This is a genomic window from Mesorhizobium sp. P2_C5_2 (genome assembly GCF_056404535.1).
The window spans coordinates 332,105-387,528 of the sequence record NZ_JBFUDV010000004.1 but is presented as its reverse complement, the minus strand read 5'-3'; the positions used below and the strand labels follow the sequence as shown (position 1 = coordinate 387,528).

The following is a 55,424-nucleotide window of genomic DNA, read 5'->3' as shown; positions in this document are numbered from 1 at the left end:
CTGGGCACAATGGGTGCCGGCGCGCACCGCGACGCCTTGCCTGTCTATCACCATCGACACGTCATGGGCGTGAATACCCTGCAATTCGAACGAGATGATGGCGCCCTTGCCTGGTGCGTCGCCGAATATGCGCAGCGAGTTTATGGCGCGCAGCCGCTCATGCGCATAGGTCTTGAGATCGGCCTCGTGGGCGGCGATGCGCTCGCGGCCGATTTTTTCCATGTATTCAAGTGCCGCACCCAGGCCGATCGCCTGGACGATCGGCGGCGTGCCGGCCTCGAAACGGTGCGGCGGCTCGTTGTAGGTGACGATATCTTCCGTCACCTCCTCGATCATCTCGCCGCCGCCCATGAAGGGGCGCATGCCCGAGAGAATGTCCTTCTTGCCGTAGAGCACGCCAATGCCGGAGGGCCCGTAGACCTTGTGGCCGGTGAAGACGAAGAAGTCGCAGTCAAGGTCCTGAACGTCGATCGGCATGTGCACGGCGCTCTGGCTGCCATCGACAAGCACCGGGATGCCGCGGGCATGGGCGATGCGCACGATCTCCTTGATCGGCGTCACCGTGCCCAGCGCATTCGACATCTGGGTGATGGCGACCAGCTTGGTGCGGTCCGTCAGCCGCTTTTCGAATTCCTCGATGTGGAAGACGCCGAGATCGTCGACCGGCACCCAGACCAGCTTGGCGCCCTGCCGCTCGCGGATGAAATGCCAGGGCACGATGTTGGAGTGGTGCTCCATGATCGACAGCACGATCTCATCGCCCTGACCGATATTGGGCATGCCATAGCCGTAGGCGACGGTGTTGATTGCCGCAGTCGTGTTCGAGGTGAAGACGATGTTGTCGGTGCTCGGCGCGTTGAGGAAGCGGCGCACCGTTTCACGCGCTTTCTCATAGGCGTCGGTTGCGGCATTGGAGAGGAAATGCAGGCCGCGATGGACGTTGGCGTATTCCTGGGAATAGGCGTGCTGGATCGTATCCAGCACCACCTGCGGCTTCTGTGCCGAGGCGCCATTGTCGAGATAGACGAGCGGTTTGCCGTAGACTTCGCGCGACAGAATCGGGAAGTCGCGGCGGATCGCCTCGACGTCATAGGGGGTGTTTTCGACTTTCTGGTCCATTACAAGCTCTCTTGAGGCACCGCCTCACTTCGTCACGCACCCCTCATCCGTCTCGGCGCTGCGCGCCGATCCACCTTCTCCCACAAGGGGAGAAGGGAAAGAGGCGCTTACCCGTGCGCAACAAACCAATCATCGAGCCGTGTCTCCAGGGCTTCGACGATTGCTTCGTCGTCCAGTTCCTCGATCACTTCGGCTACGAACGCCTTGACCAGCAGGCCGCGGGCGCTCTTCTCGTCGATGCCGCGTGCCATCAGATAGAACAGATGGTTGTGGTCGATCTCGGTAACGGTCGCGCCGTGGCCGCAGATGACGTCGTCGGCAAAGATTTCCAGCTCCGGCTTGGTCGAGAACTCGCCATCATCGGACAGAAGCAGCGTGTTGCAGGCCATCTTGGCGTTGGTCTTCTGCGCGTATTGATGGACGTTGATGCGGCCCTGGAAGACACCGCGCGCCTTGCCGGTCACGACATTGCGGATCACTTCCGTCGAGGTCGTGTGCGGCACGGCGTGGTCGAGCACCATGGTCACATCGGTATGGGTGTCGCCGGCCAGAAGATTGATGCCGCGCAATTTGAAGTCGGCGCCTTCGCCTGTGGTCCTGACCACGATCTCCTGGCGTACAAGCTTGCCGCCGGCATTCATGAAGAACACGGTCAGCTTCGAATTCTTGCCGAGATGCGCCTTGAACTGCGCCAGATGGGTGGCTGTTTCCGGCTGTTCCTGCACGATCAGCCAGGTCACATCAGCACCCTCGCCCAGCACCAACTGGCTGACCGAACTGCCAAGTGCCGCGCCCTCGCCTGCCTGACGCTCGACGATAGCGGCTTTGGCACCAGCGCCGACGCGCACGGGAAAGCGCACATGCGCCTGGCCGCCGGCCTGCAGGTTCTGCAATTCGATCGGCTTTTCCAGAGCGGCGCCGTCGGCGATGTCGACGAAATAGCCGTCGGCGACAAAGGCGGTGTTCAGCGCGCCGATGGCGTCATCGCTGCCATAGGGGTCGAGGCCGGGCGCCAGGCTGCCGTCGGTCAGCTTTTCCGACAAGCGTTGGACGGACACGCCCTCGATCGCAGGGAATTTCGCGCTCGAAACGCCGTTCAGAACGGCCAGGACAGCGGAGCCTTCGACGATGGGCGCGAGTGCCTTGGTGGCGGCCGTGGAATCGAATGCCGGCACCAACGTCAGCAGGCGGCGCAGATCCGTATAGTGCCAGGATTCGATGCGCCGGGTCGGCAGACCGTGCTTGATCGCCTCGATGGCGTCGTCGCGCTTCAGCATCACCGCGCCGTCGCCGGGCAGCAGCGACAGCCGCTCGCCAAAGGCGTCGATCAACGCCGTTTCGGCCTGCGTGCGCTGGGGTGTCGAGTGCATGTTCATCAGCTTGGCCCTGTCTTTTGGTACAAAATGACCTGGCATCTCACGCGGCTTCGCCGATCACGCCGGCATAGCCATTGGCTTCGAGATCGAGCGCCAGCGACTTGTCGCCGGACTTGATCACCTGGCCCTTGTAGAGCACGTGCACGCTGTCGGGCACGATGTGCTCGAGCAGGCGCTGGTAGTGGGTGATGACGATGATGGCGCGGTCGGGCGAGCGCAGCGCGTTGACGCCGTCCGAGACAATCTTCAGCGCGTCGATGTCGAGGCCGGAATCGGTCTCGTCGAGCACGCAGAGTTTCGGCTCCAAGAGCTTCATCTGCAGAATCTCGGCGCGCTTCTTCTCGCCGCCGGAAAAGCCGACATTGAGCGGCCGCTTCAGCATCGCCATGTCCATGTTGAGCGAGGCTGCCGCCTCCTTCACCCGCTTCAGGAATTCGGGGATCTTCAGCGGCTCCTCGCCGCGCGCCTTGCGCTGCTCGTTCATCGCCACTTTGAGGAATTCCATGGTCGCGACGCCCGGTATTTCCATCGGATACTGGAAGGCGAGGAAAATGCCGGCTGTGGCGCGTTCGGCCGGATCCATTTCGAGGATCGACTGGCCGTTATAGAGGATGTCGCCTTCGGTGACCTCGTAATCCTCGCGACCGGCGAGGATGTAGGACAGCGTCGACTTGCCCGAGCCGTTCGGGCCCATGATGGCGGCAACCTCGCCGGCTTTCACCGTCAGGTTCAGGCCGCGGATAATCTCTGTGCCGTCATCGACGATGCGGGCATGCAGGTTTCTGATTTCGAGCATTTCTTGTTCTTTCACCTAGTCATTGCTTCCAGCAGAAACCGGATGTCGATCCCGTCAACGGACCGACATCCACGATCTGCTTACGTACCAAACATGCCGCGCAGAAACGGCAGCACAATTGCCGAAACCAGCCCGGTCACGGCGCCCGCCGCCATCCGGCGCGGCGTCGACTGAATAGAGGGCGCGACCGCGCAAAGCGCGCCGCACACCAAAGCGTAAAAAACGATCGGAACCGTATCCATCACTTCAACTTCCTTTCAAACGTCCAGTTTCATTCCGTGCTTTGCGCACGATCCTGAACGCTTGAGGGGTCGCTATCCTTCCTGTGTCCATCGTATTGACTGTCCGAACGGCTACGCCCGGTAATTCAACAACTGCATTAGGGCTTCCCAAAGCCCCTGCCAAAATCCATCCGGCGAATAGGCCGCGACTAGCAGCGCAATGCCCACAGCACATAACAAAAACACAAGCTCTGGACCGTCAGACCATCTGTCCATCCGATCCCGCAGATAGACGTGCTCTCCTCCAGAGTTGCGTTTGCGCGCCTTTGTCACCCCACGCTGCCCTCAAGGCTGATACCGATCAGCTTCTGCGCTTCGACCGCGAACTCCATCGGCAGCTGCTGAATGACATCCTTGACGAAGCCGTTGACGATCAGTGCGATCGCTTCCTCTTCAGGAATGCCGCGCTGCATGACGTAGAATTTCTGGTCTTCTGAAATCTTCGACGTCGTCGCTTCATGCTCGAACTGCGCCGTCGAGTTCTTGGCTTCCATGTAGGGCACGGTGTGCGCGCCGCACTGGTCGCCGATCAGGAGCGAGTCGCAATTGGTGAAGTTGCGGGCGTTGGTCGCCTTGCGGTGCGCCGAAACCTGGCCGCGATAGGTGTTCTGCGAGAAGCCGGCGGCGATACCCTTGGAGATGATGCGGCTCGACGTGTTCTTGCCGAGATGGATCATCTTGGTGCCGCTATCGACCTGCTGATAGCCGTTCGACACAGCGATCGAATAGAATTCGCCCGAGGAATCGTCGCCGCGCAGGATGCAGCTCGGATACTTCCAGGTGATGGCCGAGCCGGTCTCGACCTGCGTCCACGAGATTTTCGAACGGTCGCCACGGCAGTCGCCGCGCTTGGTGACGAAATTGTAGATGCCGCCCTTGCCCTCGGCGTCGCCGGGGTACCAGTTCTGCACGGTCGAATACTTGATCTCGGCATCGTCGAGCGCCACCAGTTCGACGACAGCGGCATGCAGCTGGTTCTCGTCGCGCTGCGGCGCCGTGCAGCCTTCGAGATAGGAGACGTAAGCCCCCTCCTCGGCGATGATCAGCGTGCGCTCGAACTGGCCGGTGTTCTTCTCGTTCATGCGGAAATAGGTCGACAGCTCCATCGGGCAGCGCACGCCCTTGGGCACGAAAACGAAGGAACCGTCGGTGAACACGGCCGAATTCAGCGTGGCGTAGAAATTGTCGGAGGTCGGCACGACCGAGCCGAGATACTTTTGCACCAATTCCGGGTGCTCGCGGATGGCTTCCGAGATCGAGCAGAAGATCACGCCGGCCTGCGCCAGCTCTTTCTTGAAGGTGGTGACGACGGAGACGGAATCGAACACCGCGTCGACCGCGACACGGCCCGACTTGTAGACATTGTCGCTGGGCTCCTCGAGCTCGGACGCGTCTGTCTTCTGCACGCCGGCCAGGATTTCCTGTTCCCTGAGCGGAATGCCGAGCTTCTCGTAGACCTTCAGCAGCTCTGGATCGACGTCGCTCAGCGACGTCGGGCCGGGCGTGCTCTTGGGCGCCGCATAGTAATAGAGGTCCTGAAAATCGATCTTGGGGTAGTGGACGCGCGCCCAGGTCGGCTCTTCCAGCGTCAGCCAACGCCGATAGGCTTCCAGACGCCATTCCAGCATCCAGGACGGCTCATCCTTCTTGGCCGAGATGAAGCGAATAATGTCTTCGCTCAGCCCCTTGGGGGCCTTGTCCATCGCGATCTCTGTCTGGAATCCGTATTTGTACTGGTCGACGTCGATCTTTCGGACCCGATCGATCGTGTCCTGCACAGCAGGCATAAGCGTTCTCCATCCACGCCGGGGTCAAGGCCCGACAGTTTTCAAACTATGGCATCGCCGAGGGCTGCCCATTGGGCGCCGAAGGCGGCGTAAGTTCCATATAGTGCGTCTCGGCCGGGAATTCACCCGGCCACTTGCAAACGCACGGCTCTACCAGGCCGCAAGGCCTGAATTTCTTTTCGCCGCCTCAGGCGGCTTGTTCCCTGCCCGCCCGGCGCTGGGCGATACCCGCCAGCGCAGTACGAAACAGGTCGATATCAGCAGCACTCGTCGCGTGGCCGATGGACACGCGCAAAGCGCCGAGGCTGTCACCATAACCCATGGCCTTCAGCACATGGCTCGGCCCGACCTTGCCCGACGAACAGGCCGATCCCGCCGACAGCGCGACGCCGGCCAGATCGAAAGCGATCTGCGCCGTCTCGGCCTTGATGCCGGGAATAGCGAAGAATGTCGTATTGGCAAGCCTTGGCGCGCCGGTTCCGAAGATTTCTGCGTCCGGCACCAGGGTTTTGATGATGGTTTCGACTTCACCGCGGCGATGGGCGAGCGCATCGACATGATTCAATGCAACTAGAGCCTGCCGCGCAGCTGCGCCAAAACCGGCGATGGCCGCCAGGTTTTCGGTGCCGCCGCGATGGCCCTTTTCCTGGCCGCCGCCATTGATCAGCGGCTTCGGCATCATCAGATCGGCTGCCGCAATGATGGCGCCGACGCCCTTGGGGCCGCCGATCTTGTGCGAAGACAGAATCAAATAGTCGGCGCAAGGCGCTGACATATCGATGGAAACACGGCCTGCAGCCTGCACCGCATCGACAACCAGAATGCCGCCCGCCGCCTTGACGATTGCAGCGATGCGATCAATCGGCTGGATGACGCCGGTCTCGTTGTTGGCGGCATGGATGGCGACCAGCGGCAGGCCCTCGGCCTTGTCATGCGCGGCCAGAGCCGCCATCAGTTGAGCGAGATCGGCGATGCCGTTGGCATCGACACCGATCCGCGAAACCTGAGACGCAGGAAAACGGCCGCCATTGAGCAGGCAAGGATGATCGGCTTCGCAGACATAGAGCCGGCTCATGCGCACAGTGCCACGGCCCATCTGCCAATCCGGCGTCAAAAGCGTCGAGGCGGCCTCGGTCGCGCCGGAGGTGAACACCACATGTTCGGCCTTGGCGCCAACCAACGCGGCCACGTCGCGCCGGGCAGCATCGATTAGCCTGCGCGCCGTGCGTCCCTCGGCATGCACTGATGAAGGATTGGCGACAAGATCGAGCGCGGCAATCGTCGCCTCACGTGCCTCTGCGGTGAGCGGCGCGCTGGCATTGTAGTCGAGATAGGCGCGTGCTGCGGCCATTTTCACTCAATCGATCCCGTCAAAACCCATTCCGCAGGGATAGCGCGTTATTTCCTTGAAATTGCAAGGCAAGACGTCCTATTTACGCGGCTTGCGGCGGGGATAGCCGAGCCGTCACGGCTGGCTATCCAGTTTTGAACAATTCTAAACTAGCTTCTAAGAAGACGCTCGCCCTGCGTCAAGGCCAGAGGAAAGAGTTGTTCCGGGCGCCGCGCATTCGTATGCCACGTGGAGTATTTTATGCCTGAGGTCATTTTCACCGGTCCGGCCGGCCGCCTGGAGGGTCGCTACCAGCCTTCCAAGGAAAAGAGCGCGCCGATTGCCATCGTGTTGCACCCGCATCCGCAGTTCGGCGGCACGATGAACAACAAGATCGTCTATGACCTCTTCTACATGTTCCAGAAGCGCGATTTCACCACGCTGCGCTTCAATTTCCGCGGCATCGGCCGCAGCCAGGGCGAATTCGACCACGGCACCGGCGAATTGTCGGATGCGGCCGCGGCGTTGGACTGGGTGCAGTCGCTGCATCCGGATTCCAAGAGCTGCTGGGTCGCCGGCTATTCCTTCGGCTCATGGATCGGCATGCAGCTTCTGATGCGCCGCCCCGAGATCGAAGGCTTCATCTCGATCGCGCCGCAGCCCAACACCTATGATTTCTCGTTCCTGGCGCCCTGCCCGTCATCGGGCCTGATCATCCATGGCGACGCCGACAAGGTGGCGCCGCCCAAGGACGTGCAAGGCCTGGTCGACAAGCTGCACACGCAAAAGGGCATCACCATCACCCAGAAGACCTTGCCCGGCGCCAACCATTTCTTCGCCAACGATTCCGAGCTGCTGCTCGAGGAATGCGCCGACTATCTCGACCGCCGGCTAGCCGGCGAATTGTCCGACCCGAGGCCGAAGCGGCTGCGCTAGGAGCAATTCCAGGAAAAGTGTAAAACGGTTTTCCGTCCGGAATTGCGTCAAAACAGAGAACTCCGGATCCGGCATCGCGCATTCGTGCCCGTGACGGGCGCGAATGCCGTCCCGCTGATCCATATGATCTGGCACGCCTGACATGTGGCGCAGCCTGGCTGGACGGTGCAGAATGCCGGGTTCTGGAAGCCGAAGAAGGCGTGACCGATCATGTACCAACCTCCTCATTTCATAGAGACGCGCCAGGACGTCCTGCACGGCCTTATCCGCTCGCACCCGCTTGGCCTGCTGATTTCAAACGGACAGGACGGCCCCATCGCCAACGCCATTCCGTTCTTGCTCGACGCCGACGCGGGGCCGAACGGCAAGCTGCGCGCGCACCTGGCCAAGGCCAACCCTCAATGGCGCCTGCTGGCCGACAATCCGGCATCGCCCGTGCTGGTCGTGTTCCAGGGCGCCGACGCCTATGTGACGCCGTCCTGGTATGAGACCAAGCGCGAGACCGGCAAGGTCGTGCCGACCTGGAACTATGCCATCGTCCAGGTGCGCGGGATGGTCAGAGTGATCGACGATGCGGAGTGGATAGCGCAGCAGATTTCCGATCTGACGCTGTCGCAGGAAGGCGCCCGTGAGACACCCTGGGCGGTGACCGATGCGCCGCCAACCTACATCCAGTCGCAGATCAAGGGCATTATTGGGCTAGAGATCGAGATCGCCGAGATCAGCGGCAAGTGGAAGGTCAGCCAGAACCGGCCTGTCGCCGATCGTGTCGGTGTCGCGGAAGGGCTGGAAAGCGAAGTGCCGAGCGCAAGCGCGCCGGACATGGCCGGGCTGGTTCGATCCTATGGCGGGCTTGAGCCTCAGTAGTTTGCTGGCCGGTCCGCAGCGATGCGGCTTTGAACCGGTCGGCCGTTCGGTGGACCGCCTGCCAACCGAAAGGTCGTCTTGCGCATAGGCAGGCCGGCCGATGTCCGGCGGAAGATGAAGCCGAGCCGCGCAAGGATAAGCCCGCACAGGATCGCGACGGCGCAGCCGAGGCCGAAACCGGCGACCGCGTCGCTTGGGTAATGCGCGCCGACGAACACCCGGGTGGAGGCGATGCAGGCGGTGATCGCCAGTGCGACGTACCAGCGCTTTGGAAACAGCAGCAGAGCGATGCCGAACACGGCGCCCATAGTGGTAGCGTGGCCGGATGGAAAAGCGGCAAAGCGGGCATTCATGGCGAATGGATGCAGGGACAGCACGCCGAAATTGTCAAAATAGAGCGGCCGCGCCCGGCCGATGCCGTATTTCAGCACATTGACCGCAAGGCCCGACAGGCCAACCCCGCCAAGCACAAGGAAGGCAAAGCAGGTCCAGTTGTAGACCAGCATCCGCGTTCGTCTGGAAAGGTTTCTCCAATCCGTCAGATTGGCGGCGACGAGACAGGCAGCCGCTGGGATCAGATACCAGCCGCCGAGGCCAAAAACGGTGAAAAACTCAGTAAACCTGGCAAGACGAGGCGGCCATTCTCCCCAGAGGACGCCTGCCGCCCGGTCGAGGTGAACGAAGGCGGCAGCTGCAAGCAGGATCCAGGCCACGACCCAGACCGGCCAGGCAATGTGGGGATAGTAGGCTTTGCGCGCGGCAAAGCGCCTGCCGACGATGCGCATCGTATCAAGGAAATTGTCGCGCGACCGGCGGAACACCACGGACGGCGTCACGCGCGTTTTCACCTGGCCACCCGGTAGAGGCCAAGCGATAGTCTGTCGCCCGAGGAATAATTGAGGCCGTCGATCTCGGCGAGACGGCTCGCCGTCTTGCCTTGCGCGGCCAGCGTGTCGTTCAGCTTCTTCTCGTCGGCGACAGGCGCCAGCCCGAGCGCGCAGGCCGGATCGCCGAGCAGGTGTACGGCGACGCCGTCAACATCGGTCAGGATTGTCTTGGTCCCGACCAGAAAGACAAGGCTCGGTTCGTGATACGGCGCCGAGGCAAGCACGGTCGTGTCGCAGGGACGGTTCGCGTCGACCGCGGCCTTGATCGCCGGGCTCAGCCAGATCGGCTTCAGCGACGGGGCAATTATCCCGAACAGCAAGCCAAGGGTGATGCCGGCGCCGGCCGCGATCGCGCCGATGCGGGGGAGCGGCACCTGCAAACGGCGGGGGAAGGCGAGATAGCCGGTGACAAGTGCTGCAAGTGCGGCCGGAATGCTCCACCAGGAGAATACCTTGGCGAGATAGATCGGCGCGCCAACCGAGACAACGGCCAGGCCGATGCTGACCAGGCCGAGACCGAAGGCGGTCGACCACCAAAGCCATGACTGCCAGCGCTTGAGCGGCGCATTCGCGTCCTCCGGCTGCAGGGTCAGAAGCCAGCCGACCAGCAACGCCATGCCGGGATAGGCCGGCAGCACATAATGCGGCAGCTTGGTCGGGATCAGCTCGAACACCAGCCAGAACGGGATATACCAGGCAAGGCAAAAGCGCAGGCGCGGATCGTCACGCAAGCGGTTGAGCGCCTGCAGCCCGGCGCCGACGGCGATCAGCCCGAACGGCCACATGAACAGCGAATAGGTCAGCACATAGAAGCCGGGTGGAATGCCGTGCGATTCCTCCCCTGAGGCCACCTTGCCCAGCATGTCCTTGCCGACCGCTTGCTGCAGGAAGGCGCCATGGCTCTTCCAGGTGATCAGCGCGAGCCAGGGCAGCGCGATCAACAGCACAATCAGAAGGCCGCGGCCGAACTTCAGGTTTTTCAGCCAGCGCCCATCGCGCTCGAAGGCAAACAGCGCGGCAACCGTCAGCACCGACAACAGAGGCGCGATCGGTCCCTTGATCAGGATCGCAATGCCTTGCGCCACCCAGAATATCCACCAGAAATGGCCGGCAATCGGTTCGTTGCGGCGCGACGCCGTGTAGATCCGCGCCAGGGCGCCTTGCGCCGCAACGCAGCAGGCCAGAAGCATGGCGTCGGTCTTGGCGTCGCGGCCTTCGAAGGCGGTGGCGAAGATCGCTGCCATGATCAGTCCGGCCGCGAGGCCGGCATTGGCGCCGAAAAGACTGGTGCCTGTCCAGGCAATCGCCACGACGGCAATAGCGATGCCCAGCGCCGAGACCAGGCGATAGACCCAGATCGGCGCCCCGGCCCCCTCGCCGCTCAGCGCCACGGCCGCCGATTGCAGCCAATAGATGCCGACCGGCTTCTGGTAGCGTGACATGTCCTGGAAGCGGATGTCGACATAATCGCCGGTTTCGACCATCTGCTTGGTGGCCTGGACGAAACGCGATTCATCGCGGTCGATCGGCGGCAGCGAAGCCAGCCCGCTGGCAGTCAGCAGCAGGCTGAACAGGAAAAGCAGGACATAATTCCTGTTCATTGCGACCACCGGATCCTGCCTTCGAGACTTCCTAGTCGACCTTGGTCATCGCCGCCGCCTTGCGCTCATTGGCGATGAGCCAGAGGTTCCTGATATAGATCAGCATGCCCATGGCCTGGCCGGCGATGAACACCGGATCCTGACGCACGATCGCATAGATCAGCAGCAGGCCGCCGCCGAACAGGGAAAAGAACCAGAAGGCGACCGGCACGACGCTGCGCTTAGCTTTTTCCGAGGCAAGCCACTGCACGACGAAGCGCATGGTGAAGAAGAACTGGGCGACGAAGCCGAGCAGGATCCAGGCGTCGAACTGCTTGATGAAAACCTGATGCAGCCAGGTCGCCAGTTCCTGGAACACGTTAGCCATGCGTGATTTCCTCTACCTTTGGCATTCTGCGGCGCCTGCGCCGAAGCCACCAGACGCCGGCAAGATCGAGTGCGCCTTGCAGGCCGCGGTCGAAGATGCCGTAATTCGACTTGCCGTGGCGGCGTGAGCGGTCGACGACGTCGCAGTGCACGACGCGGTAGCCTTCCTGGATGACCAGCGCCGGGACAAAACGATGCGTGCCGTCGAAGAACGGCAGTTTGCGCAGGATATCGGTGTGGATCGCCTTCAGGCCGCAACCGGTGTCGCGGGTGTCGTCATGCAGGATCGCGCCACGCAGCCAGTTGGCGAAGCGTGACGCCAATTGCTTGATCTTGCTGTCGCGGCGCTTCAGCCGCTGCCCTTGCGCGGCGCCGAAATCAGGCCCTGCTTGACGCAGCGCATCGACCAGCACGGGGATATATTGCGGATCGTTCTGGCCGTCGCCATCGATGGTGGCGACGATGGCGCCCCGCGCCGCCCATGCGCCGGAGCGCACCGAAAGCGACTGGCCGGCGGATTTCTCATGGCGCAGGTGACGAAGCGGAAACGGGCGTTTGGCCGCCTCGGCGGCAAGCACCGAAGCCGTGTCGTCGGTCGAACCGTCATTGACGATGATGATTTCGAAGTCGCGGCCGGTCATCGCGGCCTCGATCTCGTCGATCAGAAGCGGCAGGTTCGCCGCCTCGTTGCGGCAGGGAATGACGATGGATATCAATGCGTCCGGCATATGTCGCGTCGGGCTCTGTCACAGGATATGGCATTTTGGTGGATGCCGTGCGGTGCCGTTCCAGCGGATCGAAGGCTGCAAGAACCCGTTGGCGCGGCGCCTCATTACGCCAGCCGGCACGATGAAGCAAGCTCGCGCGGCAGTGCAGCATACGCAGTCCGTGCGGACGCAAAACCGGAAACCACTTTTGCTGATCGCGACTTTTGATTTTGGCGCGCGATCGAACGCAAAACCGGAAACCACTTTTGCTGATCGCGCTTGGATGCTAAACGCCCGCGTTCATATCACGTCGGGCGGTTCGGGCCCGGCGCTTTCAGGAAGAGAAAATGTCCGCCTTCAAATCCGATTTCCTGCGCGTCATGAGCGAGCGCGGCTTCATCCACCAGATCTCAGATGAGACCGGCCTCGATCAACTTTTCGCGAAGGAAACCGTAACCGCCTATGTCGGCTACGACGCCACGGCGACCAGCCTGCATATCGGCAATCTGATATCGGCGACCATGCTCTACTGGATGCAGGAGACCGGCCATCGGCCGATCGCGCTGATGGGTGGCGGCACCTCGATGATCGGCGACCCGTCCTTCCGCGACGATCAGCGCAGCCTTTTGACGCCCGAGGCGATCGCCACCAACATCGAAGGCATCAAGCGCATTTTCGGCCGCATCCTGCGCTTCGGCGACACTGGCAACGACGCGATCATGGTCAACAATGCCGACTGGCTGATGAAGCTCAATTATGTCGAGTTCTTGCGCGATGTCGGCCGACATTTCTCGGTCAACCGCATGCTCACCTTCGACAGCGTGAAGCTCAGGCTCGATCGCGAGCAGTCGCTGTCGTTCCTCGAATTCAACTACATGATCCTGCAGGGCTATGATTTCGTAGAGCTCAGCCGCCGCCATGACTGCCGGCTGCAGATGGGCGGTTCGGACCAGTGGGGCAACATCATCAACGGCGTCGATCTCGGCCACCGCATGGGCACGCCGCAGCTCTATGCACTGACCACACCGCTTCTGACGACATCGTCGGGCGCCAAGATGGGCAAGTCGGCCAAGGGCGCGGTGTGGCTGAACGGCGACCTCTTCTCGCCGTACGATTTCTGGCAGTACTGGCGCAACACCGAAGACGCCGACGTCGAGCGCTTCCTGAAGATCTTCACCCGCCTGCCGTTGTCGGAGATAGCAAAGCTGGCAGCTCTTGGCGGCTCGGAGATCAACGAGGCCAAGAAGGTGCTGGCGACGGAAACCACGGCCATCGTGCACGGCCGCGAGGCCGCCCAACAGGCCGAAGAAACCGCGCGCAAGACGTTCGAGGAAGGCGTGACCGCTGAAACCCTGCCGACCGTCGAGGTGGAAGGCGCGGCGCTGGAGGCCGGCATCGGCATCCTGTCGCTGCTGGTCACTGCAGGCCTTGCCGGGTCCAACGGCGAAGCGCGGCGTCACATCCAGGGCGGCGCCGTGCGCCTCAACGACCAGCCTGTGGCGGACGACCGCCGGATGGTGACACCTCAGGATTTGAGTCCGGAAAACGTCGCGAAGCTCTCAGTGGGCAAGAAAAAACACGTGCTTGTGCGGCCGGCCTGAGCCGTCTTCTGACGGATCTTCAGCGGTATTCGAAGATCGACCGGAAAATGCCTGGCGCGATCACCGATAGCGGGTTGATGTCGAGCACCGGCTTGTTGGCGTTGCCTTTGAGCCGGTAGGTGACACCGATCAGGCCGCGGTCCCGGCCATTGCCAAGCAGCGCGCCAACCAGCGGCAATTCGCCGAAGATGCGGTTGAGGCCATAGGCCGGCATGAACGTTCCGGTCATGTCCATATTGTTGTCCTGGTCGTAGAGCGTGCCCTGGAAGGTGGTGCCGATGCGCGGGCCACGCAGGACGCCATTGGCCAGCTTCAGGTAACCGCTTCCCTTGTCAATCTCGGTATAGCCGCGCTCGAACTTTACCCGCGAGGTGTCGATCTTGCCTTTGACTGCTTCGTTCAGGCTGCGGCTGTCGCCCACCGGCGTGGTCGATACGATCGAAGCGAGCTTCGGTTCGTCAACGATAAAAAAGTTGCTCGAGTCGACCTGGCCCCGCATCGGCCCGTCGTCTGAGCCGGCAAGCGCCAGCGTGATCGAGCCGCCTTCCATGTGCTCGTAGATGTTGAGGAAGCGCAATATGGCGCCGGCGTCGGCCGACGTCATGTTGAGTGCGCGCGCCCCGTTGCCTGCGGTGTTGCTGATGGTGATGGCGGCGCCTGAACTTGCCGTGGCGCTGACCTTCAGCCCGTTTACCTTGGAACCGGCGGCGCTGTAGTCGAGCTTCAGATTGGACAGCACTTCGTCGTGGAAACCGGTGAGCGAATTGACATCGGCGCTGACCGAAACCGCATCCGTGCCCGTGGTCTTGGTGGCGGTATCGACGTCGGAGGTGAACTGCTTGATCAGCGAGCGGGCGTCGAGCGCATTACCGCTGACGTCGACCGCAAAGCCCTTGCCCGACCGCTTCACCGTCACCGCGACGTCGTCGCCACGGTTCAAGGCGACCTTGCTGAAGCGCGCCGACGACAAAGCGCCCTTGACCAGGACGACATCGCCTTCGACCGAAAAGCTCTTTCCGTCGAGGTCGAAATCGGACAGCGTCGTGGTGTCGCCGGACTTGGCCATGGTGAAGGTGGCATTGGCGGGAATGCCCGGCCCCTTGCTCCAGCCGGCCCAGGGAATGTCCAGCCTGGCGCTGGTCAGGTCGACCGCAACGTTCTGATTGCCGCCTTCGCCGCTCTTGTCGATCGCCACCTTTATGGTGCCGGAAATCAGCGGCGAAAGGCCAGGCATGGCTATGGCGCGCGTCTTGTCGTCGAGCACAAGCGCCACCTTGCGGCTGCGCGGCGGTCCGTCATCCCTGAGCGGCTCGACCAGGTCGAGCTCGGCCGGAATGCCGTTCAGCTTCGCGTCGGCCGAGATCACCGCCTTGTCGGGTCCGACCTCGATCGAACCGTCGGCATCGGTCACCGTCTGATCTTCGAACGGCTTGGCGAGCGACAGGTCCTTGTAGTCGAGAGACACCAGCCAATCGAGCTTCGAGGTGTCGACACCGGACTGCAGCGGAATGTCGGCCTTGACGTGACCGGTCACCGTGCCGGACAGGTCGTCCGGCGCTATGCCGACATGGCGCATGGCGTTGATCGGTTCATAGGAGGCGAGCTCGGCGATGGCCGGCGCCTCGCCGGCGACGTCGATTTCGAGCGCGCCGATCACCGGCGGGTGGTTCGCCGCTTTCACCGCAAGCGTGCCATTGCTTGCCGCCACGGTGCGGCCGCTCGGCATATAGACGCTGCCCGAGGACAGCGCGATGTCGACATCGTTGCCGTGGAAGGAAACCACGCCAATGGCATCGCGGATCGGCGGGATGCGGCCGGCCGTGTCAAAGCGCGAGCCCTCGACCTGGAACCTGCCGAAAACCTCATCGGCGGAAAGCGGCACCCCGTTGCCGAGACGTCCCGGCACGACCTGGAATTGCAGGCTGGCATCGGTGACACGACCGCCGAACAGGTTCTTCAGCACCCACAGCCGGGCATTCTTGGCGGAGAACCAGGGCCACAATTGCTTGACATGCGAGACCGGCATGTCGTGGACATTCAGGGACAAGGAAATGCCCGGCGGCCCATTGTCGATGAAGGAAACCGAACCCGTACCCAGAACCTCGCTGCCCGATCCCGACCTGACGCCGATCTGCTCGGCGACGAGCTTGCGGCTTTTGATCTGATAGACGCCGGCGATGCGGGCGAAGAAATTCAGCGCCGGCTCGGGCGATTCCGCCGGCGCCAGCGTCGAGCCGTCGCTGGTCAGGTCGTAACGATAGGAAGGCTCCTCGCCCGCCGCGCCGGTCGGTGGCTTTGGCCCGATCGAACCGGCGAAATTGAAAGTCGAGCGCCCGGTCTTCAAAACCAGCCTGCCGACATCGATCTTGTTGGAGCCGGAGACAAGGTTGGCGTCGACATCGACATCGGCCGGCAACAGCCCGCGTGTGCCGAGATCGAGCACCGAGCCGGTTAGCGACAGTGAGGCCGTCAGCCGAGAATCGCTCTCGCCCGAACCTTCAGCGCCCGTCAGCTTCAAAGCGATCGCGCCGGTTTTTCCACCGGCCGCCGGCGTGGTCTCTGGAACATCCGCCATGTCGATGGCGGCGTTCAATGCAGTGACGCGCAGGGAGGTCGTATCGCGGGTGGCGGTGGCGGTGACCGTAAGCGCCCGGCCGTCGACATCCGCCTCGGACGAAAACTCCATGCTGCCGGGGCCCGACTGCAGCACCGTGGCATTGGCAATGTTGACCAGCTTGACCGTTCCCGCCTCGGGTAATTCGAACGCGACATTTTTGAGGTCGATGCGGCGCATCGAATCCTCGCGCACGGCATCAAGCGCGTGGTTGACGTTGCCGAAGACAGCGGCGACCAGTTTTTCCGGATCGATGAGGCCGTCTTGATTGCGCAGCCCGGCTGTCCAGTCGCCGCCCGACGGCATGGCCGCGGTGACGATATGGGCGTCGGAAATCCTGGCGCTGGTCAGCCGTACCTCGCCCGAAAACAGCGGGATCAGACGGATGCCGAAACGGACGCGCCCGGCATCGGCCATCGGCCTGCCGTCGGCGGTCTTGACGCTGACGTCGTTGACCTGCAGCGCAATGAAGCTTGAGCCGTCGAGTGTCAGGCGGGCTGGACCGACGGCGACATTGACGTCGAAACCGGCGAGTTTCTCGATCGCCGTTTCGGCTTCCGCCCGCAGCCGCTCGCTGCCTATGCCGGTGGCGCCAATGACATAGACGGCAACGGCCGCCAGCAGCACCAGCGCCGCAACGCCGGCAAACAGGCGGGCAAGGATGCGAAAGCCACGGCCGATGCGTGCCTTGCCGAGCGGCGGCACACTGCAAGCAGACGGGAAAGTCCCCAGGTCGGTGATCTCGTCACGCCTGAACCGGATCTTCTCGTGCTGCGGTTCTTCCTGATCCACGCAATTTTCCGTTGAACGAATTCGATCGTGGACGAATCCCCGCTCGACACTATAACGATGCAGCCTGGCGCGTAACCTCAAACAAGGGCATCGATATGGCTGATCTCGACATTGGCGACGCCGCCCCCCAATTCGACCTTCCGCGCGATGGCGGCGGCTCGCTCAGCCTTGCCGCGTTGCGGGGAAAACCCCTCGTACTTTACTTCTATCCGCAGGACGACACCACAAGTTGCACCAATGAGGCGATCAGCTTTTCGCAACTGAAGCCGGAGTTCGAAAAGGCCGGCGCCGTTGTGATCGGCCTGTCGCCGGACAGCGTCAAGAAACACGACAAGTTCAAAACCAAATACGATCTCACCGTCGACCTGGTTGCCGACGAAGAGCGCAAAGTGATCGAGGCCTACAATCTGTGGGTCGAAAAGACGATGTATGGCCGCAACTATATGGGCGTCGAACGGGCGACGTTCCTGATCGGCAAGGACGGCCGGATCGCCGGTATCTGGCGCAAGGTTCGCGTGAAGGGCCATGCCGAAGCGGTGCTGGAGGCGGTGCGCGCGCTCTGACGCGCCATCGATCTCGCCACCCTCCTACAACCTGCCGCTCGTTTCGCGCGCAATCCTTGCCAGACAGCACCCACGGCAAAACTTTGTTAACCCTAATAATGTGTAATCAGGCTTCGTTGGTGTCGTAACGAAAGCTTGGTCCCGTGAACCCAACCGGTCAGTCAACGGTCTTCGGCAGGCGCAGGGAGCCCCATACGGTCATCATTGCGCGGGGCAATGAAATACGGCATTTCACCATCCGACCGTGGCTCGTCGCCTTTCTTGGTTCGGCACTTGCGGCAATCGCCATCGGCTATCTGCTCGCAACCTCCTACCTGGTGCTGCGCGACGATCTGATCGGCGCCACCACGGCCAGGCAGGCGCGCATGCAGCAGGCCTATGAGGATCGCATCTCGGCATTGCGCGCGCAGGTTGACCGCATCACCAGCCGCCAGCTTCTCGACCAGAAACTGATGGAAACCAAGGTCAGCGAACTGCTCGAGCGGCAGAGCCAGCTCAGCCAGCGTCATGGCCGCCTTGGCCCGATTCTCGAACGGGCGGAAAACGAAGTCGGAACGCCGGCCGCCGCGGATACGGCGACCAAGCCCGATGAACATGCCGAACTGACCGGCAGCGAGCCCCTGGCCTATTCGGTCGCCAGCCTCGGTTCGGCCGACACCAGGCCGTTCTCGCTGTGGTCGACCCGCTCCGATCCGCTGCCCAGCGAAACGGCGGCGGACCGTGCCGACAAGCTGTTCGTCTCGATCAACGATTCGCTGAAGGCCATCGAAAGCCAGCAGCTCACCCGTATCGCCACGCTTGCCGACAATGCCTACAAGAACGCCGATGCCATCACGCAGGCGCTCGAGGCGGCCGGCCTGCCTGTCGACAGCGATTTCGGCAAAAACGAAAGCGATGTCGGCGGGCCGCTGATCCCGCTCGACTCCTCGATGATGTTCGACAGCAAGGTCAAGGAACTCGACGAGGCGCTGGATACGCTCGACCAGTTGAAGAAAGAGGCGCGGCGGCTGCCGCTTGCCAACCCGGCCCCCGGCCACTCCGTCACCAGCCCGTTCGGCGTGCGCACCGACCCGATCCTTGGCACCGCAGCCCTGCATTCTGGTATGGATTTCCGCGCGCCGATCGGCATGGCGGCCAAGGTCACCGCTGCCGGTGTCGTCACCAAGGCCGGCTGGAACGGCGGCTATGGCCGCATGGTCGAGGTCGACCATGGCAATGGCTTTGCCACCCGCTATGGCCATTTGAGCGAAATCGACGTGGAAGTCGGGCAGAAGCTCGCCGCCGGCGATATCGTCGGCAAGACCGGCAGCAGCGGCCGCTCGACCGGCCCGCATCTGCACTACGAAGTCCGCCACAATGGCGAAGCCATCGACCCGCTGCGCTTCCTGACCGTCGGCAAGAAAGTCGAGCAGTACTTGTAGGATCAACGCGACCGGTTGGTACCAGCGCCTCGCCCGGCACCCTGACCCACTGATTTCCGCGCCCGGACGTCGCGCTATTCCTGGCGGCATAGCAGTCAGCCACGCCGCTCGGCGTGACGCATCCGCGCCGCAGACAGCCGCTCAAACACGCAAGCCATTGCGATTTGTCCACCGTTCGCGGCACAGACTCGTTGACTCGATATCAGTTGTAGGATGATATGTATCACCCTATAGCCCAACATCATTTCACGGCCGCTGATGACCATGCATGCTCTTTCGCCAGACGCTCTCAGCGCCCTGCAGGACGCTATCGGGCCAAACGGCGTGACCGTCGATGCCGTCGGCATGGCGAAATATCTCGGCGACTGGTCGGGCGATCATCATGGCGCAGCCCTGGCCGTGCTGCGGCCGGCTTCGGTGGCCGAGGTCCAGGCGGTGGTGCGGCTGTGCGGCGCGCTGGGTCTCGGCATCATCCCGCAAGGCGGCAATACCGGGCTGGTGGCGGGTGCGATCGACATCGAGACGCAAAACTCCGTGGTCATCAGCCTCGAGCGGCTGAACGCCATTCGCCGCGTCGATGCCGACAATTTCGTGCTGCAGGCCGATGCCGGCTGCGTCTTGCAGACGACAAAAGACGCCGCCGACGCGCAGGACTGCCTGTTTCCGCTGGCGCTCGGCGCCCAGGGCAGCTGCCAGATCGGCGGCAATGCGGCGAGCAACGCCGGCGGCATCAACGTGCTGCGCTACGGCATGGCGCGCGATCTCATTCTCGGCCTCGAAGTGGTGCTGCCGGACGGCGAGTTGTGGGACGGCTTTTCCGGCCTGCGCAAGAACAACACCGGCTATGATCTGAAGCAGCTTTTCATCGGTTCGGAAGGCACGCTCGGCATCATCACCGGCGTCGAGCTGAAGCTGTTCCCAAAACCCGTCCGGACCGAGACTGCCTATCTCGGCCTTGCCTCGTTCGAAGCGGCGATTGCGCTGTTCCGGCAGGCGCGCCGTGCCTCGGCCGATCTGATGTCGGCCTTCGAGATCATCGGCTCGGAATGCATGGCATTAGCCCGCCTGATCGACGCCAAAACGGTGTCGCCGGTCGAGGCTCCGGTGCATGTGCTGATCGAACTGTCGGCCAGTGCTGCGATCGACCTGCGCACGCTGCTGGTCGATTTCCTTGGCGAAGCGATGGAGAGCGGCCTAGTCATCGACGCCGTGCTTGCCGAAAGCAGCGCTCAGGCAAAATCGTTCTGGGCAATCCGCGAAGGGCTGGTCGAGGGCCAGGCCAAGCGCGGCTATCATGTGCGCACCGATCTTTCGGTAAGAATCTCGGATGTCCCTGCCCTCATCGATCAGGCGCGCCGCTTCGTGGCGCAGGATCATCGGGGATGGCTGCCGTTGGCGTACGGCCATGCGGGCGACGGCAACATCCATTTCAACGTGCTGCCGCCGGAAGGCCTTGCCGAGCGCGAGGCCCGCGCCCGGGGCGCCGACATCACCGCCGGGCTCTACCGGATCGTCCATGCGCTCGGCGGCTCGATCAGCGCCGAACATGGCATCGGCCGCACCCGCCACCGCACCTTCATGGCCGGTCTGGCGCCTGCCCATCGCCGGCTCATCGGTACGCTGAAGAATGCACTCGACCCGCAAGGGCTGATGAACCCCGGCTGTCTTCTGCCGGCAACGGAGACCACTCCATGAAGCAAAGACTGGCCGCCATCGGCACTGTTGAAACGCTGCCGCACCGTGTCGCGACCTTCCTCGGCCGCGAGATAGAATCGGGCGACCTCAGCCCCGGCACGCGGCTGCCGACGGAACAGGAGCTGTCGGAAAAATTCGGTGTCAGCCGCAATGTGGTGCGCGAGGCGATCGCGCAGCTCAGGGCCGACGGCATGATCGAGGCGCGGCAAGGCATCGGCGCCTTCGTGCTGGCGCCGGAGCAGCGGGCGTCGATCCGCATCGATGGCGAGGCGCTCAGGGAAGGCCAGAATATGGAGCGGCTGTTCGAGCTGCGCTGCATTCTGGAGGCCGAATCCGCCGCGCTTGCTGCCGAACGGCGTGGCCAGGAGCATCTCGATGCGATCAAGGCGGCACTCGACCGGATGAGCGGCGAGGAGCGCTGGGAAGAAGGCAGCATCGACGCTGACCTTCTGTTCCATCGCGAGATCGCGCGCGCCACGGGCAATAGCTACATCCACACCTTCATTTCCTTCGTCTGCGAGCAGATCCGCCGCTCGATCTATTACGCGCGGCAGACCAACCCCTTGCACGATCTGGTCGAGGTCAATGTCGGCGAGCATGTGCGCATCTACGAGGCGCTGGTCGCCGGCGATCCCGCAGCCGCCGAGGCAGCGATGCGCGCCCACATCATCGGCGCGGCTGAGCGCGTCGGCGTCAAGCTGCCGGCGGCGCGGCGCCTACCGACCAGCAAGGGGATTTAGCCATGCCGCTCGGGGGCGCCTACGCGATTTCGGATGTCTGCCTGCTGGTCGAGGACATCGGGCGCACGGTCGACTTCTACGTCGAGAAACTCGGCTTCCGGCTGCGCCGGCGCGCCGAAGGCTTTGCCGATTTCCATGGCGAGGGCGTGACGCTGGCGGCATGGGAGATCGACCACATCAGTCAGCACACCGGCGTGTCGAAGCTCAAATCGCCGCGCCATGCCCACAAGGTCTGCGTGGCGGTCAGGCTCGATAGGCCAGCCGACATCGACCGTCTGCATGGCGAGCTCAGCGCCAAGGGCGTGCCCTTCTACGGCCCGCCGCAAAACTATGTCTGGAACGCGCGCTGCGCCTACTTCGCCGACCCGGACGACACGCTCTGGGAATTATACGCCTGGCTCGACGGCGGCCCCGGCGACTACCACGACGAACAGCCGTAGACGACAGTGCGCCGTGGGAGCGGTGCGCAATGAACAGAGCAACGCTTGCAACAGGAGCGAAAAATGAGTGGGAACAAGCATTTCGATATGAACCGCCGCAGCTTCGTGACATCCGGCATCGCCGCCGTGGCAGCCGCATCCGCCGGCATGCAGCTGGTGCTGACGCCGGGCGCCAGGGCCGCCGGCAGGGTCGTCATCCAGTATGACTGGCTGGTGTCGAACGGACAGATCGGCGACATCGCCGCCGTCGCCAACGGCTACTTCAAGGCCGCCGGCCTCGACGTGGAATTCAGCCCCGGCGGACCGAATTCCGCCACCGTGCCGCCGGTCGTCTCGGGTTCGGCCCAGCTCGGCCAGTTCTCAGAGACGCCGCAGCTGTTTGCAGCGCGCGCCAGCGGCGTGCCGGTCAAGATCATCGCCTGTGGTTTCCGCACCGGCCCCTATGCCTTGACCTCCAAGCCAGCCAAGCCGATCCGCGGCGTCGCCGACCTCAAGGGCAAGAAGATCGGCATCCAGCCGACGGCACGCTTTGTCATCGACGAGATCCTGGCCAAGAACGGCATCGACCCGGCAGACGTCACCGTCGTCAATGTCGGCTTCGACAAGGGCCCGCTCGTGCGCGGCGACGTCGACGCGATCGGCGGCTGGATCACCAACACGCAGGCGCTGAGCGTCGTCGGTGACGACCGCATCGACCTTCTGGTGCGCGATCTCGGGCTGAACTCCTACGCCGATGTCTACTTCGCCACCGACTCGGCCATCGAGAAGGATCCGGAGACGCTGGCCAAGTTCATCGGCGCCGTCGGCAAAGGCTGGGGCTGGGTGCACGCCAACCCACAGGAAGCGGTGAAGAAGATGGTCGCCGCCTATCCGGAAATGGATCTCGGCTGGGAGGAAAAGACCGTCAATCTGGTGCTGAAACTGTCCTTCGACGGCACGACTGCCAAGGACGGCTGGGGAACGTTCGACCCTTCCTCGATCGAGGAGCAGCTGGCGCTGCTGGACAAGGTCGGACAATACCCGAACGGACGCCCGGCCGCGGCTGACGTCTACACCACCAAGATCCTCGAACTCTCGGCCGCCGACCGGCCCAAACTCGACGCACCCGCTGCCTAGAGCATGATCCCAAAAAGTGGGAACCGGTTTTTGGAAAAGATCATGCTCCAGCAAAGAGTTAGATCAACATGACGATCAAACTTCATGCTGATCTAACGCCGAACGCGATCGAGGCTCAGAGGCTGGATGTCGGCTATGGCGGCCGGCATTCGGCCGTCAAAGTGCTCTCCGGCCTCGACTTGACCGTCGCGGCCGGCTCGTTCCTGTCGATCCTTGGGCCATCGGGCTGCGGCAAGTCGACCTTGCTGCGGGTCGTTGCCGACCTGCTCGATCCGCTCGGTGGCATGATCAGCGTGCTTGGCGACACGCCGCATGCGGTGCGCTCGCGCCGGGATGTCGGCTTCGTCTTCCAGGATTCGACGCTGCTGCCCTGGCGCACAGTGCGCGACAATGTGCGTTTGCCGCTCGGTGTCGGGCAAGGCAGCCTGACGCGCCAGATTGAGGACCGCTCAGAGGAATTGCTGGAGCTGATGGGCCTTGGTGGCTTTGGCGAGCGCCTGCCGCACCACCTTTCCGGCGGCCAGCGGCAGCGCGTGGCGATCGCCCGTGCATTGCTCGGACAGCCGAAGCTGCTCCTGATGGACGAGCCGTTCGGCGCGCTCGACGAAATCACCCGCGACCGCCTCAATGACGAGTTGCTGGCGCTGTGGCGGCGCACCGGCACGACCATCCTGTTCGTCACCCATTCGATCGCCGAAGCGGCCTATCTCGGCGAACGCGTCATCGTGCTTGCCGCCAATCCCGGACGGCTGGTCAAGGATCTGGACATGCGGCCGTTCAAGCAGGACGGCAATCGCTGCTCGCGCGAAGACCCGGCCATCGTTTCCGCCATGGCGGAGCTGCGCGAAGCCTTGGAACTGGCCTCATGAGACAGGAGCCTTTGCCGCCAACGCTGGCGATCGGGCTGCCCGTTCTCGGCGCCGCTTCCATCCTTCTCACCTGGCAGTTCCTGCTGCCTTGGCTTGGCGTGCCGACCTATATCGTGCCGACGCCGACCGCGATCCTAGGTGTCTTCCAGAAGAGCTTTTCCCTGCTGCTCGGCAATCTCTGGCCGACGCTCATCGAGGCGCTGGCGGGCTTTGCCATCGGCAATCTCGCCGGCGTGCTGCTGGCGGTGCTGTTCGTGCACAATCGTGTGCTGCAGGCGGCCTATTTCCCGATCGTGCTGTTCTTCAACACCATTCCCATCCTGGCGCTGTCGCCGATCATCATGCTGATCTTCGGGCTGGGCATGACGCCGAAGATCGTCATTGCGGCGGTGATCTGTTTCTTCCCGACGCTGGTCAACATGATCCGCGGGCTGGATTCGGCCAGCAGCAACGAGCATGAGCTGTTCCGCGTGCTGTCGGCGACACGCTGGGAGGTGTTCTGGAGCCTGCGCCTGCCGCGCGCTTTACCGATGCTGTTCTCATCGCTCAGGATCGCCTCGGCCACGGCCGTGATCGGCGCCATTGTCGGCGAATGGATCGGCTCGGACAAAGGGCTTGGCGCGTTGATCATCCAGGCGTCCTTCAACTATCAGTCGGACCGCCTCTACGCGGCGATCGTGCTGTCATCGGGCCTGTCGATTGTCCTGTTCTGCCTCGTGGTCCTGATCGAGCGGCGGGCGATCAAATACTGAGCCGATCGCCGTTCAGGCGGCATCATCCGGCCGTGTCGACAAGAACAGCGTCGCCGCCGAGACCATCGTGGCGACGCCGGCTTTCAGCGCGGCCTCGTCGACGCGAAACCTGGCATGGTGCAGCGGATAGACCGAGCCGACTTCTTCGTTGCGAATGCCGAGCCGGAAATAGACCGACGGGCGTTTTTCGCTGTAATAGGCAAAGTCGTCGGCAATGCTCCATCCCGGCATGTTGAGGACATTGTCGGCGCCGATGCTGGCTCTCGCGCCGGTAAGGACCAGCTCGGTCATCTCGGCATCGTTGACGACACCGGGTTCGCCCTTGTGGATGTCGACCTGCACGGTGGCGCCATGGCTTGCCGCGATGCCCTCGAGTATCTCGCGAAGCCGGCGCCGGGCGCGTTCGCGGGTGGTGTCGCTGCCGCTGCGGATGGTGCCCTTCAGCGTGACCTTGCCGGCGGTCACGTTGTAGGCGTTGCCGCCATTGATTGATGTCACCGAAATCACCAGCGGATTGTAAGGATCGGTTTCGCGCGAGACGATCTTCTGCAGTTCGCTCACCATCGAGCAGGCGACAGTCAGCGCATCGACACCCTCGTAGGGTTTTGCCGCGTGCGCCGCCGAGCCGGTGACAACAATATCGAACGTATCGCAGGCCAGCGTGTAGGGACCGGAGCCGACGGCAACCTTGCCGGATGGCGTGTAGGGATCGACGTGAATGCAGATCGCGGCATCGACATCGTCGAGCAGCCCCTCTTCCACCACCCGCTTGCCGCCCGACGGTTCGTCCTCCTCGGCCGGCTGGAAGATGAGACGGACGGTGCCGCCGAAACTGTCGCGCGACTGGTGAAGATGCGCGGCCACCGCAAAGCCCATCGAGGCATGGGCGTCATGGCCGCAGGCATGCATAACGCCGGGATTTTCCGACGCGAAGTCGACGCCGGACTCCTCCTCGATCGGCAAGGCATCGATATCTACCCTGATCGCCACCTTGCGATTTGACGGCTTGCCGGTGCCGACAATATCGACCGCAAGCCCGAACCCGGCGACGTCGCGGATATCCTCGATCCCCTGCCCGGCCAGCATCTGCCGGAGATAGGCTTGCGTGCCTGCCTCGTGGTTCGATAGCTCGGGATGGCGGTGCAGATGGCGGCGGATCTCGATCATCCGGTCGAGAAGTCCGGCATCGATGTCGGGCGCCGCACCGCCCGGCGCTGCCGGCTGGTCAGGATTTGACATGGATGTCTCGCGGGAATTTCGTTAGTGTCTCAAGGCCTGTCTCGGTCACCAGAATCGTCTCACTGACCTCGATGCCCCAACCATCCATCCACATGCCGAGAATTGAGTGCACGACATTGCCGGGCTGAAGCACTGTCTTGTCGCCGGGCCGCAGGCTGATCGTGTGCTCACCCCAATCCGGCGGATAGGCGACGCCGATGGAATAGCCGATGCGCGATTCCTTCTTCAGGCCGTAGCGTTGGATGACCTTGCGCCAGGCGGCTTCGACCGCTTCGGCCGATGTGCCCGGCCTGACCGCATCGAGCACCGCATCCATGCCTTCGATGACAGCCTTTGCCGTATCGGCGACACGCGTCGGCGTCTTGCCGAGCTGCATCGTCCTGGCGAGCCCGGCGGCATAGCGGCGGCAGACGCCGGCGAGTTCGAGCGCGATCGTCTCGTCCTTGCCAAACCGCCGGTCGCTCCACATGATGTGCGGGGCGGAGGCATTCTCGCCACCAAGAATGGTCGGCGGCAGTGCCGTGATGTCACCAGCAAAGTCCGGGCTGCCGGCGATCTGCGCCGCCTGGATGGCGGCAATGGCGTCGCATTCGCGCACGCCGGGCGCGATGACTTCGAAGGCTCGCGAAACTGCTGCTTCGGCCAGCGTCGATGCCCTGCGCAGATAGGCGATTTCGGGCGCGGATTTGACGGCGCGGATCCAGTTCACCAGGAGATCGGCGTCCTGCCATTTCGCATTGGGCAGGCCGGCAACCAGCCGCGCATGCGCCTTTGGCGAGAAATAGTACGCTTCGAGCTCGATGCCGATATGTCTGGCGCCCCAGCCCTTGGCCGCGATCCAGGCCGCGATCCAGTCCATCGGATGACGGTCGGCGCGCTGGACATGGTCTTCCGGGAAGCCGACCACATTCTCCGGCTTCATCCACGCAGTCAGCAGACCGCCGGCCGCATCCATGGCGCGGCCGATCCAGACCGGCTCGGCCTCCTCTTCGACCGGAACAAGCACCACCTGGGGCGTATAGAACGACCAGCCGTCATAGCCGGTGATGTAATGCTGGTTGGCGACGTCGTTGACGACCAGCAGTTCCATCCCACGCTTCGCCATCTCGGCGCGGATCTTCTTGAGCCGCTGCTGATACTCGTCGCGCGCAAAAGGCAATTCGATCATCGTTTTTCCCTGCTGGATCTGTGGTCGTGCGAGCCCCGCGCTCGCCTAATGTCATGCACCATTGCGGTGCTTTCAACTCAGCTACAATCGGCCAGCGCAGCGCATGGCACAGGTCCTGAACCTCGGTCGGACTGTCACGAATTATTTTTGAATTCCATTTGACTGAATAAATTGCGTGTGCAAGTCTCGCCTCTCCCACGGGAGAGGGACATGGCACTGCGGGGAACCAACCAGGAGTTCGGACGGCCTTACAACCGGCGCATCGTGCTGGAGTCCATCCGCCTTCACGGTCCCATCGCCCGCGGTGACATTGCCAGCCGCGTCGGCCTCACCGTCCAGACCGTATCGACCATCGTTCGCGAGCTCGAAGAGCACGGCTATCTGCTGTCGCTGCGCGAAGAGCCGCGCGGGCGCGGACTGCCGCCGGCGACGCTCAGGATCAATCCGGAAGGCGGCTATGCCGTCGGCGTCCACCTCACCCCGATGGGCATCGACGCGGCGCTGATCAATCTCAGCGGCGATGTCATCGAGAGCACGCATCGCGAGGCGCCGCATCCAACGCCCGACCATGCCTTCGAGCTGATCGGCGCGATGGTGCCGGAATTGACGGCGCTGCGGCCCGGCGGCCGCGTGCTCGGCATCGGCATGGCGCTGCCCGGCCCGTTCGGTGTTGAATCGATGAGCTTCGTCGGTCCGACAACGATGGCCGGCTGGAAGGATGTGGCGCTGCCGGATCGGCTGACGGCATCGACCGGGCTGCCGGCTTTTTTCGAAACCGACATGGCGGCGGCCGCCATGGGCGAGCGCCTCTACGGCCTCGGCGCCGGCTTTTCCGAATATTACTACCTCTATTTCGGCGTCGGCCTCGGCGGCGTCATCGTCCATGACGGGGCGGTGATGCGCGGCGCCTGGGGCAATGCCGGCGAGATCGGCCACATCCCCGCCATTCCCGGCGGCGAACTCTGTCCCTGCGGCAATCATGGCTGCCTCGAACGCTACCTTTCGCTGGAGGCGCTGCGCCGCCGCAACATCGGCGAAGCCGCCTGGGTGGCCGAAGTCGCACCGATCTTCCGCAACGCCATCACCACCATCGAGAATTTGTTCGATCCGGAAACCGTCATCCTCGGCGGGCTCGCCCACACCGATCTCCTGGAAAAACTGGTCGGCGCGGCGGCCCAACTTCCCAATTCGATCTCGGCGCGGCGCGACCGCAAGACGCCGCGCGTGATGGTCGCCACCGGCGGCCAGCATTCGGTGCTGCGCGGCGCCGCTGCCCTGGCCGTGTCCGGTGTGCTCTCGCCGCGTTTCGGCCAGATGTTCATCGCCGAGCGCGAGCGCCGGTCCGACCTCATGCACAGCAAGGGAGTGGCGGCATGACCGAACCGCTGCTGGTACTCGAAAACGTCACCAAGAATTACGGCGCCATCCATGCGCTGCGGGGCATCAGCTTCTCGATCGGCAAGGGCGAGGTCGTGGCGCTGCTCGGCGACAACGGCGCCGGCAAGTCGACGCTGGTCAAGATCATCGCCGGCGGCCTCGAGCCGAGCTCCGGCCGCATGCTGTTCGAGGGCAAGGAATTTCTGGCGAAATCGCCGGCCGAGGCCAAGGCGGCCGGCATCGAAACCGTCTACCAGGACCTGTCGCTCTGCACCAATGTGGACGTCGTCGCCAATTTCTTCATGGGTCGTGAAATCACCCGCAAGGTTCTCGGTATCCCGGTCCTCGACGAGCGCGCCATGGAGGCCGTCGTCGGCAAGGCGCTGGCCAGTGCGGGCACCCGCATCCCGTCGCTGCGCACCAATGTCGAGCACCTCTCAGGCGGCCAGCGCCAGGCGATCGAGCTCAACCGCTTCGTGCACTGGGGCGGCAAGCTGGTGCTGCTCGACGAGCCGTTCGCGGCCCTTGGTGTCGAGCAGACGCGGCGTGGCCTCGAGATGATCCGCCAGGTCGCCAACCAGGGCATCGGCGTCGTCATCATCACTCATATCATGCAGCAGGCTTTCCAGGTCGCCGACCGGATCGTGGTGATCCGGCAAGGCGTCGTGGCCGGCGATGTCGCACGCAACAAAACAAGTCCCGATGCGGTGATCAACATGATCACCGGTGAGACGCTTGCCGGTGCCGGACCGGCGGGTTGAGGGACAAAAGAGGGGTCCGGTATAAAAGAGGAGCGAACGACATGAAGCGAATATTAGTTCTTGTCTTCGGTATCCTGGCACTGGCTCTTGCCTCGCTCACGCCGGCAATGTCCCAGACCAAGGGCACCGTCTACTATATGGTTCCGACCCTGCTCGATGAATTCCAGACCGGCTCGGTGAGCGCGCTGGAGCTGTTCCTCAAGCAGGTCGGCTATGAGGTGAAGACACTCAACGCCGACAACAAGACCGACGCGCAGCAATCGCAGATGAACGACGTCATTGCGCTGAAGCCGGCGGCGATCATTCTCGCCGCCGTCGATTTCAACGCGCTGAAGCCGTCCATCGAAGCCGCGCGTGCCGCCGGCATTCCGGTGGTCGAGTTCGACCGTCAGATCACCTCGACCCCATCCGACTTCACTTCGGTGGCGGGCACGGTCGAGATCGGCTACGTCGCCGCCGACCAGGCGCAAAAGCTCCTGACCGCCAAGAACGGTTCGGTGAAGGGCAAGATCCTGCAGGTGCTGGGCGATCCCGGCGATCCCTACACGCTCGACATCCAGAAGGGTTTTGAGGAAAAGATGAAGGCGTTCCCGGACGTCAAGATCATCTCGCTGCCCGCCATGCAGTGGGAAGCCAGCAATGCCGGCACCATCGTTGCCGACCAGATGTTGGCCAACCCCGACATCGACCTGATCTTCAGCCATGCCGCGCATCTGTCGGTCGCTGCCGTCGCCTCGCTCGAGGCCGCCGGCAAGAAGCCGGGCGACGTCATGCTGATGAGCTCGAACGGCGCTCCGGTCGGTCTCGACCTGATCCGCAAGGGCTGGCTGAACGTCGAAGTCGAGCAACCGCTCTACGCGCAGGCCGCTGCCGTCGCCATGTTCATGGACAAGATCGCCGGCAAGCAGGAAATCAAGCCCGGCGAGTATGACGTGCTTGGCCTGAAGTCGACCGTGACCAAGGAAGCCTGGGGCCCCAACATCAAGATCCCGGGCGCCGCCATCACCAAGGAAAACGTCGACAACCCGGCCTTCTGGGGCAACCAGAAGCCGCCGACGGACACGATCAAGCCGGTCGAATAGTCACGTGCCAAGCGCTCCGGGCCGCCCAGGCCCGGAGCCTGCCCTTTCACAACGCCGCGTCCCAAGGACACCGTGGCGAACTTGAATCCGCGCCTGATCCCGACGAAATCAGCCTGATTTCGCGGGGGCGCCAACCGGATCAGCCCATGAACCCGCGCACCCGCAAAGCCCTGGAGTTCGTCCTCGACAACCTCGTCTGGTTCATGCTGGTCTTTGTGTTGATCGTCTTTTCCATCTTCGTCCCCAACTATTTCCAGCTCGGCATCTTTGCCAACATCATCGAGGCCTCGAGCGTGCTCGGCGTGATGTCGATCGGCCTGTCGCTGGTCATCATTGCCGGCCATATGGACTTGTCGGTGGAATCGGTGGCAGCGCTCAGCGCCATGACGGTCGGCATCCTGTTCTGCTCGTCAGGCATCGGCATGGGCATACAGCTCAATCCGCAATGGCTGATGGTTCCGGTTTCGCTGCTCATCGCGCTGGCCGTCGGCGGCCTTGTCGGCGCCTTCAACGGCTATCTCGTGGTCAAGGTGAAGATGAGCGCCTTCATCATCACGCTGGCGTCCTACATCTGGGTGCGCGGCCTGGTGCTGGTCATTTCCGGCGGCCGTTCGGCGCAGGATCTGGCGCCGGCCATACGCTGGTTCGGCATCCAGCGCCTGGCCGGCCTGCCGCTGACCGCCTGGATCGCCGTCGCCTGTTTCGTCCTGTTCTCGCTGATCATGGCAAAGACGCCGTTCGGCCGCCACTTGATCATGATCGGCGGCAATGAGACCGCGACCTTCCGCGCTGGCATCCGCGTCAACCGCAATTTGATCATCGCCTTCGTGCTTGCCGGCGCCATTGCCGGCCTCGCCGGCTGGCTGCTCGCCATCCGCACCTCCGGCGCCACCGCCAATCTCGGCGTCGGGCTGCTGTTCAACGCCTTTGCCGCCGTCGTCATCGGCGGCGTCAGCCTGAAGGGCGGCGTCGGCACCTTGCCCGGCGTCTACGCCGGCGTGCTTTTGCTCTCGTCCATCAACACGGCCATCAATCTGATGGGCCTGCCAGCCAATTTCACCCAGGTGATCCACGGCCTGCTGGTGCTCGCCGCCGTGCTGCTCGACGCCTTCAAGCAAACCATTCGCCAGAGACTCGCATGACAGGACACCTCGCATGACCAGACGGCTGCAAGGCAAGGTCGCGCTGATCATCGGCAGCGCGCGCGGCATCGGCAAAGGCATTGCGCAGCGCTTTGCCGAGGAAGGCGCAAGGCTGGTCCTGGCCGACAGCGAGGCCGGGGCCGGCCAAGCCACCGCGGACGAGTTCGGCTCCGCCTTCATCCGCACCGACATCTCGCAAATGACCGACGCCGAGGCCGCGGTGGCGCTGGCGCTGAGCCGCCACGGTCGCCTCGACATCGTCGTGCAGAATGCCGGTATCTATCCCTGGCAGCTGATCGAAAACACCAGCCCGGACGACTGGGACCGGGTGATGGCGGTCAATCTGCGCGGCACCTTCAACGCCACGCTGGCGGCACTAGCGCCGATGAAGGCGCAGCATTACGGGCGTATGCTCTACACCTCGTCGATCACCGGCCCGCACGTCACCAGCCCCGGCCACGGCCACTACAGCGCCAGCAAGGCCGGCATCAACGGCTTCATCCGCTCGGCGGCGCTGGAATTTTCGGGCTACGGCATCACCGTCAACGGCGTCGAGCCCGGCAACATCCTGACCGAAGCGATCGAGCTGCATCGCGGCGCCGCCTATATCAAGAACATGGAAGATTCCATCCCGCTCGGCCGCCTCGGCAGCCCGCGCGATGTCGCCAACGCCTTCCTGTTCCTGGCCTCCGACGATGCCAGCTACATCACCGGCACGACCATCATCGTCGACGGCGGCCAGTTGCTGCCCGAAGGCAAGGATTTCCGTCTGCTGCCGCCATGATCTTTGCATTGATCGGCAACGAACCGGGTTGCGCCTCCTGACGACGAGAGGTCATTCCAGCGAAAGACACTGTTTCCCCGCGTCGGCGACCTGATTTCCCTTATAAGTTGTATGGAACTCGAGTACTTCTCGAAAGTTGTTCATCAAGTGCCGATTAAGGAGGGTACTTGTGAATGGCAGACAAATTCAGAACCAGCCATATCTACCAGCGGGCTCATGCTTTGGCTGAGGGTGGGTTCCACCAGTCACCGGCCGAGATTGTTGCAGCGTTGCTGGCCGAGGGCTTTCCGGAAGCCGCCGAGCTGCTGAACTCCGAAAACATCCGTGCCGACCTTCGCCGGGTTTGTGGTGCAGCGACCGCCAATGGCCGGCAAGTCGCCACCAACCTGGGACTTCGTTATTGACGCGCATAAAGGCAACATCGGCGGGTTTCGACCCGGCGCATGTGCCCTACGGCTGCTCCCGCCTTGATCAACCAGGTTTCTTGTAAAGCAGCAATTCGGGCCGGTACTCGAAATGCATGGTGTCATAGTGATACCAGCGCCCGCCCCAGATGAAGCCGTTTTTCTCAAACAATTCCGCGATTTCCAGCGGGATCCGGTTCTTGAACGGAATGTGGGCCTTCGGGTTGGTTTTGTTTCGGTTGTTGTACCAGTAGTCGGAGAAACCGACATTGATATCGAAGGCTGCACCGAAGGAGTGGACGCTCAACCGGTTCGTGCCAGCGATGGGCCGCCAGACAAAGCCGCCGCCGGGCTTGAGCCCGTAACGGCTCAGCTCCGCCGGCATGGCTTCAAGCACATCGGAGATCTTGCCCAGCCGGTCGTTGATCCCAAACACCTTGGTGACCTGCACGGTTTTCTTGCCGAGTTTCGGCAGCCATTTCACGTTGGCGATGTGCTTGCCCACTTCCGCGGCACTTTTGCCGTAGAGCTTCTCGAAGAAGGCTTCGTTGCGGATACGGCCGGGATCGAAATCCTCGGCCGGCACCAGCGCACCCTCCGCTGCCGTCGGGTAGACATAGCGAAACATGTCTTCGATGTCGGGGCTCTCAAGCAGCGCGTCGGCGTCGCGGGCCTTGCCGTCGTCCCACACCATCGTGGCGCCGTCGGTCCAGGTCAGGACGTTGCCCGAGATGGTGAAAAGTCCGGGATAGGCCTTGAGCAAGGCAGCTTTGGCAGCCGCCTGATCGACGCCATCGCCGGCATCTGTCGCGTAGGCAAGGCGCCCGGTGCCACAGATTGCCAATACGATCATCAGCTGCAGCAGCAGGCGCCTGGGATGGTCGATCATTGTCCTGCCTCTCCAGAGAGCCAATCGATTGCTGGCCAAGACCCTTATCAAATCCGGATCGATGACGGCAGCTCACTGGCCACAAAGCGGGAATTCAGCTCATCCCGGCTGTTGGCAATGGCTTTCGTTCATCTTGCATTTGGCAAGGCTGCTGTAAGATGGGGCGTGAATCAATAAGGGAGACAAATCGTGTCAAAAACCTCCAGCGCCCTGATCCGGATGGCGTTCACATTCATTTTCCTGGTCGGCCTTGTCTCGGCCGCTTCTGTTCTTTTCCCGGCCACGGCCTCGGCCCAGCGCATGCAGCGATGTGCTGACGAGGGTGGCACCTGCCGCCTGCCCTACCCCGCGGAAGTGGTCTATGGCGCGCGCGGACAGACCACCTCGCGCTTTTTCGACCGTCCTGCCGTGTCCTGCTCAAATCGGGTATTCGGCGACCCGGCGCCCGGCCGCGACAAGGCCTGCTACATCGTCAGGCGCGGCGGCGGTAACGATTACGGCGACAACAACAATGACGACGACAATTACGGTGACAACGACTACGGCCAGGGCCGCGGCAGGTGGGTGGCCTGCGCCAGGGAGAATCAGTACTGCGATTTCCGTGGCCGCAAACTGGTGAGATACGGAGCGCGCGGTCAGTTCACGCAAGGCGTTTTCAGGAACGGCGTGCGCTGCGGCAACGATGCCTTCGACGAGGATCCCGCGCCCCGCGCGAAGAAGACCTGCTTCATCAGGCAGTAGCCGGTACGCCGGCAGAAAGGCGGGCGCGGCCGGTTGTGGCCGCGCCCGACATTCGGGATATTGGTGGGCGATGACGGGCTCGAACCGCCGACATCTTCGGTGTAAACAACGGTTAAAACCGCCGAAACCCCGTATTTCCGGGCTTTTTCACGCCGTTTGCGCCAGCTCATATCTGCTGAGATTGGCGCTTCCGGCTCGTAGCTCGGCGCTTTCTGGGGGCAGGGATTGTCGCTAAAGGTGCTTGATTCCGATCCTGTTCTCCGACGCTGCACAGCAACTGCCTGGTGCCGGTGGTGCCGTCCGAGATGCCGCGCGCCGTGACCAGAAGTTCACTATAGGCACCGAGGTTGGTGAAATCGACCTGAGCAACATCGGTGCGAGAAATCCCAGCTGCCGGCCAAGTTCCATGCCGCGCCGAGAGCCGGTGCCGATTGTAGCATCATTCGGTTGGAACCTTCATTGATCTGCTGTCTGCTTGCATTTCACTCGACTTCAGCAATATTGGCGCGTCATGGGGGGACGGCTTTACGGACTGGACGCACTGCGCGGGGTCGCGGCGATCGCTGTCGCTCTGCACCATCTTGCGCGCGTCAATCATCTTCCGTTGCCGCCGCTCAACCCTTCGACTGCGGTCGATCTGTTCTTCATCCTGTCTGGTTTCGTCATGACTAGGACCTATGAGGATCACCTGCGGAACGAGCTGACCGCCGTCGGCTTCATCGGCTTGCGATACCGCCGGCTGTTTCTGCCGTTGGCCATCGGATCGACCATCGGATTGACGCTGATGATCGCATTCCATGGTATTTCTGCTCCGCTCCTGGCGGCCTATGCCCTGATCCTGCTTTTTCTTCCCGTGGTCGGACGGCCCGCATTTCCGCTCAACGGTCCGGCCTGGTCTCTCTTCGTGGAGATCGTCTGCAATGCCCTGCACGGAGCGATCATCTCGAAAATATCGAACCTGCAAGTGCTGGTCCTGGCGGTGGCTGCGGCATTGGTTTTCATCGCCAGCTTCGCGACAGGACTGTCTCTGTGGAGCCCGGCCTTTACATCGGTCCTTTGGCTGATCCCGCGAGAACTAACCTGCTACCTGGTCGGCATCTGGATCTTCCGCACCTATGGCGATGTCCCTCTTGGCCGAAGCCCGGTATTGGCCGTCGTTGTGTTTGCGATCGCGCTTGTCCTCGCCTCGTTCAATCCGGCTTTCGAGATCAGCGCGATGGTCGCATGTCCCTTCGTCGTACGCGCTTCGCTTGGGCTGCCTCGCATAGGCTGGGTAATCTGGGCTGGCGCGCTCTCCTACCCGCTCTACGCGACCCATGTACCGGTGCTTCAGGCCGCGCGTGCCATGGGCTTGCAGCCTGTCTTCAGCGTCCTGCTGATGGCCGCTGTTGCCGTCTTCGTCACGGTAGCCTTTGAAACCCGCCGGGGCGGTTTCAGACCACGCATCGGCGCTCACCACACCAGTACCTGATCGGCGACGCGCACGAAGATCATGTTGGAGCCGGCCCAGGAATGCAGCGGCGGATGCGCGCCGACTGGCCTGCGATGCAGCGACGCGTGCCTATCTGGGATGCCGCGGGCTCGCTCGGCATGACGGTAAAGCAGATGGAATCGACCTACGGCCACCACCATCCCGACTTCCAGCAGGACGCAGCCGATGCCTACCAAGGCGCCCGCAAACCGTCGTTTCTGGGCGCATAACCGAGCGCAAGTCTGCGCCGCAGCCGAACGAAGGCCGGCAGGCGCCGTTGAATTTATTAAAGGAAAGTGGTGGGCGATGACGGGCTCGAACCGCCGACATCTTCGGTGTAAACGAAGCGCTCTACCAACTGAGCTAATCGCCCGCTCCGGGCCGGACCTTTAAGCGGTCAGGACTGGCTTCGCAAGGCCAAATGAACAAGCGCGAGCTTAGCCGCATAGCGGTTTTCCCGGGCAAAGTGCTGCCTGTCAAAAAACCTTCTCCTGTTTGCTGTTATGCTGTCGAGGTGCGCTTGACACCCGGTGGCGAACCCCTTATCCACCGCCCCAACGACGAACACGGCTGACACGTGTTCGTCCAATGCGCGGGTGTAGCTCAGTTGGTTAGAGTGCCGGCCTGTCACGCCGGAGGTCGCGGGTTCGAGCCCCGTCACTCGCGCCACTTCTCAATCAGTTCGCTGATTTGAAGTGGCCGGAAGTCTGAATGCCAGGGCTGGCATTCACGGTTTCAAAAATAGCGCGCAACTCCAAAATCGGAACCATTCCAGCACTGTCTCGTTCAGCCTTGGGGCTGAAAATACGGGAGAGACAGATGGCTGTGACATGTCGCATTTCGATTGACGGAACCAGGGAAGGCGATGAGCTGGCCTTCCAGGAATTGCCGCGGGTCGGCGAAAGCATCTCAATGCCGATCGAAGGATCAAACAGGGATTTGCGCGTTCTGCGCGTTGTCCACATGCCCGGCGGCAGCCACCGTGCGCAGACCATGTTGGAACTGACCAGCAAGATTCTTTAGCGGGGCGCGCTACGTCACGCCGACGGTCGGGGGTTCGAGCCCCGTCACTCGAGCCACTTTCAGTCAGTTCGCTGATTTGAAGTGGCCGGAAGTCTGAATGCCAAACCGGCAGTTCAGACTTTTATGTTCTTCCCCCTACCGAGACGTGCTCGATTCCCGCGCTGGCGAAATGTCTCCAACTCGCCACCAAGTGGTGGCGTGGAATTTACCGGTGCCTCGATGCCTTTCGATGGCCGTTTGTAGATCAAGCGCACGACCAGAGCCATGTATCCAAGCTGAAGAACAACCGCTGCAAGGATGGCCCAACCGATCGCCTGCCAGATGGAACCAGTTTCCATGCGCGCCCAGATCGCCACGATGAACGACGTCGCGAACATGCCCAGCAGAAATTGCGGAAAATACATAATAGCGGAACCCAGCATCTTGGCGATTCATCTCAGCCGCATAAGAACCCGCCGCTCCATTTGCGAAGCGGCGGGGCCCCAAATTTGCCCCCCGGCTACCAGGACGACGATTTGTCTCGGCAATGCTGACAGTGCAATTGCGGTGCCAGGCCTATTGACCCATTACGGGCCACCTGTGTCGATGACGCAAGACAGGCTTGCCGAATTACATTAACTGTTGCTAATGTACCACCTTGGTCGGAAGGGACCAAAGTGGAGAGGTTGTTGGCAGGCATGTTGGCCGCGATGCTGGTAGCGTCGGCAGGGCGATGCTGGTCCGAGGACAGCCATAAGACGATCTCCGAAGAAGCGTTGAGAACGGTCAGCGCCGAGATGTATTCCGACATTTTAGCCCAGGAATGCCTGCATGGACGACGCTACTCGCAAAGCCGGATCGAGAACGGCTTCAAAAGGCACTTCGAGGAAATGAAGCAGCAGCTGGTCGCGAGTGGATATACCATCGTGCCCAATTCGAACGAGAACAGCGCACTCTGGACACGTTCGCAGATGGCGTTTGACACGAAGCGGCGGCTTGGCCTTCGGCGCCAACTCGGCTGCCTTGGCGCATACTGGCTCGACGACAATCGGGACTGGTGAGGCAGTGCAAGAACGCTGTGGCCTCAAATCCGCGCCAGCAGCGCCTCGACCTCCTGCAGCGTCGGCATGGACGGCGCCGTTCCCGGCCTTGTCACCGAAATGCCGGCGACGGCGCAGGCGAAGCGGACCGCTTGCAGCGGCTCCACGCCTTTGGCGAGGGCCGCGGCCAGCCCGCCATTGAAGGCATCGCCCGCACCGGTGGTTTCGACCACCGGACCGGCACTGACCACGGGGACATGGTCGGAACGGTTCGCTGTGTGTAGCAGCGCGCCTTTTTCGCCGAGCGTGATGATGACGGAGCCAACGCCCTTTGCGAGCAGGCTGTCAGCGGCGCGGCGGGCGTCGTCGATAGAAGCAACCTTGACGCCGGTCAGCTCCTCGGCCTCGGTTTCGTTGGGCGTAACATAGTCGCAAAGCGTGTAGATGCGGTCCGGCAGTTTTGCCGCCGGCGCCGGGTTGAGGATGGTGGTCACCCCTGCCCCGCGCGCAATCTCGAGTGCGCGCAGCGCTGCGTCGATCGGCTGTTCGAGCTGGGTGACGAAGACGCCGGCATCGCTGATCAGGCCGGCATTGGCCTCGATATCTTCAGGCGAGATCAACATGGCCGCACCCGGGCTGACGATGATGGCGTTGTTGCCGGTGGTCTCCTCGATGAAGATGTAGGCGGCACCGGTATAGCTTTGCGGCGTGTCGATGACGGCGGATTTCACGCCTGCCTGCGCCCATGTCTGCCTGGCCATCTCGGCGAAGGGGTCGACGCCGAGCCGGGTCAGGAAGGTGATGTCGGCGCCAAGCTTGCCGGCCGCCACCGCCTGGTTGGAGCCCTTGCCGCCCGGCCCGAGCTTGAAGGAATTGCCGAGAATGGTCTCGCCCATGCGCGGCTGGCGATCGGCGCGATAGGCGGTGTCGGCGACAAAGACGCCCAGTATGACGACAGGCTTGCCGGACGCCATCGGGCTACTCCGCATCCGGCGGCACGACGCCCTTGCGGAAGGCGAAGCAGCCATAGAAGCGGCGCTCGCCGGTCTGGATGACGCAATAGGCTTTTTTGGCGCGTTCGTAGAAAGTGTAGCGCTCGACCGAAATCATCGGCCAGGCCTTACCCTCGGCCTTGTCGATCTGTTTTTGCACCTCTTTTTGCACCGGAGGGATCTCGTTGGGCTTGCCGACGATCTCCATGCGCGCGGCAGAGTCGTCCACAAAGGTGTCCAGCGGATAGAGCGACAGCACCGCCTTGACCACGTCGGCGGCCGGCGCATCGATGCGCAGCAGCCTGCCGAGCACGGTCTGGCGCGCCACCGAATCGGCGGGGAAATTGGTGTCGGCGATGATCAGATCGTCGCCGTGGCCCATGGCCCTGAGCGCCTGGAGCACATCGGCGTTCAGCAACGGGTTGATCCCTTTGAGCATGGCAGTCCTCGTCAAGCAGGTTTCGTCAAAAATCGGTTGGAAAATCAGAGCCGGTTGCCGGTCTCGGCGTCAAAGAGATGGACCTGGTCGAGGCGCGGCTTGAGATTGAGCATGCCGCCCGGCTTGAAGTCGTGGCGCTCGCGAAACAGCGCCACCATCTCGCCGTCGCCGAAGCGCACGAAGACCAGCGTTTCGGAGCCGGTCGGCTCGACCACCGAGATTTTCGCCGGCACGCCGTCGGCGTGGATTTCGAGATGTTCGGGCCGCACGCCGTAGACCACGGCCTGGCCCTCCTTGGCGGCGCTGCCGGCAGCAATCGGGAACAGCGTGCCCGCTATCTCGACCTTGTCGCCCTTCCTGACCACGCCCTTGAGCAGGTTCATCGAGGGCGAGCCGATGAAGCCGGCGACAAACAGATTGGCCGGCCGGTCGAACAATTCCAGCGGCGCGCCGACCTGCTCGATGTGGCCGTCGCGCATGACGACGATCTTGTCGGCCATGGTCATGGCCTCGATCTGGTCGTGAGTGACGTAGATGGTGGTGGTCTTCAGCCGCTGGTGCAGTTCCTTGATCTCGGTGCGCATCTGCACGCGCAGCTTCGCATCGAGATTGGACAGCGGCTCGTCGAACAGGAACACCTGCGGATTGCGCACGATGGCGCGGCCCATGGCGACGCGCTGGCGCTGGCCGCCGGAGAGCTGGCGCGGATAGCGCTTCAGGTAAGGATTGAGGTCGAGAATGTCGGCAGCGCGCTTGACCCGCTCGGCGACCACGGCCGGGTCGGTGCCGCGCAGCTTCAGCGCGAAGGCCATGTTCTGCTCCACCGTCTTGTGCGGATAGAGCGCATAGTTCTGGAACACCATGGCGATGTCGCGCTTGGCCGGCGGCAGATTGTTGACGATGCGCTCACCGATGGCGATGGTGCCGCCCGAAACGGTTTCCAGCCCCGCCACCATTCTGAGCAGCGTGGACTTGCCGCAGCCTGATGGCCCGACCAGAACCACAAACTGGCCATCGGCGATATCGACGCTGACATCGTGCAGGACCTTGACGGTTCCGAACGCCTTGGCCACATTGGTGATCGCGACTTGAGCCATCGTCCCCCCTTTCCTCGCGGTGAAGCTAGCCATTGCCAACGGCAAGGGCAAGTCGGTATCTTATAGATAAAAAGTCATTCGTGTTGACAAGGTAATCGATTACGCGAATAGTGGCGAGTGCCAATCCGACAGTCGGATTTTTTCCCGAAAATCGGAGCTTCAGGCGACGCAGGGTGGGGTCCCACGTCCCCGTATGATAAAAGGAGAACCGCCGACGTTTCGGCGTCCGAGAGATTGGCATTTCAATTCACGACTGTGTTCTGGGAGGAATAGATGAGAGTCGGTCTGTACGAAAGATTCGTCCGCGCGGGTGCGACCCGGCGTGACATTCTCAAAGGCGCGGCCAGCATGGCCGCGCTCTCGGCGGCATCGGGTGCCGGTCTCGGCGCATTGACGCGTCCGGCTTTTGCCGCCGATGATCTGCGCGCGCAGTTGCTGCAGGTCCCCGGCGTCGGCAAGGGTCAACCGACCGACGCCGACTTTCAGAAGGTCGGTGAGATGTGTCTTGGCGCCACCAAGGCCAGTATCAAGCAAGGCGAGTTTGCCGGTGTCGAACTCACCTTCATGGGTCTCAACAACCTGAACCTGCACAATGTGCTGTATCGCGGCTTCCTGAAGGCGTGGGAAGATTATACCGGAGCCAAGTTCACCTGGATCGACCTGGCGCAGGCCGATTACAGCGCCCGCCTGCAACAGTCGATCGCCACCGGCACCGTCGACTTCGACGTCATCGAGATGGGTGCGCCCTTCGAAGGCGACGTCTGTGGCAAGGGGCTGGCCTCCGAGATGCCGGACTGGGTCAAGACCCAAATCGATATGGACGACCTGGTCAACTATCTCAAGCCGCCTGTCGGCACCTGGGATGGCAAGCAGTACCGCGTGACCGTCGACGGCGACGCGCACAATTTCAACTATCGCACCGATGTCTTCGCCGACAAGGGTCTCGCCGATGAGTGGAAAGCCGCTGGCAACACAACGCCCTGGGGCGTGCCGACCACCTGGCAGCAAGTGCAGGCCGTAACCAAGTTCCTCAAGGGCAAGAAATTCAACGGCCAGGACGTTTACGGTTACCTCGACGCGCCCAAAGGGTGGGGTGGCTTCGGCTTCTACTTCCTCGGCAGCCGCGCCACTGCCTATGCCAAGCATCCGGACGACAAGGCATGGCTGTTCGACGCCGACACGATGAAGCCGCGCATTAACAATCCGGCCTGGGTGCGGGCCATTCAGGACGTGATCGATGCGCTGCCGTCGGAACCGGCCGACCAGATCAATGCCGATCCGAACACCACCGCCTTCCAGCAATTCTTGGCCGGCACCGGTTCGATGGTCACCTGGTGGGGCGACGTCGGCTCCAACGTCAAGACCAACGATACTTCGGTAGTCGGCGACGTCACCGGATTTTCGATCCTGCCCGGCTCCGACGATGTCTACAATTCCAAGACAGGCAAGTGGGACAAGCTCGCCAGCGGCCCGAACTTTTCGCCGAACTGCGCCTATATCGGTTGGGGCGTCTATGTCATGGCCCGCGTCGACAGCGACGAAAAGAAGAAGAAGGCGGCCTGGTCGGCAGCTGCACATCTCGGCGGCAAGGACCTGTCGCTTTGGTGCGCGGCGTATCCGTCGGGCTTCCAGCCCTACCGCAAAAGCCATTTCAACATTCCGGAATGGGTGGCGGCCGGCTACGACGAGGCGTTCATCACCTCGTATCTCAAGTCGGAAGCCGACAGCTACAACCATCCGAACGCCGCCATCGAGCCGCGCATCCCCGGCATCTTCCAGTATTACAGCACCGCCGAGGATATCCTGGCCAACACCTTTGCCGGCAAGATGAAGGCGCAGGAAGGCGCCGACGCGATTGCCGCCGCCTGGGAGAAGCTGACCGACCAGATCGGCCGCGAAAACCAGGTCAAGCTCTACAAAGCCTCGCTTGGCATGTAGGCTTATCCTATCGTGATAACGGTCCGGCGGCGCAAGCCGCCGGATCTGACCGGCTCGGGCCGGTCGCAGGTTTAGTTTTTAGACGGACGGGGACGCGTGGCTGACCAGACCACCAATGCATGGCCGGCAAACGCCGGTCCAGCCGATCTGATCTCGCCAGGCCGCAAGCGGGCGGGTTTTGCCCTGATGGCCGCCGCCACGCTTGGCCTGCTGGCGGTGATCGCGCTGGAGATCCTCTACAAGAGTGAAGTCACCACGCTCGGTTTCGAGACCTGGCGCCCCATCGTCTACGCCTATGTGCTGTGGGGCGTGGCGCTCGGCGTCGGCCAGGTGCTGACGCGCGGCGAGGACGGCCAGCGCGCCCTGTTCCTGCTTCCGGCGCTGCTGTTCACCATCGCCATGGTGATCTTCCCGACGCTGTTCGGCTTCTACATCGCGCTGACCGACTGGAACCTGTCGTCCTTTTCCGGCCGCAAGTTCAACGGGCTCGACAATTTCTGGCAGATGCTGGCCGACCCGTACTACCGCAACGCGCTGTTCAACATGGTGCTCTACGTGCTCGCGGTGCTGGTCGAATATGCGATCGCCTTTGGCCTGGCGCTGCTGCTCAACGCGCAGATCCGGGCGCGCAAATTCTTCCGTGTCGTCTTCCTGATGCCGCTGATGCTGTCGCCTGTCGCGGTGTCGTGGATGATCGGCAAATCGCTGATGGAATACCGCTTTGGGCCGGCGGCGACGCTGGCGCGCCATCTCGGCTGGGAGAACCCCGCCTTCTTCTCCAACCCGATCACCGCTCGCATCTCGATCATGGTGCTCGATGCCTGGACCTTCATCCCGTTCATGATGATCATGCTGCTTGCCGGCCTGCAGGCGATGTCGCGCGACGTGCTGGAGGCGGCGCGCGTCGACGGCGCCACGACCTGGCAGACCTTCTGGCAGGTCACCTTCCCGCTGATGCTGCCGGTGTCGGTCACGGCGGTGATCCTGCGCATCATCTTCAAGCTGAAGCTTGCCGACATCATCATCACCGTCACCTCAGGCGGCCCCGGCGGCGCCACGGATTCGGTGTCGAGCTTCATCTACCGCGAATATCGCGACCGATCGAATGTCGGCTACGGCACCATGCTGGCGATGGCCTATCTCGTCATCATCGTCGTCTTCGTGACCTGGCTGTTGAAATTCGCCAACCGCTTCGTGCGCAATGTGAACTGACGGGGGAGCATGAGCGTCCAGACCACCGACTATGTCGCTTCGGAAATCCGCTCGCCGGTGGGCTTTTTGGCCAACCGCGTCTTCATCTATGGCGCGCTGGCGTTCTGGGCCTTCATCTGCCTGTTCCCGATCTACTGGACGATCTCGACCTCATTCAAAACGGCCGTGGACGTTACCCAGGGCCACCTCATCCCGTTCGTCGACTTCCAGCCGGACTGGAAGGGCTGGCGCTCGCTCGGCCTGTCGCCGGATTCGATCTTCCAGACGTCGACGGTGCGCGAGGAATTCTTCAAGCGCTTCATGAATTCGGTCATCACCTCGGTCGGCGCGTCGAGCCTGGCTATCGTCATCGGCAGCCTTGCCGCCTATGGGCTGACCCGGTACCGTTATCAATTCGCCTGGTTCAAGAACGAGGACATCTCGTTCTTCTTCCTGTCGCAGCTGATCCTGCCGCCGGTGGTGCTGGCCCTGCCCTTCCTGGTGCTCTACCGCGAAGTCGGCCTGCTCGACACGCGCATCGGCCTGATCCTGCTCTATACGCTGATGGTGCTGCCGATCGTCATCTGGATCATGCGCGACCAGTTCAACTCGATACCCGTCGAGCTCGAGGAAGCAGCCCTGGTCGACGGCCTGTCGATCTGGGGCGCCTTCCTGCGCATCGTCATGCCGATCGCGCTGCCGGGCATGGTCGCGGCCTTCATCCTGGCGATGGTGCTATGCTGGAACGAGTACTTCTTCGCCGCGCTGCTGACCTCGACCGATGCCAAGACCATTCCGGTGATGGTGGCGAGCCAGACCGGCTCACAGGGTATCAACTGGTGGTCGATGGCAGCGCTTGCCACCGCCGCGATCGCACCGCTTGCGGTCATCGGGATTGCGCTTGAACGCTATCTGATCATGGGCATGACGGCGGGTGCGGTGAAGTAGGGCGAGCGGCGGCCCCCATCGCTTCGTCATCCTAGGGCGAAGCAAGGAGCGAAGCGACGCGGCGCAGACCCTAGGATCCATGCCGTGACATCGACGCGCCGCCACGGTGAAGAAACTTTTGACGCCAGGAAGGCCGCTGCGAACCGCTTCTATCCTGCACCGCAGCGTTCTTTGGCCGCGGTCACGGCATGGATCCTAGGGTCTCCGCGACGTCGCTTCGCTCCTGCTTCGCCCTAGGATGACGAAATACCAAAGCCGTCCGACGATCTCGTAGCTAGCGCCTGAGGATCTCTCGCAGATGATCCATGATCATCGCGACGCCCTTCTGCCCCAGCTCCGCCGATGCGTCCTTGGCACTCGCCGTATACCAACTGGTATTCTCGCCAAAACGGCTGGCATCGACTGCTTCCGGGCACAGCGCCAGCATCAGTGACGTCTCGCCGATGCCTGCATGGTCGAACGGATACTTGCCGTTCATGGCGGCCGACATCAGCGGATGCACCTGCACCCAGTTGAAGAAGTTTTCACCGGCGGCGTGACCGGCATAATAGTCGGCCATCTCGTTTGAGCCCCACCAGCCCTCGCCGCGCTGCTTCTCCAGGAAGCGGAAGATCGCCTGGCGGCCGGCGGCCTTGAAGGCGAGATCGGTCGGCATGCCGGCCACAAAGTTCTCGGTCTGGTGGTGGATGATGGCGTGAATGTTGCGGAAGCCGATGCGCATCAGGCTGTAGAACAGCTCTTCACCAAACGGCGCCAGCTGATTGCCGCCGACCTGCACCGAGCCGCTGCCTTCAGGTGCCGCCACCGCATAGCTCGCCGCGCCGTAATAGAAAGCCGGCAGGATGACGATGTCGGCCTCCTTTTCGTAGAGCTCCAGCGTCTTGATGACGGCCAGCGTGTCCATGCCGACGGCCATGTGTTCGCCGTGATATTCGAGCACGCCGAGCGGGAGGACAACCGGCCAGTTCTCGGCGATCGCCTTGCGGATCTGGTGCGGCAGCATCAATGCGTAGCGCATCGCGCCTACTCCATGTTGGTGTGGCGCGCGCGCATGGCCTCGGACGATTGGCCGGTCAGCCCCTTCAGCTTGAGCACCATCACCTCGAACAGCAGGAACAGCGCGCCTTCGAAGACCGAGCCCATCGGCAACAGCGACGTCCTTTGTGGCCCCTGGTCACGGGCCATGGTCTGTGCCGGGATGAGCAAGGTGAAGTCGGCGAGTGCGGTCGCACTGCCCGCAGCCTCGGCTGTGAGCAGCAGCACCGTCGCGCCGGCCTGGCGGGCGACTTGCATCAAGGTGAGCACCGTCGTGGTCTCGCCCGGGCCGGAACTGACCAGGAAGACGTCACCGGGGCCAAGGGGTGGCGTGTTCATGTCGCCGACCACCGACACGTCAAGCCCGAGGTGATAGAGCCGCATGGCGAGGCCCTTGAGCTGCAAGGCCTCGCGGCCGCAGCCATAGACGACGATCTTCTGCGCGCGGGCCAGCGTTTCGCAAGCGGTGTCGATGCCGGCTTCGTCGACGCTCGCCAGCACGGCGCCCAGCTCTTGCAGGGCAGTCGCGAACATATCCGAGCCGGCATTCGTCATCAGAGTCCGCCAGGGTTGTGGCCGGGATTTCCGGTTGCGCATTTGCGGGGAAAGGCTTGTTTTTGTTCATGCTATCACCGCGAAAATGCGTGTCCAACAGCCGCTGCGGCTTTTGCTGTGCCAGCGGCGTGATAGTGTCATGTCAGACAAATCAATCCAGGAAATCTTAAGCGACATGAAGACACGGCATTTCGACCGCATCGGCAATGGCGGCATCGACTTCACCGAGCTTGGCTTCGGCAGTGCGCCGCTCGGCAATCTCTACCGCGCCGTCCCCGACGAGGATGCCAGTGCGACGCTGGAGGCTGCGTGGGCGACCGGCTGCCGCTACTACGACACCGCGCCGCTCTATGGGCTGGGCCTGGCGGAAACACGCCTCAATGCCTTCCTGCGCGGCAGGAAGCGCGATGACTATGTGCTGTCGAGCAAGGTCGGCCGCCTGCTGCGCGCCTGTCCGCCGGAGGAGCGAACCGGCATCGGCAAGTTCTTCGACACACCCACGCGCAAGGAAGTCTACGATTACAGCTATGATGGCGTCATGCGCTCGTTCGAGGCCTCGCTGGAGCGGCTCGGCGTCGACCGCATCGACATCCTCTTCGTCCACGACCTCGACATCTTCACCCACGGTAGCAAGGAAGCGTCCGACCAGCGCATCGAGGACTTCATGGCCTCGGGCTATAACGGACTGCTTGCCCTGCGCGACCAGGGCGTGATCAAGGCGTTCGGCGGCGGCATCAACGAATGGGAAGTTTGCCAGACACTGGCCGAACGTGGCGATTTCGACCTGTTCCTGCTGGCCGGGCGCTACACGCTGCTGGAGCAGGAGGCGCTTCAATCCTTCCTGCCGCTCTGTGAGCAGCGCGGCATCGGCATCGTGCTCGGCGGTCCCTACAATTCCGGCATCCTGGCGACCGGGCCGAAGCCAGGCGCCTATTACAATTACTCCGAGGCGCCGCAGGACATCATGGATCGCGTCGGGCGCATCGAGGCGGTCTGCAAGCGCCATGGCATCAGGCTGATCGAGGCGGCGCTGCAATTCCCGCTGCTGCACCCTTCCGTTGTGTCGGTGATCCCCGGTGGCCAGCGGCCGAGCGAAGTCGAAAGCAACCGCGCCCTGCTCGACGCCAGGCTGCCGGCAGCGCTGTGGGCCGAGCTAAAGCAGGAAGGCCTGATGCGCGCCGATGCACCGGTAGGCTAACGACCCGCCTCAGCGACAAGGCAAAAGAAAAGCCGGGCAAGCCCGGCTTTTCGACATTCTCAGAAAAAGAAAAAATGGTCTTAGTTGACCGCGTCCTTGAGGCCTTTGCCGGCCGAGAACTTCGGCACGGTGCGCGCCGGAATCTTCACTTCCGCGCCAGTCTGCGGGTTGCGGCCAGTCGAAGCCGCGCGCTTGGAGACGGTGAAATTTCCGAAGCCGACGAGCCGTACATCGCCGCCCTTCTTCAGTTCGCCAGTGATGACGGAGAACACCGCATCGACCGCCGACTGTGCGTCACCCTTCGAAATGCTCGCGGATTCGGCGACAGCGGAAACCAGTTCGTTCTTGTTCATAAAAATTCCCTTCCATGAGAAAAACCGGAAATCTTCGACTCATCCGGCAGGAAACGGACTTTAGAAAGAAGCGCTCCCGCAACCAAGTCGAAAAGCGGGAAAAAAGTTGGAAAAAGCCCGGAAAAGGTGGGTTTTTCACATGAAAAAGCCGGGCGCAAGGCCCGGCTCTCTCTTTGTGCACTGCAACTTTAGCTAAAACTAACGCATGGCCCCGAAAACCGCAGTCGGTTTTCGGAAAGGACCATGCGCCAGTCTAGAGTGCCAGAGCGTCCTTTGCGCGTCCAAGTGGACGCGCGGCGCTCTAGTGTGCAAGCGACTTTCCAGCATCGTCAACGGTATCGGTCGTGGCCGGTGGATTGACCGGCTCGACCCACTCGATCGGCTCCGGCATACGCACCAGCGCATGTCTCAGAACCTCGCCGACGCGTGAGACCGGAATGATCTCCATGCCGTTCTTCACATTGTCCGGAATCTCCGCCAGATCCTTGGCGTTGTCTTCCGGGATCAGCACCTTCTTGATGCCGCCGCGCAGTGCGGCGAGCAGCTTTTCCTTGAGGCCGCCGATCGGCAAGATGCGGCCGCGAAGCGTTATCTCGCCAGTCATCGCCACATCGGCCCGGACCGGAATACCTGTCATGACAGACACGATGGCTGTCGCCATGGCAGCACCGGCAGACGGACCGTCCTTCGGCGTGGCGCCTTCCGGCAGGTGAACGTGGATGTCACGCTTGTCGAACAGCGGCGGCTCGATGCCGAAATCGATGGCCCGCGAGCGGACATAGGAGGCCGCCGCCGAGATCGATTCCTTCATCACGTCGCGCAGATTGCCGGTCACCGTCATGCGGCCCTTGCCGGGCATCATGACGCCTTCGACCGTCAGCAGCTCGCCGCCGACTTCCGTCCACGCAAGACCGGTGACGACACCGACCTGATCGTCAGCCTCGACCTGACCGAAGCGGAAGCGCTGGACACCGAGGTAATCGGCGAGGTTCGCCGCCGTGATGTTCACCGTCTTCTTCTTCGTCTTCAGGATCTCGGTCACCGCCTTGCGCCCGAGCTTCATCAGCTCGCGCTCCAGGCTTCTGACGCCCGCTTCACGGGTGTAGGTCTGGACGATGCCGCGGATCGCGTCCTCGCCGACGGAGAACTCCTTCGGCTGCAGCGCGTGATCGCGGATCACCTTGGGCATCAAGTGCCGCTTGGCGATCTCGATCTTCTCGTCCTCGGTGTAACCGGCGATACGGATGATCTCCATGCGGTCCATCAAGGGCGCAGGGATGTTCAGCGTGTTCGCCGTCGTCACGAACATCACGCTCGACAGATCGTATTCGACCTCGAGGTAATGGTCCATGAACGTCGAGTTCTGTTCCGGATCGAGCACCTCGAGCAAGGCCGAAGACGGATCACCGCGGAAGTCCTGGCCCATCTTGTCGATCTCATCGAGCAGGAAGAGCGGGTTGGACTTCTTGGCCTTCTTCATCGACTGGATGACCTTGCCGGGCATCGAGCCGATATAGGTGCGGCGGTGACCACGGATCTCGGCCTCGTCACGCACGCCGCCCAGCGCCATGCGGATGAACTCGCGTCCAGTCGCCTTGGCGATCGACTTGCCGAGCGAGGTCTTGCCGACGCCGGGAGGGCCGACGAGGCACAGGATCGGCCCCTTCAGCTTCTTCTGGCGGCTTTGCACGGCGAGATACTCGACGATGCGTTCCTTGACCTTGTCGAGACCGAAATGATCGGTATCGAGCACGTTCTGCGCAAACGCCAGGTCCTGCTTGACCTTGGAGTTCTTGCCCCACGGGATCGACAGGATCCAGTCGAGATAGTTGCGCACGACGGTCGATTCAGCCGACATCGGCGACATCGTCCTGAGCTTCTTCAACTCGGCTTCCGCCTTTTCGCGGGCCTCCTTGGAGAGCTTGGTCTTCTTGATGCGCGCCTCGATCTCGGCGGCCTCGTCGCGGCCGTCTTCGCCTTCGCCGAGCTCCTTCTGGATCGCCTTCATCTGCTCGTTGAGGTAGTATTCGCGCTGCGTCTTCTCCATCTGGCGCTTGACGCGCGAGCGGATGCGCTTCTCCACCTGCAGGACGGAGATTTCGGCTTCCATGAAGCCCATCGCCTTTTCCAGCCGCTCCTTGACGGACAGCGTGGCCAGCATTTCCTGCTTCTCGGGGATCTTGATGGCGAGGTGCGAGGCAACCGTATCGGCGAGCTTGGAATAGTCGTCGATTTGGCTGGCAGCGCCCACCACTTCGGGCGAGATCTTCTTGTTCAGCTTGACGTAGTTTTCGAAGTCGGTGACGACCGAACGGGCGAGCGCCTCGACCTCAACCTCTTCCTCTTCCGGCTCGACCAGCGCCGCGGCGCGGGCTTCGTGGAAGTCCGGACGGTCGGTGAACGAGACGATTTTGGCACGCGAAGCGCCTTCGACCAGCACCTTGACGGTGCCGTCGGGCAGCTTCAGCAATTGCAGCACATTGGCGAGCGTGCCGATGTCGAAGATCGCATCGGGCTCGGGATCGTCATCGGCGGCATTCATCTGGGTGGCAAGCAGGATCTGCTTTTCCTGACCCATAACCTCTTCCAGCGCCTTGATCGACTTTTCACGCCCGACAAAGAGCGGAACGATCATGTGCGGGAACACCACGATGTCGCGCAGTGGGAGGACTGCGAAGACGCCGTCGCTGGGAGCCTTGGATACTTTGGCCATTGTCCAACCTTTCATGTCGCGGCCGCTAATTGAGCCAACCGCGAATCTCATATTAACGACCGTGGGTCGTTCCGCCTACCACCGTTTGTGACGGGAGTTTTACAGCACAGAATATGCCACCACGGCCTTCTGTTGTTAGTTGGATGCACGAGGGGCAAAGATCAAGGGTCAGCACGGTCCGTTCATCCACTCCGTCACAAGGCTTGGTACCTCACCACAGCAAAACGGCGCCCAACGGGCGCCGTTCCATAAAAAGGTCGGGCCAGATGCCATATCAGGCACTGACGTTGCCCTTCTTTTCCTTCTGCTCGGAATAGATGTAGAGCGGCCGGGCGCTGCCGGTCACCACTTCTTCCGAAATCACCACTTCGCGCACGCCTTCCAGCGCCGGCAGTTCGAACATGGTGTCGAGCAGGATCGCTTCCATGATCGAGCGCAGGCCACGGGCGCCGGTCTTGCGGTCGATGGCGCGCTTGGCGATCGCCGACAGTGCATTCTCGTGGAAGGTCAGGTCGACGCTCTCCATCTCGAACAGCCGCTGATACTGCTTGACCAGCGCGTTCTTCGGCTCGGTCAGGATCTGGATCAGCGCCGGCTCGTCGAGGTCTTCCAGCGTCGCCAGAACCGGCAGACGGCCGACAAACTCGGGGATGAGGCCGAACTTCAAGAGATCCTCGGGCTCGACCAGGCGGAACACGTCGCCGGTGCGGCGATCCTCAGGCGAAGCGACGATGGCGCCGAAGCCGATCGAAGTCTTCCGGCCGCGATCCGAGATGATCTTGTCCAGCCCGGCGAAGGCGCCGCCGCAGATGAACAGGATGTTGGCGGTATCGACCTGCAGGAATTCCTGCTGCGGATGCTTCCTGCCGCCCTGCGGCGGCACGGAGGCGACCGTGCCTTCCATGATCTTCAGCAGCGCCTGCTGCACGCCCTCGCCCGACACGTCGCGGGTGATCGAGGGGTTGTCGGACTTGCGCGAAATCTTGTCGATTTCGTCGATGTAGACGATGCCGCGCTGGGCGCGCTCGACATTGTAGTCGGCCGACTGCAGGAGCTTCAGGATGATGTTTTCGACGTCCTCACCGACATAACCGGCTTCGGTCAGGGTCGTGGCGTCGGCCATGGTGAAGGGCACATCGATGATGCGGGCGAGCGTCTGGGCGAGCAGCGTCTTGCCGCAGCCGGTCGGGCCGATCAGCAGGATGTTGGACTTCGCCAGTTCGACGTCGTTGTTCTTGCCGGCGTGCGCCAGGCGCTTGTAGTGGTTGTGAACGGCCACCGACAGCACGCGCTTGGCGTAGGGCTGGCCGATGACATAGTCGTCGAGAACCTTCAGGATCTCCTGCGGGGTCGGCACGCCCTCGCGTGACTTCACCATCGAGGTCTTGTTCTCCTCGCGGATGATGTCCATGCACAGCTCGACGCATTCGTCGCAGATGAAGACCGTCGGGCCGGCGATCAGCTTGCGCACTTCGTGCTGGCTTTTGCCGCAAAACGAGCAATAAAGCGTGTTCTTGGAATCACCGCTGTTGTTGCCGACCTTGCTCATTTCCCTGTCCTTTCATCGCCGCCCGCCGATGGTCTGGCTGAAAAGGGCGGATATTCTATCTATCGCGGGAATTCGCCGCCGCCAGTGCCCGGCTCCCGCAACGCATTCCGTACGAAACACAAATCAGAAAACGTGGCAATGATTCGCGGCAACCCCGCACAAAGCTAAGCCGTCGAAAATCAACATAGCATTAACGTAGGCAATCCCATCCGCCGAGGGAACAGCCAATTGTGGCCGAAATGCCGCAAATCCCAGCAAAAGCGCGTTATCCCGCCATCCAACTGCCATGCAGCCTTATGCGGCAGCGCCTTCCGCCGGCTCGCGCGACGAAATGACCTTGTCGATGAGGCCGAAATCCTTGGCTTCGTCGGCGGTCATGAAATGGTCGCGGTCGAGGGTCCGTTCGATCTCCTCGTAGCTCTTGCCGGTGTGCTTGACATAGACCTCGTTGAGGCGGCGCTTCAGCTTGACGATGTCCATGGCGTGGCGCTCGATGTCGGAGGCCTGGCCCTGGAAGCCGCCGGAAGGCTGGTGAACCATGATGCGGGCGTTCGGCGTGGCAAAACGCATATCCTTGTGGCCGGCGGTCAGAAGCAGCGAGCCCATCGACGCCGCCTGGCCGATGCACAGCGTCGACACCGCCGGCTTGATGAACTGCATGGTGTCGTAGATCGCCATGCCCGAGGTCACCACCCCGCCGGGCGAGTTGATGTAGAGGTTGATCTCTTTCTTCGGGTTCTCGGCCTCGAGGAACAAAAGCTGTGCACAAACCAGCGTCGCCATGCCGTCTTCGACCGGGCCGGTGATGAAAATGATGCGCTCCTTCAGGAGGCGCGAGAAAATGTCGTAAGCCCGCTCGCCGCGATTGGTCTGCTCGACCACCATCGGAACGAGGTTCATGTAGGTTTCGACGGGGTTCTTCATGGACTATCCCTTTTTGGAGATGGGGATTCCGGCGCCGGGAACATTAGCAATCGGGCAGAATCGGTTCTGGACGGTTAGGATGTAAATAGGATGCCGGCTCACCCTAGCGCAAGGCCGCCTTCTCCTAGCCATCTGGTTAAGTCGAATCAAGGTTTCCGCGCAAGGGGAAGCCCGAACGCGGCCGGCCGTGTTTTCGGGTGTAGCAATTCCTTAACCGCATCGCTTAACGAAATGCGGTGAAACCGCTTTCCCCAGGAGAACCATACCCTACAATTCAACGTTGAACCTGCGTTTTCGCGTTCAAACAGGGGGAGTGCCATGATCAGGAAAACAGCTTCCTTGGCCATTGCCAGCCTTGCCGGTCTCGGCATGGTGTCCGAAGCAGTTGCCGGCGGCAGGGCAGTCGAATGCTATGAGCCGGTGCATAGGCCCGCGCTCTACGACACCGTCTATGAAGACGTCATGGTCAGCCCGGGCGGGCAGTTGGTCGATTACGACCCGCCGATCTATGGCACGCTCGAGCGCGTCGAGCAGATCGCGCCGCCCCGCGTCACCTATGAGGTCGTGCCAGCCATCACCCGCACTGTTTACCGCACGGTCCAGGTCGACAATGGCGGCTATGCCTGGGAGTGGCGCGTCATCCACGGCCGCCGGGTGCTGTGCAAGGTCTGGCGCAAGGCTCGCTATGCGCGTGTCGCCGAAACGGTCGTCGTTGAACCGGAGCGCACCCGTCGGGTTGTGCTGCCAGCCGAATATGAGAGCGTTGCCCATGAAGTGCTGGTGCGGCCGGAGCGGCGGCAGGTCACCGAGATCGCGCCATCATACCAGAGGGTGGCGCGCCGGGTGGTGGTGCAGGAAGGCTCGACCAGCTGGCGCCGCGTGCATATCGCGAGGCACTGCCAGGATTAGAGCGAGGCGCTTCGTCGAGGGCTATTGAGGAGCCGACTTCGCGTTGGCCGCCATGACAACGTTGTTCCAGAACCGCACATACTCAAAATGCTGGTCGCGCGTCAGCCAGACCCTATTGGCCGGATCGACCGTATCTCCGCCGAGCAAGACCGGCTTGAGCTCCGCAAGTTGCATTCCCGAGAGGGAACTGTTGGCCTGCTCGGGCTTCAGGGTTCTAGTCCAATCACCAAAATCCTTTGCGACGGCAATTGCAAATTCCCAACTCATGCCGACGAATGGAACGAGAACCACGGACATGGCCGGTGAGCGCATGTCAAATCCATAGGCCTCCGCGCTGCCGTCGGAGCCAAACAAAAGCAGCCCAGGCGCGAGGGTGTGAACGCGGTATCCGCTGTTGAACGGTACCAACTGCTCCGCGCTCCAGGTAACGACGAGATCGTCACCGCAAACCCATTCGCCCCCGTCATGCTGATTAAGAAAATCAACGTAAGACGACGGAAGCGACCGTTTTAGCCCAGCCAGTATGGTCTCTGCTGAAATGTCCGGCATGGTACCTGTCAGGTTGGCTCAGTTTTTTGGGGCAGCCGAGGCCAACATACGGTCTGGCGCCGGGCTGGCAAGCCGCGCTAGTGATCGGCCATGACCGATTTTACGCCACCACCTTACCTAGCCTTTGATCCAGCCTCGCGCCGCCTGAGGCTTGATCCGCACGAGCCGGCGTTTTTCCAAGATCCTTATGAGGCCTATGCCTTCCTGCACGGGCGATCGAACGCTTTCTTCTGGGAGGAATTCGGCTTCTGGTGCTTTGGCGGCTTTGACGACGTCAACCGGCTGCTGCGCGACCGCCGCTTCGGCCGACAGAACCCGGCTGGCATCCCCGACAGCCGCGGCATCGACGAGGATCGCACGCATTTGATCGCCTTCGACGGCATCGAGACCAATTCGATACTGGAGCTGGAACCGCCGGTGCACACCAGGCTGCGGACGCTGGTCAACCGCGCCTTCGTCTCGCGCCAGGTCGAGCGGCTGCGGCCGCGCGTGGAAGCGCTGGCCAACGAGCTGATCGACCGGTTCCAACCGAGTGGAGTGGACCTGTTGCCTGCTTTCGCCGCGCCGTTGCCGATCACCATCATCGCCGAAATGCTTGGCGTGCCAGTGGAGATGGGGCCGCAACTGCTCGACTGGTCGCACCAGATGGTGGCCATGTACATGCATGGCCGCACCCGCGAAACCGAGGAGACGGCCAATCGCGCCGCGCGCGATTTCTCCGACTTTTTGCGCGGCTATGTCACCGAGCGGCGCAAGCAGCCGGGCGACGATTTGTTGTCGCTGCTGATTGCGGCGCAGGAGGACGGCCAGAAACTGTCCGAGGACGAACTGGTCTCGTCCGCCATCCTGCTGCTCAATGCCGGCCACGAAGCGACGGTGCACCAGACCGGCAACGCCGTGCGCACGCTGCTGGCGCAAGGTGGCGACCCCGCCCGCTTCTTCACCTCGCCGGAGGCGACCGCGGCCACCGTCGAGGAGTGCCTGCGCCTCGACGCGCCACTGCACATGTTCACCCGCTATGCCCATCAGGAGATCGAGGTAATTCCGGGCGTTGTCGTACAACCGGGCGAGACGATCGGCCTGCTGCTCGGCATGGCCAACCATGACCCCGTCGCCTTTGCCGAACCAGGCGCCTTCCGGCCCGGCCGGCCGGACCAGAAAAATGTCTCGTTCGGCGCCGGTATTCATTTCTGCATCGGCGCGCCGCTGGCGCGGCTTGAATTGCAGGTGTCGCTGAAAACGCTGTTCGAGCGGCAGCCGCGACTCCATCTTGCGGAG

At 62.5% G+C, this 55,424-nt stretch carries 53 protein-coding genes and 2 tRNA genes (2 of these 55 running past the window's edge); 29 read left to right on the top strand and 26 right to left on the bottom strand.

Going from position 1 to position 55,424, the window contains the following annotated elements; translation table 11 throughout:
* From AC1D1B_RS17030 to AC1D1B_RS17005, 6 genes are all read right to left on the bottom strand, one after another.
* Window positions 1-1,119, bottom strand: the 5' portion of a protein-coding gene (locus tag AC1D1B_RS17030) for a cysteine desulfurase (protein ID WP_477333640.1). The gene continues 123 nt to the left of window position 1, outside the view; the window shows 1,119 of its 1,242 coding nt (coding positions 1-1,119); the start codon lies at window positions 1,117-1,119; its stop codon lies off the left edge, out of view.
* 107 nt (window positions 1,120-1,226) lie between these two features.
* The gene (gene sufD / locus AC1D1B_RS17025) at window positions 1,227-2,495 is read right to left on the bottom strand and encodes a Fe-S cluster assembly protein SufD (RefSeq protein WP_477333639.1); all 1,269 of its coding nucleotides are present in this window, start codon (window positions 2,493-2,495) and stop codon (window positions 1,227-1,229) included.
* Between the two features lie 40 nt (window positions 2,496-2,535).
* Window positions 2,536-3,291, bottom strand: a complete 756-nt coding sequence (sufC, locus tag AC1D1B_RS17020) for a Fe-S cluster assembly ATPase SufC (protein WP_477309260.1) — start codon at window positions 3,289-3,291, stop codon at window positions 2,536-2,538.
* A gap of 80 nt (window positions 3,292-3,371) precedes the next feature.
* Window positions 3,372-3,533 (bottom strand): hypothetical protein, encoded by a 162-nt coding sequence (locus AC1D1B_RS17015; protein WP_477333638.1) that lies wholly within the window; start codon window positions 3,531-3,533, stop codon window positions 3,372-3,374.
* A 308-nt stretch (window positions 3,534-3,841) separates the two neighbouring features.
* Window positions 3,842-5,359: a Fe-S cluster assembly protein SufB gene (gene sufB / locus AC1D1B_RS17010; protein WP_112561410.1), complete on the bottom strand. Its 1,518-nt coding sequence runs from the start codon at window positions 5,357-5,359 to the stop codon at window positions 3,842-3,844.
* A 187-nt stretch (window positions 5,360-5,546) separates the two neighbouring features.
* Window positions 5,547-6,710, bottom strand: a complete 1,164-nt coding sequence (locus AC1D1B_RS17005; protein ID WP_477333637.1) for a cysteine desulfurase family protein — start codon at window positions 6,708-6,710, stop codon at window positions 5,547-5,549.
* A gap of 240 nt (window positions 6,711-6,950) precedes the next feature.
* Between AC1D1B_RS17005 and AC1D1B_RS17000 the strand changes: the two genes are divergently transcribed.
* Together AC1D1B_RS17000 and AC1D1B_RS16995 are read left to right on the top strand one after the other, a co-directional pair.
* Window positions 6,951-7,625, top strand: a complete 675-nt coding sequence (locus AC1D1B_RS17000) for an alpha/beta hydrolase (protein WP_192253503.1) — start codon at window positions 6,951-6,953, stop codon at window positions 7,623-7,625.
* A 210-nt stretch (window positions 7,626-7,835) separates the two neighbouring features.
* Window positions 7,836-8,492 carry an FMN-binding negative transcriptional regulator gene (locus AC1D1B_RS16995; protein WP_477333636.1) on the top strand — a complete coding sequence of 219 codons (657 nt, stop codon included), beginning with the start codon at window positions 7,836-7,838 and terminating at the stop codon, window positions 8,490-8,492.
* On the opposite strand, the gene AC1D1B_RS16990 is transcribed toward AC1D1B_RS16995, so the two are convergent.
* The 4 genes from AC1D1B_RS16990 to AC1D1B_RS16975 are packed head-to-tail and all read right to left on the bottom strand — an operon-like array spanning window position 8,486 to window position 12,074.
* The gene (locus tag AC1D1B_RS16990) at window positions 8,486-9,340 is read right to left on the bottom strand and encodes a phosphatase PAP2 family protein (RefSeq protein ID WP_477333635.1); all 855 of its coding nucleotides are present in this window, start codon (window positions 9,338-9,340) and stop codon (window positions 8,486-8,488) included. The two genes, AC1D1B_RS16995 and AC1D1B_RS16990, sit on opposite strands and share 7 nt — an antisense overlap.
* Entirely contained in the window at window positions 9,337-10,980 is a 1,644-nt protein-coding gene (locus tag AC1D1B_RS16985; protein WP_477333634.1) for an ArnT family glycosyltransferase, read from the bottom strand. Before AC1D1B_RS16985 ends, AC1D1B_RS16990 begins: the two co-directional genes overlap by 4 nt.
* 31 nt (window positions 10,981-11,011) lie before the next feature.
* Window positions 11,012-11,347, bottom strand: coding sequence for a lipid-A-disaccharide synthase N-terminal domain-containing protein (locus tag AC1D1B_RS16980; RefSeq protein ID WP_181057250.1), 336 nt, complete (start codon window positions 11,345-11,347; stop codon window positions 11,012-11,014).
* The gene (locus tag AC1D1B_RS16975) at window positions 11,340-12,074 is read right to left on the bottom strand and encodes a glycosyltransferase family 2 protein (RefSeq protein ID WP_477333633.1); all 735 of its coding nucleotides are present in this window, start codon (window positions 12,072-12,074) and stop codon (window positions 11,340-11,342) included. Before AC1D1B_RS16975 ends, AC1D1B_RS16980 begins: the two co-directional genes overlap by 8 nt.
* Window positions 12,075-12,400: 326 nt before the next feature.
* Here AC1D1B_RS16975 and tyrS point away from each other — a divergent pair, with 326 nt between their 5' ends.
* Window positions 12,401-13,654 carry a tyrosine--tRNA ligase gene (gene tyrS / locus AC1D1B_RS16970; protein ID WP_477333632.1) on the top strand — a complete coding sequence of 418 codons (1,254 nt, stop codon included), beginning with the start codon at window positions 12,401-12,403 and terminating at the stop codon, window positions 13,652-13,654.
* Window positions 13,655-13,673: 19 nt separating this feature from the next.
* Here the strand turns inward: tyrS and AC1D1B_RS16965 are convergent, their stop codons facing one another.
* Window positions 13,674-17,060, bottom strand: coding sequence for a hypothetical protein (locus tag AC1D1B_RS16965; protein ID WP_477333631.1), 3,387 nt, complete (start codon window positions 17,058-17,060; stop codon window positions 13,674-13,676).
* A gap of 95 nt (window positions 17,061-17,155) precedes the next feature.
* On the opposite strand from AC1D1B_RS16965, the gene AC1D1B_RS16960 reads away from it, so the two are divergent.
* The 8 genes from AC1D1B_RS16960 (at window position 17,156) to AC1D1B_RS16925 (ending at window position 24,656) form a co-directional block, all read left to right on the top strand.
* The gene (locus AC1D1B_RS16960) at window positions 17,156-17,623 is read left to right on the top strand and encodes a peroxiredoxin (RefSeq protein ID WP_477266379.1); all 468 of its coding nucleotides are present in this window, start codon (window positions 17,156-17,158) and stop codon (window positions 17,621-17,623) included.
* Between the two features lie 143 nt (window positions 17,624-17,766).
* Window positions 17,767-19,044, top strand: coding sequence for a M23 family metallopeptidase (locus AC1D1B_RS16955; protein ID WP_477333630.1), 1,278 nt, complete (start codon window positions 17,767-17,769; stop codon window positions 19,042-19,044).
* A 258-nt stretch (window positions 19,045-19,302) separates the two neighbouring features.
* Window positions 19,303-20,739, top strand: a complete 1,437-nt coding sequence (locus AC1D1B_RS16950; protein ID WP_477333629.1) for an FAD-binding oxidoreductase — start codon at window positions 19,303-19,305, stop codon at window positions 20,737-20,739.
* Window positions 20,736-21,479 (top strand): FadR/GntR family transcriptional regulator, encoded by a 744-nt coding sequence (locus tag AC1D1B_RS16945; RefSeq protein ID WP_477333628.1) that lies wholly within the window; start codon window positions 20,736-20,738, stop codon window positions 21,477-21,479. The genes AC1D1B_RS16950 and AC1D1B_RS16945 overlap by 4 nt, the downstream gene beginning before the upstream one ends.
* A gap of 2 nt (window positions 21,480-21,481) precedes the next feature.
* The gene (locus AC1D1B_RS16940; RefSeq protein ID WP_477333627.1) at window positions 21,482-21,919 is read left to right on the top strand and encodes a VOC family protein; all 438 of its coding nucleotides are present in this window, start codon (window positions 21,482-21,484) and stop codon (window positions 21,917-21,919) included.
* A gap of 87 nt (window positions 21,920-22,006) precedes the next feature.
* Window positions 22,007-23,035 carry an ABC transporter substrate-binding protein gene (locus tag AC1D1B_RS16935; protein ID WP_477333910.1) on the top strand — a complete coding sequence of 343 codons (1,029 nt, stop codon included), beginning with the start codon at window positions 22,007-22,009 and terminating at the stop codon, window positions 23,033-23,035.
* 68 nt (window positions 23,036-23,103) lie between these two features.
* Entirely contained in the window at window positions 23,104-23,904 is an 801-nt protein-coding gene (locus AC1D1B_RS16930) for an ABC transporter ATP-binding protein (protein ID WP_477333626.1), read from the top strand.
* Window positions 23,901-24,656 (top strand): ABC transporter permease, encoded by a 756-nt coding sequence (locus AC1D1B_RS16925; RefSeq protein WP_477333625.1) that lies wholly within the window; start codon window positions 23,901-23,903, stop codon window positions 24,654-24,656. The genes AC1D1B_RS16930 and AC1D1B_RS16925 overlap by 4 nt, the downstream gene beginning before the upstream one ends.
* A 12-nt stretch (window positions 24,657-24,668) precedes the next feature.
* On the opposite strand, the gene AC1D1B_RS16920 is transcribed toward AC1D1B_RS16925, so the two are convergent.
* A complete protein-coding gene (locus AC1D1B_RS16920) occupies window positions 24,669-25,895 on the bottom strand; it encodes a M20 metallopeptidase family protein (protein WP_477333624.1) in 1,227 nt (408 codons plus the stop codon).
* Window positions 25,882-27,063, bottom strand: a complete 1,182-nt coding sequence (locus tag AC1D1B_RS16915; RefSeq protein WP_477333623.1) for a M24 family metallopeptidase — start codon at window positions 27,061-27,063, stop codon at window positions 25,882-25,884. The genes AC1D1B_RS16920 and AC1D1B_RS16915 overlap by 14 nt, the downstream gene beginning before the upstream one ends.
* A 210-nt stretch (window positions 27,064-27,273) precedes the next feature.
* Between AC1D1B_RS16915 and AC1D1B_RS16910 the strand changes: the two genes are divergently transcribed.
* The 6 genes from AC1D1B_RS16910 to AC1D1B_RS16885 all read left to right on the top strand — a co-directional run bounded on the left by AC1D1B_RS16910 (window position 27,274) and on the right by AC1D1B_RS16885 (window position 32,613).
* Window positions 27,274-28,440 (top strand): ROK family transcriptional regulator, encoded by a 1,167-nt coding sequence (locus AC1D1B_RS16910; protein ID WP_477333622.1) that lies wholly within the window; start codon window positions 27,274-27,276, stop codon window positions 28,438-28,440.
* The gene (locus AC1D1B_RS16905; RefSeq protein WP_477333621.1) at window positions 28,437-29,201 is read left to right on the top strand and encodes an ATP-binding cassette domain-containing protein; all 765 of its coding nucleotides are present in this window, start codon (window positions 28,437-28,439) and stop codon (window positions 29,199-29,201) included. The genes AC1D1B_RS16910 and AC1D1B_RS16905 overlap by 4 nt, the downstream gene beginning before the upstream one ends.
* A gap of 41 nt (window positions 29,202-29,242) precedes the next feature.
* Complete coding sequence (locus tag AC1D1B_RS16900) at window positions 29,243-30,283, top strand: sugar ABC transporter substrate-binding protein (protein ID WP_477333620.1); 1,041 nt, start codon at window positions 29,243-29,245, stop codon at window positions 30,281-30,283.
* Between the two features lie 146 nt (window positions 30,284-30,429).
* Window positions 30,430-31,425: an ABC transporter permease gene (locus AC1D1B_RS16895; protein WP_477333619.1), complete on the top strand. Its 996-nt coding sequence runs from the start codon at window positions 30,430-30,432 to the stop codon at window positions 31,423-31,425.
* A 13-nt stretch (window positions 31,426-31,438) separates the two neighbouring features.
* Window positions 31,439-32,209: an SDR family NAD(P)-dependent oxidoreductase gene (locus AC1D1B_RS16890; RefSeq protein ID WP_477333618.1), complete on the top strand. Its 771-nt coding sequence runs from the start codon at window positions 31,439-31,441 to the stop codon at window positions 32,207-32,209.
* Window positions 32,210-32,382: 173 nt separating this feature from the next.
* Window positions 32,383-32,613 (top strand): hypothetical protein, encoded by a 231-nt coding sequence (locus AC1D1B_RS16885; protein WP_477333617.1) that lies wholly within the window; start codon window positions 32,383-32,385, stop codon window positions 32,611-32,613.
* A gap of 67 nt (window positions 32,614-32,680) precedes the next feature.
* Here the strand turns inward: AC1D1B_RS16885 and AC1D1B_RS16880 are convergent, their stop codons facing one another.
* Window positions 32,681-33,502 (bottom strand): M15 family metallopeptidase, encoded by an 822-nt coding sequence (locus tag AC1D1B_RS16880; protein ID WP_477333616.1) that lies wholly within the window; start codon window positions 33,500-33,502, stop codon window positions 32,681-32,683.
* Between the two features lie 189 nt (window positions 33,503-33,691).
* Here AC1D1B_RS16880 and AC1D1B_RS16875 point away from each other — a divergent pair, with 189 nt between their 5' ends.
* The 3 genes from AC1D1B_RS16875 to AC1D1B_RS16865 all read left to right on the top strand — a co-directional run bounded on the left by AC1D1B_RS16875 (window position 33,692) and on the right by AC1D1B_RS16865 (window position 35,944).
* Window positions 33,692-34,243, top strand: a complete 552-nt coding sequence (locus AC1D1B_RS16875) for a hypothetical protein (RefSeq protein ID WP_477333615.1) — start codon at window positions 33,692-33,694, stop codon at window positions 34,241-34,243.
* A gap of 511 nt (window positions 34,244-34,754) precedes the next feature.
* Window positions 34,755-35,714 carry an acyltransferase family protein gene (locus AC1D1B_RS16870; protein ID WP_477333614.1) on the top strand — a complete coding sequence of 320 codons (960 nt, stop codon included), beginning with the start codon at window positions 34,755-34,757 and terminating at the stop codon, window positions 35,712-35,714.
* A 53-nt stretch (window positions 35,715-35,767) separates the two neighbouring features.
* Window positions 35,768-35,944 carry a hypothetical protein gene (locus AC1D1B_RS16865; protein WP_477333613.1) on the top strand — a complete coding sequence of 59 codons (177 nt, stop codon included), beginning with the start codon at window positions 35,768-35,770 and terminating at the stop codon, window positions 35,942-35,944.
* Window positions 35,945-36,011: 67 nt separating this feature from the next.
* On the opposite strand, the gene AC1D1B_RS16860 is transcribed toward AC1D1B_RS16865, so the two are convergent.
* Window positions 36,012-36,087: transfer RNA gene (locus AC1D1B_RS16860), tRNA-Val, on the bottom strand.
* Window positions 36,088-36,306: 219 nt separating this feature from the next.
* Here AC1D1B_RS16860 and AC1D1B_RS16855 point away from each other — a divergent pair.
* Both AC1D1B_RS16855 and AC1D1B_RS16850 read left to right on the top strand, forming a co-directional pair.
* Window positions 36,307-36,383: transfer RNA gene (locus AC1D1B_RS16855), tRNA-Asp, on the top strand.
* Window positions 36,384-36,425: 42 nt separating this feature from the next.
* On the top strand, window positions 36,426-36,737 hold the full coding sequence (locus tag AC1D1B_RS16850; protein ID WP_477333612.1) for a hypothetical protein: 312 nt from the start codon (window positions 36,426-36,428) through the stop codon (window positions 36,735-36,737).
* Window positions 36,738-36,850: 113 nt separating this feature from the next.
* On the opposite strand, the gene AC1D1B_RS16845 is transcribed toward AC1D1B_RS16850, so the two are convergent.
* Window positions 36,851-37,159 carry a hypothetical protein gene (locus AC1D1B_RS16845; RefSeq protein WP_477333611.1) on the bottom strand — a complete coding sequence of 103 codons (309 nt, stop codon included), beginning with the start codon at window positions 37,157-37,159 and terminating at the stop codon, window positions 36,851-36,853.
* A gap of 246 nt (window positions 37,160-37,405) precedes the next feature.
* Here AC1D1B_RS16845 and AC1D1B_RS16840 point away from each other — a divergent pair, with 246 nt between their 5' ends.
* Window positions 37,406-37,777: a hypothetical protein gene (locus AC1D1B_RS16840; RefSeq protein WP_477333610.1), complete on the top strand. Its 372-nt coding sequence runs from the start codon at window positions 37,406-37,408 to the stop codon at window positions 37,775-37,777.
* A 23-nt stretch (window positions 37,778-37,800) separates the two neighbouring features.
* Here AC1D1B_RS16840 and rbsK read toward each other — a convergent pair whose 3' ends face one another.
* From rbsK to AC1D1B_RS16825, 3 genes are read right to left on the bottom strand one after another with little or no spacing between them, the layout of a single operon-like run.
* Window positions 37,801-38,730, bottom strand: coding sequence for a ribokinase (gene rbsK / locus AC1D1B_RS16835; protein WP_477333609.1), 930 nt, complete (start codon window positions 38,728-38,730; stop codon window positions 37,801-37,803).
* Between the two features lie 4 nt (window positions 38,731-38,734).
* A complete protein-coding gene (locus AC1D1B_RS16830) occupies window positions 38,735-39,187 on the bottom strand; it encodes an RbsD/FucU family protein (RefSeq protein ID WP_477333608.1) in 453 nt (150 codons plus the stop codon).
* A 44-nt stretch (window positions 39,188-39,231) separates the two neighbouring features.
* Window positions 39,232-40,284, bottom strand: a complete 1,053-nt coding sequence (locus tag AC1D1B_RS16825) for an ABC transporter ATP-binding protein (RefSeq protein WP_477333607.1) — start codon at window positions 40,282-40,284, stop codon at window positions 39,232-39,234.
* Window positions 40,285-40,557: 273 nt separating this feature from the next.
* Here AC1D1B_RS16825 and AC1D1B_RS16820 point away from each other — a divergent pair, with 273 nt between their 5' ends.
* The 3 genes from AC1D1B_RS16820 to AC1D1B_RS16810 all read left to right on the top strand — a co-directional run bounded on the left by AC1D1B_RS16820 (window position 40,558) and on the right by AC1D1B_RS16810 (window position 44,361).
* Entirely contained in the window at window positions 40,558-42,222 is a 1,665-nt protein-coding gene (locus tag AC1D1B_RS16820; RefSeq protein ID WP_477333606.1) for an ABC transporter substrate-binding protein, read from the top strand.
* Window positions 42,223-42,318: 96 nt separating this feature from the next.
* Window positions 42,319-43,434 (top strand): carbohydrate ABC transporter permease, encoded by a 1,116-nt coding sequence (locus AC1D1B_RS16815; RefSeq protein ID WP_477333605.1) that lies wholly within the window; start codon window positions 42,319-42,321, stop codon window positions 43,432-43,434.
* Between the two features lie 9 nt (window positions 43,435-43,443).
* Window positions 43,444-44,361 (top strand): carbohydrate ABC transporter permease, encoded by a 918-nt coding sequence (locus AC1D1B_RS16810; protein ID WP_181060669.1) that lies wholly within the window; start codon window positions 43,444-43,446, stop codon window positions 44,359-44,361.
* 274 nt (window positions 44,362-44,635) lie between these two features.
* On the opposite strand, the gene AC1D1B_RS16805 is transcribed toward AC1D1B_RS16810, so the two are convergent.
* Both AC1D1B_RS16805 and AC1D1B_RS16800 read right to left on the bottom strand, forming a co-directional pair.
* The gene (locus AC1D1B_RS16805) at window positions 44,636-45,379 is read right to left on the bottom strand and encodes a creatininase family protein (RefSeq protein WP_477333604.1); all 744 of its coding nucleotides are present in this window, start codon (window positions 45,377-45,379) and stop codon (window positions 44,636-44,638) included.
* Window positions 45,380-45,384: 5 nt separating this feature from the next.
* Window positions 45,385-45,951: an SIS domain-containing protein gene (locus AC1D1B_RS16800; protein ID WP_477333603.1), complete on the bottom strand. Its 567-nt coding sequence runs from the start codon at window positions 45,949-45,951 to the stop codon at window positions 45,385-45,387.
* Between the two features lie 175 nt (window positions 45,952-46,126).
* Here AC1D1B_RS16800 and AC1D1B_RS16795 point away from each other — a divergent pair, with 175 nt between their 5' ends.
* Entirely contained in the window at window positions 46,127-47,149 is a 1,023-nt protein-coding gene (locus AC1D1B_RS16795) for an aldo/keto reductase (RefSeq protein WP_477333909.1), read from the top strand.
* An 80-nt stretch (window positions 47,150-47,229) separates the two neighbouring features.
* Here the strand turns inward: AC1D1B_RS16795 and AC1D1B_RS16790 are convergent, their stop codons facing one another.
* From AC1D1B_RS16790 to clpP, 4 genes are all read right to left on the bottom strand, one after another.
* Window positions 47,230-47,502: an HU family DNA-binding protein gene (locus AC1D1B_RS16790; RefSeq protein ID WP_112392385.1), complete on the bottom strand. Its 273-nt coding sequence runs from the start codon at window positions 47,500-47,502 to the stop codon at window positions 47,230-47,232.
* A gap of 301 nt (window positions 47,503-47,803) precedes the next feature.
* A complete protein-coding gene (lon, locus tag AC1D1B_RS16785) occupies window positions 47,804-50,215 on the bottom strand; it encodes an endopeptidase La (protein ID WP_477333602.1) in 2,412 nt (803 codons plus the stop codon).
* A gap of 274 nt (window positions 50,216-50,489) precedes the next feature.
* Window positions 50,490-51,764, bottom strand: coding sequence for an ATP-dependent Clp protease ATP-binding subunit ClpX (clpX, locus tag AC1D1B_RS16780; protein ID WP_477268012.1), 1,275 nt, complete (start codon window positions 51,762-51,764; stop codon window positions 50,490-50,492).
* Between the two features lie 294 nt (window positions 51,765-52,058).
* Complete coding sequence (gene clpP / locus AC1D1B_RS16775; protein WP_477268010.1) at window positions 52,059-52,688, bottom strand: ATP-dependent Clp endopeptidase proteolytic subunit ClpP; 630 nt, start codon at window positions 52,686-52,688, stop codon at window positions 52,059-52,061.
* 318 nt (window positions 52,689-53,006) lie between these two features.
* Between clpP and AC1D1B_RS16770 the strand changes: the two genes are divergently transcribed.
* Window positions 53,007-53,597: a hypothetical protein gene (locus AC1D1B_RS16770; protein WP_477333601.1), complete on the top strand. Its 591-nt coding sequence runs from the start codon at window positions 53,007-53,009 to the stop codon at window positions 53,595-53,597.
* Between the two features lie 21 nt (window positions 53,598-53,618).
* On the opposite strand, the gene AC1D1B_RS16765 is transcribed toward AC1D1B_RS16770, so the two are convergent.
* Window positions 53,619-54,146: an SMI1/KNR4 family protein gene (locus AC1D1B_RS16765; RefSeq protein ID WP_477333600.1), complete on the bottom strand. Its 528-nt coding sequence runs from the start codon at window positions 54,144-54,146 to the stop codon at window positions 53,619-53,621.
* A 90-nt stretch (window positions 54,147-54,236) separates the two neighbouring features.
* Between AC1D1B_RS16765 and AC1D1B_RS16760 the strand changes: the two genes are divergently transcribed.
* Window positions 54,237-55,424, top strand: partial view of a cytochrome P450 gene (locus AC1D1B_RS16760; protein ID WP_477333599.1) — the 5' portion only. 63 nt of this gene lie beyond the right edge of the window; only the first 1,188 of its 1,251 coding nucleotides appear in the window; it begins with the start codon at window positions 54,237-54,239; its stop codon lies off the right edge, out of view.

Bases quoted from the DNA above. Each gene is read 5' to 3' on its own strand.
- sufD (WP_477333639.1), bottom strand. From the start codon at position 2,495: ATGAACATGCACTCGACACCCCAGCGCACGCAGGCCGAAACGGCGTTG.
- sufC (WP_477309260.1), bottom strand. From the start codon at position 3,291: ATGCTCGAAATCAGAAACCTGCATGCCCGCATCGTCGATGACGGCACA.
- AC1D1B_RS17015 (WP_477333638.1), bottom strand. From the start codon at position 3,533: ATGGATACGGTTCCGATCGTTTTTTACGCTTTGGTGTGCGGCGCGCTT.
- sufB (WP_112561410.1), bottom strand. From the start codon at position 5,359: ATGCCTGCTGTGCAGGACACGATCGATCGGGTCCGAAAGATCGACGTC.
- AC1D1B_RS17005 (WP_477333637.1), bottom strand. From the start codon at position 6,710: ATGGCCGCAGCACGCGCCTATCTCGACTACAATGCCAGCGCGCCGCTC.
- AC1D1B_RS17000 (WP_192253503.1), top strand. From the start codon at position 6,951: ATGCCTGAGGTCATTTTCACCGGTCCGGCCGGCCGCCTGGAGGGTCGC.
- AC1D1B_RS16995 (WP_477333636.1), top strand. From the start codon at position 7,836: ATGTACCAACCTCCTCATTTCATAGAGACGCGCCAGGACGTCCTGCAC.
- AC1D1B_RS16985 (WP_477333634.1), bottom strand. From the start codon at position 10,980: ATGAACAGGAATTATGTCCTGCTTTTCCTGTTCAGCCTGCTGCTGACT.
- AC1D1B_RS16980 (WP_181057250.1), bottom strand. From the start codon at position 11,347: ATGGCTAACGTGTTCCAGGAACTGGCGACCTGGCTGCATCAGGTTTTC.
- AC1D1B_RS16975 (WP_477333633.1), bottom strand. From the start codon at position 12,074: ATGCCGGACGCATTGATATCCATCGTCATTCCCTGCCGCAACGAGGCG.
- tyrS (WP_477333632.1), top strand. From the start codon at position 12,401: ATGTCCGCCTTCAAATCCGATTTCCTGCGCGTCATGAGCGAGCGCGGC.
- AC1D1B_RS16960 (WP_477266379.1), top strand. From the start codon at position 17,156: ATGGCTGATCTCGACATTGGCGACGCCGCCCCCCAATTCGACCTTCCG.
- AC1D1B_RS16950 (WP_477333629.1), top strand. From the start codon at position 19,303: ATGACCATGCATGCTCTTTCGCCAGACGCTCTCAGCGCCCTGCAGGAC.
- AC1D1B_RS16945 (WP_477333628.1), top strand. From the start codon at position 20,736: ATGAAGCAAAGACTGGCCGCCATCGGCACTGTTGAAACGCTGCCGCAC.
- AC1D1B_RS16940 (WP_477333627.1), top strand. From the start codon at position 21,482: ATGCCGCTCGGGGGCGCCTACGCGATTTCGGATGTCTGCCTGCTGGTC.
- AC1D1B_RS16935 (WP_477333910.1), top strand. From the start codon at position 22,007: ATGAACCGCCGCAGCTTCGTGACATCCGGCATCGCCGCCGTGGCAGCC.
- AC1D1B_RS16930 (WP_477333626.1), top strand. From the start codon at position 23,104: ATGACGATCAAACTTCATGCTGATCTAACGCCGAACGCGATCGAGGCT.
- AC1D1B_RS16925 (WP_477333625.1), top strand. From the start codon at position 23,901: ATGAGACAGGAGCCTTTGCCGCCAACGCTGGCGATCGGGCTGCCCGTT.
- AC1D1B_RS16920 (WP_477333624.1), bottom strand. From the start codon at position 25,895: ATGTCAAATCCTGACCAGCCGGCAGCGCCGGGCGGTGCGGCGCCCGAC.
- AC1D1B_RS16915 (WP_477333623.1), bottom strand. From the start codon at position 27,063: ATGATCGAATTGCCTTTTGCGCGCGACGAGTATCAGCAGCGGCTCAAG.
- AC1D1B_RS16910 (WP_477333622.1), top strand. From the start codon at position 27,274: ATGGCACTGCGGGGAACCAACCAGGAGTTCGGACGGCCTTACAACCGG.
- AC1D1B_RS16905 (WP_477333621.1), top strand. From the start codon at position 28,437: ATGACCGAACCGCTGCTGGTACTCGAAAACGTCACCAAGAATTACGGC.
- AC1D1B_RS16900 (WP_477333620.1), top strand. From the start codon at position 29,243: ATGAAGCGAATATTAGTTCTTGTCTTCGGTATCCTGGCACTGGCTCTT.
- AC1D1B_RS16895 (WP_477333619.1), top strand. From the start codon at position 30,430: ATGAACCCGCGCACCCGCAAAGCCCTGGAGTTCGTCCTCGACAACCTC.
- AC1D1B_RS16890 (WP_477333618.1), top strand. From the start codon at position 31,439: ATGACCAGACGGCTGCAAGGCAAGGTCGCGCTGATCATCGGCAGCGCG.
- AC1D1B_RS16885 (WP_477333617.1), top strand. From the start codon at position 32,383: ATGGCAGACAAATTCAGAACCAGCCATATCTACCAGCGGGCTCATGCT.
- AC1D1B_RS16880 (WP_477333616.1), bottom strand. From the start codon at position 33,502: ATGATCGACCATCCCAGGCGCCTGCTGCTGCAGCTGATGATCGTATTG.
- AC1D1B_RS16870 (WP_477333614.1), top strand. From the start codon at position 34,755: ATGGGGGGACGGCTTTACGGACTGGACGCACTGCGCGGGGTCGCGGCG.
- AC1D1B_RS16865 (WP_477333613.1), top strand. From the start codon at position 35,768: ATGCGCGCCGACTGGCCTGCGATGCAGCGACGCGTGCCTATCTGGGAT.
- AC1D1B_RS16850 (WP_477333612.1), top strand. From the start codon at position 36,426: ATGCCAGGGCTGGCATTCACGGTTTCAAAAATAGCGCGCAACTCCAAA.
- AC1D1B_RS16845 (WP_477333611.1), bottom strand. From the start codon at position 37,159: ATGCTGGGTTCCGCTATTATGTATTTTCCGCAATTTCTGCTGGGCATG.
- rbsK (WP_477333609.1), bottom strand. From the start codon at position 38,730: ATGGCGTCCGGCAAGCCTGTCGTCATACTGGGCGTCTTTGTCGCCGAC.
- AC1D1B_RS16830 (WP_477333608.1), bottom strand. From the start codon at position 39,187: ATGCTCAAAGGGATCAACCCGTTGCTGAACGCCGATGTGCTCCAGGCG.
- AC1D1B_RS16825 (WP_477333607.1), bottom strand. From the start codon at position 40,284: ATGGCTCAAGTCGCGATCACCAATGTGGCCAAGGCGTTCGGAACCGTC.
- AC1D1B_RS16820 (WP_477333606.1), top strand. From the start codon at position 40,558: ATGAGAGTCGGTCTGTACGAAAGATTCGTCCGCGCGGGTGCGACCCGG.
- AC1D1B_RS16810 (WP_181060669.1), top strand. From the start codon at position 43,444: ATGAGCGTCCAGACCACCGACTATGTCGCTTCGGAAATCCGCTCGCCG.
- AC1D1B_RS16805 (WP_477333604.1), bottom strand. From the start codon at position 45,379: ATGCGCTACGCATTGATGCTGCCGCACCAGATCCGCAAGGCGATCGCC.
- AC1D1B_RS16800 (WP_477333603.1), bottom strand. From the start codon at position 45,951: ATGACGAATGCCGGCTCGGATATGTTCGCGACTGCCCTGCAAGAGCTG.
- AC1D1B_RS16795 (WP_477333909.1), top strand. From the start codon at position 46,127: ATGAAGACACGGCATTTCGACCGCATCGGCAATGGCGGCATCGACTTC.
- AC1D1B_RS16790 (WP_112392385.1), bottom strand. From the start codon at position 47,502: ATGAACAAGAACGAACTGGTTTCCGCTGTCGCCGAATCCGCGAGCATT.
- lon (WP_477333602.1), bottom strand. From the start codon at position 50,215: ATGGCCAAAGTATCCAAGGCTCCCAGCGACGGCGTCTTCGCAGTCCTC.
- clpX (WP_477268012.1), bottom strand. From the start codon at position 51,764: ATGAGCAAGGTCGGCAACAACAGCGGTGATTCCAAGAACACGCTTTAT.
- clpP (WP_477268010.1), bottom strand. From the start codon at position 52,688: ATGAAGAACCCCGTCGAAACCTACATGAACCTCGTTCCGATGGTGGTC.
- AC1D1B_RS16770 (WP_477333601.1), top strand. From the start codon at position 53,007: ATGATCAGGAAAACAGCTTCCTTGGCCATTGCCAGCCTTGCCGGTCTC.
- AC1D1B_RS16765 (WP_477333600.1), bottom strand. From the start codon at position 54,146: ATGCCGGACATTTCAGCAGAGACCATACTGGCTGGGCTAAAACGGTCG.